36 protein-coding genes (1 of these 36 only partly in view) are annotated in these 47,237 nt (G+C 72.4%); 19 read left to right on the top strand and 17 right to left on the bottom strand.

Features of this window, described 5'->3' with window-relative positions; translation table 11 throughout:
• Nucleotides 1-413: 413 nt before the first annotated feature.
• Nucleotides 414-3,794, top strand: a complete 3,381-nt coding sequence (locus tag ACZ51I_RS02270; protein ID WP_468870941.1) for an AfsR/SARP family transcriptional regulator — start codon at nucleotides 414-416, stop codon at nucleotides 3,792-3,794.
• A 15-nt stretch (nucleotides 3,795-3,809) separates the two neighbouring features.
• Here ACZ51I_RS02270 and ACZ51I_RS02265 read toward each other — a convergent pair whose 3' ends face one another.
• From ACZ51I_RS02265 to panB, 3 genes are all read right to left on the bottom strand, one after another.
• Complete coding sequence (locus ACZ51I_RS02265) at nucleotides 3,810-4,670, bottom strand: ABC transporter permease (RefSeq protein ID WP_468870939.1); 861 nt, start codon at nucleotides 4,668-4,670, stop codon at nucleotides 3,810-3,812.
• Nucleotides 4,667-5,677 (bottom strand): ATP-binding cassette domain-containing protein, encoded by a 1,011-nt coding sequence (locus ACZ51I_RS02260; RefSeq protein WP_468870938.1) that lies wholly within the window; start codon nucleotides 5,675-5,677, stop codon nucleotides 4,667-4,669. Before ACZ51I_RS02260 ends, ACZ51I_RS02265 begins: the two co-directional genes overlap by 4 nt.
• Nucleotides 5,678-5,776: 99 nt before the next feature.
• Complete coding sequence (panB, locus tag ACZ51I_RS02255; RefSeq protein WP_468870937.1) at nucleotides 5,777-6,640, bottom strand: 3-methyl-2-oxobutanoate hydroxymethyltransferase; 864 nt, start codon at nucleotides 6,638-6,640, stop codon at nucleotides 5,777-5,779.
• Between the two features lie 189 nt (nucleotides 6,641-6,829).
• Between panB and ACZ51I_RS02250 the strand changes: the two genes are divergently transcribed.
• The 4 genes from ACZ51I_RS02250 to ACZ51I_RS02235 all read left to right on the top strand — a co-directional run bounded on the left by ACZ51I_RS02250 (nucleotide 6,830) and on the right by ACZ51I_RS02235 (nucleotide 12,053).
• The gene (locus tag ACZ51I_RS02250; protein WP_468870936.1) at nucleotides 6,830-8,491 is read left to right on the top strand and encodes an MFS transporter; all 1,662 of its coding nucleotides are present in this window, start codon (nucleotides 6,830-6,832) and stop codon (nucleotides 8,489-8,491) included.
• Nucleotides 8,492-8,817: 326 nt separating this feature from the next.
• Entirely contained in the window at nucleotides 8,818-9,510 is a 693-nt protein-coding gene (locus ACZ51I_RS02245) for a TetR/AcrR family transcriptional regulator (protein WP_468870935.1), read from the top strand.
• A gap of 208 nt (nucleotides 9,511-9,718) precedes the next feature.
• Nucleotides 9,719-10,726: an endonuclease/exonuclease/phosphatase family protein gene (locus ACZ51I_RS02240; protein ID WP_468870934.1), complete on the top strand. Its 1,008-nt coding sequence runs from the start codon at nucleotides 9,719-9,721 to the stop codon at nucleotides 10,724-10,726.
• A 91-nt stretch (nucleotides 10,727-10,817) separates the two neighbouring features.
• Complete coding sequence (locus ACZ51I_RS02235; protein WP_468870933.1) at nucleotides 10,818-12,053, top strand: MFS transporter; 1,236 nt, start codon at nucleotides 10,818-10,820, stop codon at nucleotides 12,051-12,053.
• Here the strand turns inward: ACZ51I_RS02235 and ACZ51I_RS02230 are convergent.
• The 5 genes from ACZ51I_RS02230 to ACZ51I_RS02210 all read right to left on the bottom strand — a co-directional run bounded on the left by ACZ51I_RS02230 (nucleotide 12,019) and on the right by ACZ51I_RS02210 (nucleotide 16,164).
• Nucleotides 12,019-13,779, bottom strand: a complete 1,761-nt coding sequence (locus ACZ51I_RS02230; RefSeq protein WP_468870932.1) for an NAD+ synthase — start codon at nucleotides 13,777-13,779, stop codon at nucleotides 12,019-12,021. The two genes, ACZ51I_RS02235 and ACZ51I_RS02230, sit on opposite strands and share 35 nt — an antisense overlap.
• Nucleotides 13,780-13,893: 114 nt before the next feature.
• Entirely contained in the window at nucleotides 13,894-14,313 is a 420-nt protein-coding gene (locus ACZ51I_RS02225) for a CBS domain-containing protein (protein WP_468870931.1), read from the bottom strand.
• A 119-nt stretch (nucleotides 14,314-14,432) separates the two neighbouring features.
• Nucleotides 14,433-15,062 carry a DUF305 domain-containing protein gene (locus ACZ51I_RS02220; RefSeq protein ID WP_468870930.1) on the bottom strand — a complete coding sequence of 210 codons (630 nt, stop codon included), beginning with the start codon at nucleotides 15,060-15,062 and terminating at the stop codon, nucleotides 14,433-14,435.
• Nucleotides 15,059-15,736 carry a DUF3105 domain-containing protein gene (locus tag ACZ51I_RS02215; protein ID WP_468870928.1) on the bottom strand — a complete coding sequence of 226 codons (678 nt, stop codon included), beginning with the start codon at nucleotides 15,734-15,736 and terminating at the stop codon, nucleotides 15,059-15,061. Before ACZ51I_RS02215 ends, ACZ51I_RS02220 begins: the two co-directional genes overlap by 4 nt.
• A gap of 89 nt (nucleotides 15,737-15,825) precedes the next feature.
• A complete protein-coding gene (locus ACZ51I_RS02210; RefSeq protein WP_468870927.1) occupies nucleotides 15,826-16,164 on the bottom strand; it encodes a hypothetical protein in 339 nt (112 codons plus the stop codon).
• 303 nt (nucleotides 16,165-16,467) lie between these two features.
• Here ACZ51I_RS02210 and ACZ51I_RS02205 point away from each other — a divergent pair, with 303 nt between their 5' ends.
• Both ACZ51I_RS02205 and ACZ51I_RS02200 read left to right on the top strand, forming a co-directional pair.
• A complete protein-coding gene (locus ACZ51I_RS02205; RefSeq protein ID WP_468870926.1) occupies nucleotides 16,468-17,829 on the top strand; it encodes a glutamine synthetase family protein in 1,362 nt (453 codons plus the stop codon).
• Between the two features lie 61 nt (nucleotides 17,830-17,890).
• Nucleotides 17,891-18,385 (top strand): GNAT family N-acetyltransferase, encoded by a 495-nt coding sequence (locus ACZ51I_RS02200; protein ID WP_468870924.1) that lies wholly within the window; start codon nucleotides 17,891-17,893, stop codon nucleotides 18,383-18,385.
• A gap of 15 nt (nucleotides 18,386-18,400) precedes the next feature.
• Here ACZ51I_RS02200 and ACZ51I_RS02195 read toward each other — a convergent pair whose 3' ends face one another.
• Both ACZ51I_RS02195 and ACZ51I_RS02190 read right to left on the bottom strand, forming a co-directional pair.
• Nucleotides 18,401-18,832 (bottom strand): VOC family protein, encoded by a 432-nt coding sequence (locus ACZ51I_RS02195; RefSeq protein ID WP_468870923.1) that lies wholly within the window; start codon nucleotides 18,830-18,832, stop codon nucleotides 18,401-18,403.
• A gap of 47 nt (nucleotides 18,833-18,879) precedes the next feature.
• The gene (locus ACZ51I_RS02190; protein ID WP_468870921.1) at nucleotides 18,880-21,009 is read right to left on the bottom strand and encodes a PIG-L family deacetylase; all 2,130 of its coding nucleotides are present in this window, start codon (nucleotides 21,007-21,009) and stop codon (nucleotides 18,880-18,882) included.
• A gap of 231 nt (nucleotides 21,010-21,240) precedes the next feature.
• Between ACZ51I_RS02190 and ACZ51I_RS02185 the strand changes: the two genes are divergently transcribed.
• Nucleotides 21,241-24,228 (top strand): bifunctional [glutamine synthetase] adenylyltransferase/[glutamine synthetase]-adenylyl-L-tyrosine phosphorylase, encoded by a 2,988-nt coding sequence (locus tag ACZ51I_RS02185; protein WP_468870919.1) that lies wholly within the window; start codon nucleotides 21,241-21,243, stop codon nucleotides 24,226-24,228.
• A 32-nt stretch (nucleotides 24,229-24,260) separates the two neighbouring features.
• Here ACZ51I_RS02185 and ACZ51I_RS02180 read toward each other — a convergent pair whose 3' ends face one another.
• Complete coding sequence (locus tag ACZ51I_RS02180; RefSeq protein ID WP_468870918.1) at nucleotides 24,261-24,869, bottom strand: TetR/AcrR family transcriptional regulator; 609 nt, start codon at nucleotides 24,867-24,869, stop codon at nucleotides 24,261-24,263.
• 116 nt (nucleotides 24,870-24,985) lie between these two features.
• On the opposite strand from ACZ51I_RS02180, the gene ACZ51I_RS02175 reads away from it, so the two are divergent.
• Both ACZ51I_RS02175 and ACZ51I_RS02170 read left to right on the top strand, forming a co-directional pair.
• On the top strand, nucleotides 24,986-26,527 hold the full coding sequence (locus tag ACZ51I_RS02175; protein WP_468870917.1) for an APC family permease: 1,542 nt from the start codon (nucleotides 24,986-24,988) through the stop codon (nucleotides 26,525-26,527).
• Nucleotides 26,437-28,005 (top strand): amidohydrolase, encoded by a 1,569-nt coding sequence (locus tag ACZ51I_RS02170; protein ID WP_468870916.1) that lies wholly within the window; start codon nucleotides 26,437-26,439, stop codon nucleotides 28,003-28,005. Before ACZ51I_RS02175 ends, ACZ51I_RS02170 begins: the two co-directional genes overlap by 91 nt.
• 45 nt (nucleotides 28,006-28,050) lie before the next feature.
• Here ACZ51I_RS02170 and ACZ51I_RS02165 read toward each other — a convergent pair whose 3' ends face one another.
• Entirely contained in the window at nucleotides 28,051-28,959 is a 909-nt protein-coding gene (locus ACZ51I_RS02165; protein ID WP_468870914.1) for a phosphatase PAP2 family protein, read from the bottom strand.
• A 75-nt stretch (nucleotides 28,960-29,034) separates the two neighbouring features.
• Nucleotides 29,035-30,069 carry a LacI family DNA-binding transcriptional regulator gene (locus tag ACZ51I_RS02160; RefSeq protein ID WP_468870913.1) on the bottom strand — a complete coding sequence of 345 codons (1,035 nt, stop codon included), beginning with the start codon at nucleotides 30,067-30,069 and terminating at the stop codon, nucleotides 29,035-29,037.
• 335 nt (nucleotides 30,070-30,404) lie between these two features.
• On the opposite strand from ACZ51I_RS02160, the gene ACZ51I_RS02155 reads away from it, so the two are divergent.
• The 7 genes from ACZ51I_RS02155 to pulA all read left to right on the top strand — a co-directional run bounded on the left by ACZ51I_RS02155 (nucleotide 30,405) and on the right by pulA (nucleotide 43,538).
• A complete protein-coding gene (locus tag ACZ51I_RS02155; protein ID WP_468870912.1) occupies nucleotides 30,405-31,679 on the top strand; it encodes an extracellular solute-binding protein in 1,275 nt (424 codons plus the stop codon).
• 19 nt (nucleotides 31,680-31,698) lie between these two features.
• A complete protein-coding gene (locus ACZ51I_RS02150; protein WP_468870910.1) occupies nucleotides 31,699-32,712 on the top strand; it encodes a carbohydrate ABC transporter permease in 1,014 nt (337 codons plus the stop codon).
• Complete coding sequence (locus tag ACZ51I_RS02145; RefSeq protein ID WP_468871672.1) at nucleotides 32,706-33,578, top strand: sugar ABC transporter permease; 873 nt, start codon at nucleotides 32,706-32,708, stop codon at nucleotides 33,576-33,578. Before ACZ51I_RS02150 ends, ACZ51I_RS02145 begins: the two co-directional genes overlap by 7 nt.
• A gap of 50 nt (nucleotides 33,579-33,628) precedes the next feature.
• Nucleotides 33,629-35,296: a glycoside hydrolase family 13 protein gene (locus tag ACZ51I_RS02140; protein ID WP_468870909.1), complete on the top strand. Its 1,668-nt coding sequence runs from the start codon at nucleotides 33,629-33,631 to the stop codon at nucleotides 35,294-35,296.
• Nucleotides 35,284-36,369, top strand: coding sequence for a LacI family DNA-binding transcriptional regulator (locus ACZ51I_RS02135; RefSeq protein ID WP_468870908.1), 1,086 nt, complete (start codon nucleotides 35,284-35,286; stop codon nucleotides 36,367-36,369). Before ACZ51I_RS02140 ends, ACZ51I_RS02135 begins: the two co-directional genes overlap by 13 nt.
• Nucleotides 36,370-36,491: 122 nt before the next feature.
• Nucleotides 36,492-38,177: a carbohydrate-binding module family 20 domain-containing protein gene (locus ACZ51I_RS02130; protein ID WP_468870907.1), complete on the top strand. Its 1,686-nt coding sequence runs from the start codon at nucleotides 36,492-36,494 to the stop codon at nucleotides 38,175-38,177.
• A gap of 69 nt (nucleotides 38,178-38,246) precedes the next feature.
• Nucleotides 38,247-43,538: a pullulanase-type alpha-1,6-glucosidase gene (gene pulA / locus ACZ51I_RS02125; RefSeq protein WP_468870905.1), complete on the top strand. Its 5,292-nt coding sequence runs from the start codon at nucleotides 38,247-38,249 to the stop codon at nucleotides 43,536-43,538.
• 24 nt (nucleotides 43,539-43,562) lie between these two features.
• Here the strand turns inward: pulA and ACZ51I_RS02120 are convergent, their stop codons facing one another.
• Entirely contained in the window at nucleotides 43,563-44,075 is a 513-nt protein-coding gene (locus ACZ51I_RS02120; protein WP_468870904.1) for a GNAT family N-acetyltransferase, read from the bottom strand.
• 52 nt (nucleotides 44,076-44,127) lie between these two features.
• Here ACZ51I_RS02120 and ACZ51I_RS02115 point away from each other — a divergent pair, with 52 nt between their 5' ends.
• Nucleotides 44,128-44,460 (top strand): 5-carboxymethyl-2-hydroxymuconate Delta-isomerase, encoded by a 333-nt coding sequence (locus ACZ51I_RS02115; RefSeq protein WP_468870903.1) that lies wholly within the window; start codon nucleotides 44,128-44,130, stop codon nucleotides 44,458-44,460.
• Here the strand turns inward: ACZ51I_RS02115 and ACZ51I_RS02110 are convergent.
• A complete protein-coding gene (locus ACZ51I_RS02110; RefSeq protein WP_468870902.1) occupies nucleotides 44,445-45,179 on the bottom strand; it encodes a TetR/AcrR family transcriptional regulator in 735 nt (244 codons plus the stop codon). The genes ACZ51I_RS02115 and ACZ51I_RS02110 overlap by 16 nt on opposite strands.
• A gap of 37 nt (nucleotides 45,180-45,216) precedes the next feature.
• On the opposite strand from ACZ51I_RS02110, the gene ACZ51I_RS02105 reads away from it, so the two are divergent.
• The gene (locus tag ACZ51I_RS02105; protein ID WP_468870901.1) at nucleotides 45,217-45,627 is read left to right on the top strand and encodes a hypothetical protein; all 411 of its coding nucleotides are present in this window, start codon (nucleotides 45,217-45,219) and stop codon (nucleotides 45,625-45,627) included.
• Nucleotides 45,628-45,669: 42 nt separating this feature from the next.
• Here the strand turns inward: ACZ51I_RS02105 and ACZ51I_RS02100 are convergent, their stop codons facing one another.
• Both ACZ51I_RS02100 and ACZ51I_RS02095 read right to left on the bottom strand, forming a co-directional pair.
• The gene (locus ACZ51I_RS02100) at nucleotides 45,670-46,728 is read right to left on the bottom strand and encodes a PDR/VanB family oxidoreductase (protein ID WP_468870900.1); all 1,059 of its coding nucleotides are present in this window, start codon (nucleotides 46,726-46,728) and stop codon (nucleotides 45,670-45,672) included.
• Nucleotides 46,728-47,237 carry the 3' portion of a metal-dependent hydrolase gene (locus tag ACZ51I_RS02095; RefSeq protein ID WP_468870899.1) on the bottom strand. 375 nt of this gene lie beyond the right edge of the window, so 510 of the gene's 885 nt are visible here — the last part of the coding sequence; its start codon lies beyond the right edge, outside the window — the gene reads right to left on this strand; it ends in the stop codon at nucleotides 46,728-46,730. The genes ACZ51I_RS02100 and ACZ51I_RS02095 overlap by 1 nt, the downstream gene beginning before the upstream one ends.

Below are 47,237 nucleotides of genomic sequence, written 5' to 3'. Positions count from 1 at the left end.
TCCGCCGGGGCGGTGCCCCCGTGGCCCCCGTGGTGAGCGGTCTTCCCGCCGGGGGCGGTGGCCCCCGCCCACCCCCGTTGTGGGCAGTCGTTCCGCCGGGGCGGTGCCCCCGTGGCCCCCGTGGTGAGCGGTCTTCCCGCCGGGGGCGGTGGCCCCCGCCCACCCCCGTTGTGGGCAGTCGTTCCGCTGGGGCGGAACGGGTGGGCACAACGGACGGCGCCCCTTGCCGGGCCTGGGCTCCCGCGCCCTGACCCGCACCGGCAGGTACGGCGCGCGCGTGGTGCGGGTCCAGGCGCGGAACGCGGAGGCGCCGCCCCGGCGGAGGGCGCCCACCCGGCGGGGTGCCACCCCGCGGGGGACGCGCGCAGGCGGGCGCCGCCGGGCGGCGGCAGGGGGTCGCGGAGAATGGGGGCGTGCGCTACTCCGTCCTCGGTCCCACCCTCGCCCGCACCCCCGCCGGCACCGACGTCCCCGTCGGCGGCCCCCGGGTCCGTGCCCTGCTCACCGTCCTCGCCCTGCGGGCCGGCCGGACCGTGCCCGTAGCCGATCTCGTGGACGAGGTGTGGCACGGCGACGAGCCGCCCGCCGACGCGCCCGCCGCGCTCCAGGCGCTCGTCGGGCGGCTCCGCCGGGCCCTCGGCCGGGACCGGGTGGTCTCCGCCGACGGTGGCTACCGGCTCGACGCCCGGCCCGAGGACGTGGACACCCGCCGCTTCGAGCGGCTCGCCGTCGAGGGCGCGGCCGCGCTCGGCGCGGGCGACCCCGCACGCGCCGCCGCCCTCCTCGACGAGGCCCTCGCGCTCTGGCGCGGGCCCGCCCTCGCCGACTTGCCGGACCGGGACGCGGAGGCCGCCCGCTGGGAGGCCCGCCGGCTCGACGCCCGCCGGGCGAGGCTCGACGCCGCCCTCGCGCTCGGCGGGGCCGCCGCCGCCCTCCCCGAACTCACCGCGCTCTGCGCCGCCCACCCCCTCGACGAACCCCTCCAGGCCCTCCGGATCCGCGCCCTGCGGGACACCGGCCGGACGGCCGAGGCCCTCGCCGCGTACGAGACGGTCCGCCGCGCCCTCGCCACCCGCCTCGGCACCGACCCCTCGCCCGCCCTGCGCGCGCTCCACGCCGAACTCCTGGCTCCGGAGCCCGAGCCCACGCGCGCGCGTACCCCCGCCCCCGCCCGGGGCAACCTGCGCGCGCGGCTCACCAGTTTCGTCGGCCGCGACGAGGAGATCGCCCTGGTCCGGGACGACCTGCGCCGTGCGCGGCTCGTGACGCTGCTGGGGCCCGGCGGGGCCGGGAAGACCCGGTTGTCGCAGGAGGCGGCCGAGCGGGCGACCGAGGACTGGCCGGACGGCGTCTGGGTGACGGAACTCGCGCCCGTACGGGACCCGGAGGCCGTCCCCGAGGCCGTCCTCGCGGCCGTCGGCGCCCGCGAGACCGTGCTGCGCGGCGCCGGAGCCGAGGAGCTGCGCGGCGGGGGCGACCCCCTCGCCCGGCTCGTCGAGCACTGCGCCGGGCGCCGGATGCTGCTCCTCCTCGACAACTGCGAGCATCTCGTCGGCGCGGCCGCCGAACTGGCCGAGACCCTTCTCGCGCGCTGCCCCGAACTGCGGGTGCTCGCGACGAGCCGGGAGCCGCTCGGCGTCCCCGGCGAGGCGATCCGGCCCCTCGGCCCGCTGCCGACCGGGATGGCGCTGCGGCTGCTGGGGGAGCGGGGCGCGGCCGTCCGCCCGGGGTTCCGCGTCGAGGACGACCCGGCCGCCGCGGGCGAGGTCGTACGGCGCCTCGACGGTCTGCCGCTGGCCATCGAACTGGCCGCGGCCCGGCTGCGGATGTTGACTCTGCGTCAGATCGCGGACCGGCTCGACGACCGCTTCCGGCTGCTGACCTCGGGCGCGCGGACGGTGCTGCCCCGTCAGCAGACCCTGCGCGCGGTCGTCGACTGGTCGTGGGACCTGCTGGACCGGGGCGAGCGAGCGGTCCTGCGCCGTCTCGCGGTCTTCACGGGCGGCTGCGACCTGGAGGCGGCGGAGGCCGTCTGCGCCGGCGCGAAGGACGACGCGAAGGACGGCGCGAAGGATGACGCGAACGACGACTCACACGACGGCGCGAAGGACGGCGGGGAGGAGACGGCCGCGGTCCTCGACCTGCTCGGCGCCCTCGTCGACAAGTCCCTCGTCGTCGCCGCCCCCGGCGAGAACGGCATGCGGTTCCGGCTCCTGGAGACCGTCGCCGAGTACGCCGGGGAGCGACTCGACGAGGCGGGGGAGCGGGCCGCCACCGAGCGCCGGCACCTCACGTACTACCGCGAACTCGCCCGCCGTACCGACCCCGAGCTGCGGGGCTCCGGACAGGCCGGGGCCATCGCCCGCCTCGGCACCGAGTACGGCAACATCCGCACCGCCCTGCGCCGCGCCGTCGACGCCGGCGACGAGGACGAGGCCCTGGTCCTCGTCCACTCCATGCTCTGGTACTGGCAGATGCGCGACCTGCGCGCCGACGCCCTCCACTGGTCGCAGGCCGCCGCCGCGCTCGGCCCCGACCCGTTCGGGACGCCCGCCGCCCCCGTCGTACCGCTGCACGAGCCGTGCACCGCCGCGCCCCCGCCGCTCTCCGAGGAGCAGCGCTGGGAGGCCCGGCGCGGGGTGCGGCTGATCGAGCTGCTCAACATGGACCACGAGACGGGCCGCTGGACGGCCCCCGAGGGCTTGGCGCGGCTGCGGCGGATCCACGAGGTGTACCCGCCGGGGCTCCCGCAGACCTGCCGGCTGCCCGGCTCCTTCGCCGTCTTCGCCGTCCTCCTCATCGGAGAACCGGTCCGCATGGGCGAAGCCCTGGAGGCGCAGGTGGACGCCTGCCGGCGCTACGGCTACGAGTGGGAGCTCGCCCACGCCCTGCAGATGCGCGCCAACATCCTGGCCAACCGGGCCGACCTGGCGGAGCGGGCGAGCGCCGACGCCGAGGAGAGCCTGGAGATCTTCGTCCGCCTCGGTGACTCCTGGGGCGCGGCCGAGGCGCTGTCCTCGCGCGCCGAGGCCCGTGAGCGGCGCCTCGAGTTCGAGGGCGCCGCCCAGGACTTCGCCGACGCCATCGCGTACGCGCGGGAGATCGGCGCCCAGTCCCAGATGGCGCTGCTGCGGGCCCGCTACGCCGACATGCTGGTCGAGACGGGCCGCGGCGAGGAGGCAGAACGGATCCTGCGGGAGATCGTGGAAGGGGAGCACGGCCGCGGCCATGAGCCGATGCTGGCCGGGCGGATCTTCCTGGGGATGCTGCTCGCCCGGACGGGCCGCACCACGGAGGCCCGCGAGCACCTCGCACGGCTCATCGACGACCTCGGCGTCGACGACCTCCGCTTCCAGACCTTCTCCATCTTCGAGGGCTTCGCGCTCGGCGCCCTCGGCTGGGTGGACGATCTGGAGGGACGGTACGCGTCGGCGGTCGCGCTGTCCCGGCGCGCGTTCGACCGCTCGCTCGGCGCCCTGTCGATGATGGTCGCGCCGGTGATGCCGTCGATCCACCTGATCACGGCCGCCTGGGGGCTGGCCGGGCTCGGCGGCCCCGCGGCCCGTACCGCCGCCGTGCTGCTCGGGGCGTACGAGGGGCTCGTACCGCCCGGGCATCTGTCGCCGCCCCTGGAGCGGGAGAACCGCGAGCGGGCGACGGAGCTGTGCCGGTCGGCGCTCGGGGACGGGGAGTTCGAGGCGGCGTACGCGGAGGGCGACGGCCTCTCCTTGGAAGAGGCCGCCGCCCTGCTCGGTCGCGCCGCCGACGCGATCAGTGAGCGCGCCGAGTCATGATCCCCCGATCGGGACTCAGGTCTTCTTGCGGAACTTGGCGACCGCGAGCGGTGCCGTCACGAGGGTGATCAGCGCCGCCCAGCCGAGGACCATCCACACCGAGTGGGCGACCGGGCCGCCGTTGATCAGGTTGCGGGCGGCGTCGGCGAGGTTGGACAGCGGGTTGTAGTCGGTGAAGGACTTCAGCCAGCCGGGCATCGAGGTCGGCGGCGCGAAGATCGACGAACCGAACTGCAGCGGCATCAGGACCAGCATCGCCACGCCCTGGACGGCCTGGGCCGTCTTCATGGTGAGGCCGAGCAGGATGAAGATCCACATGAGGGAGGCTCCGAAGGCCATCGACAGGCCGATGGCCGCGAAGAGGTGGAGGACCGAGGTGTGGATCTCCATGCCGAGCAGGAAGCCCATGCCGAGCAGGATCGAGGTGGCGATGAGCATCCGGCCGACCTCGACGACGATCTTCGCGATGAGGACCGAGGACCGGGCGATCGGCATCGTCCGGAACCGGTCCATGACCCCCTTCTTGAAGTCGTCGTTGATGCCGACTCCGACGGCCATGGCGATGTTCATGCCCATCATCGCCATCAGGCCGGGCGTCACGTAGTTCACGTACGCGTCGTTGTTGCCCTTGCCGGCGATGGCGCCGCCGAACACGTACACGAAGAGCAGGATGAAGATGATCGGCATCAGGACGGCGTCGAACATCGACTCCGGGTCCTGCTTGATCTGGAGGGCGTTGCGCCGGGCCAGGGCGCCGATGTGGCGGAGGTTGGCCCGCAGGCCGATCCGGCCCTCCGCGACGGGGGCGGTGCGCGCCGCGGCCGGACCCGGAGTCCGGGCGTCGGCGGGGGACTTGGTGACAGTGGTCGTGCTCACGCGGCGACCTCCTCGGTGATCGCGTCGGAAAGCTCGGAGTCGGCGGTCTTCTGACCGGTGATCGCGAGGAACACCTCGTCCAGGCTGGGCAGATGGGTGCCGATGTGGGCGATGCCGAAGCCGCGCGCGCCGAGCAGGCCCACGACGGCGGTCAGCTGCTCGTCGGCGAGGATCGGCACGTACAGCACGCCCTCGTCGGGCACGACGGTCGAGCCGGCGACCCCGTCGAGGCCGGTCTCGCGCAGCGCGGCGGCCATCTCGGGCAGCTGGCCCGGGTCCGCGGGGCGGACCTTCAGGGTCCGGCCGCCGACCTTGGCCTTGAGCTCGTCGACCCCGCCCTTGGCGATGACCCGGCCCCGGTCGATGACGGTCAGCTCGCTGGCGAGCTGCTCCGCCTCCTCCATATACTGGGTGGTCAGCAGGACGGTCGCGCCCTCGGAGACCATGCGCTGCACCTCGTCCCACACCTCGTTGCGGGTGCGGGGGTCGAGGCCGGTGGTCGGCTCGTCCAGGTAGAGGACGGCCGGCTGTCCGATCATGGAGGCGGCGAGGTCGAGGCGGCGCCGCATGCCGCCCGAGTAGTTCATGGCCGGGCGCTTGGCGGCGTCGGTGAGGGAGAAGCGCTCCAGCATCTCGTCGGCGCGGCGGCGGGCGTCGGCGCGGGAGAGGTCGAGCAGTCGCCCGATCATGTACAGGTTCTCCCAGCCGGACAGCTTCTCGTCGACCGAGGCGTACTGGCCGGTGAGGCCGATGGTGCGGCGCAGCTGGCGGGGGTGCCTCACCACGTCGTAGCCGGCGACGGTGGCGGTCCCGGCGTCCGGGACGAGGAGGGTGGACAGGCAGCGGACGAGGGTGGTCTTGCCGGCGCCGTTGGGCCCGAGGACCCCGAGGACCGTGCCCTCCCGGACGTCCAGGTCGACCCCGTCGAGGGCCTTGGTGGCGCCGAAGTGCTTCACGAGGCCCCGGACCTCGACGGCGTTGGTGTGTGATCGCGTCATGTCCACCATGGAACAGGGCGTCACCGACAATCCCCCGACAGACGACCGACAGCCCGCCGACGGGGGCTGTCGGCGGGCTGTCGGAGGTGGCGCAATGGCTCTACGGGCCTAGTGGAAGGTGTGCTCCTCGGCGGGGAACGCCCCGCCGCCGACGTCCTCGGCGAAGGCGCGGGCGGCGTCGCCGAGCGTCTCGCGGAGGTTGGCGTACTGCTTGGTGAAGCGCGGCACCTTGCCGCCGGTGAGGCCGGCCATGTCGGTCCAGACGAGGACCTGCGCGTCGGTGCCCGGGCCGGCCCCGATGCCGATGGTCGGGATGTGCAGGGAGCGGGTGACCTCGGCGGCCAGTTCGGCCGGTACGAGTTCCAGGACGACGGCGAAGGCGCCCGCGTCCTGCGCCGCCTTGGCGTCGCTGAGCAGCCGGTGCGCGGCCTCGTCGCTGCGGCCCTGCACCCGGTAGCCCATGGTGTTCACGGACTGCGGGGTGAGGCCCAGGTGGGACATGACCGGGATGCCGGCCTGGACCAGCAGCTCGGTCTGGGGCAGCGAGCGCTCGCCGCCCTCCAGCTTGATCGCGCCGACGCCCGCGTCCTTGACGAGCCGGGTGGCGTTGCGCAGGGCCTGGACGGGCCCTTCCTGGTACGAACCGAACGGCAGGTCGCCGACGACGAGGGCGCGCTTGGTGCCCCGGACGACGGCGGCGGACAGGAAGGTCATCTCGTCCATCGTGACGGGCACGGTGGTGTCGTAGCCGAGGTGACAGTTGCCCATCGAGTCGCCGACGAGGATCACCGGGATGCCGGCCTCGTCGAAGACGGAGGCGGTCATCGCGTCGTAGGCGGTGAGCATGGGCCACTTCTCGCCGCGGACCTTGGCGGCGGCGATGTCGTGGACGGTGATGCGGCGCGTGCCCTTCCCTCCGTACAGCGCCTTGCTGCTGTCGGCGGGCGATTTCGGGGCAGCCTGAAGCGTCATGGTGAACGGCTCCTCTTGTCATCTCGAGGCGCCCTGTGGCGTCCCCGGACCACGTCCATGGTGGCACTTCGCCGGGCGGGCGGGGAAGTGGGCCGCAGTGGCGCTGTTCACAACGCCGCTACGTAAAGGCTCTGCCATGTTTTTCGATACGAGACGGTCTCGTATCGAAATGGCTCTAGGCTGGTCGTCATGTCACAGTCGTCCACCGCACCCGCCGCGCCCGCCGGGCCCCGCGTCCCCGAGGCCGTCCACCGGCGTCGCTGGGCCGTCCTCGGCGTCCTCATGCTCAGCCTGCTGATCGTCGTCCTCGACAACTCGATCCTGAACGTCGCGGTCAAGACGATCGCGGCCCCCGCGCCCACCGGGATCGGCGCCACCCAGAGCGAGCTGGAGTGGTCCATCAACTCCTACACGCTCGTCTTCGCCGGACTCCTCTTCACCTCCGGCCTGCTCGGCGACCGCCTCGGCCGCAAGAAGGTGCTGCTCTTCGGCATCACCGTCTTCGGCATCGGCTCCGCCCTCGCAGCCTTCTCCGGCTCCCCGGGCGAGCTCATCGCCTACCGCGCCGTCATGGGCCTCGGCGCCGCGTTCGTCATGCCCGCGACGCTCGCCGTCCTCATGAACGTCTTCGAGCGCGACGAGCAGCCCAAGGCCATCGGCATCTGGGCCGGCAGCGTCGGCCTCGCCATCGCCATCGGCCCCATCACCGGCGGCATCCTCCTCGAACACTTCTGGTGGGGATCGATCTTCCTCGTCAACGTGCCCGTGGTCCTCCTCGCCCTCGCCCTGATGCTCTGGCTGGTGCCCGACTCCCGGGACCCCAGGCCCGGCCGCATCGACATACCCGGCGTCCTGCTCTCCGTCGTCGGACTCGTCCTCCTCGTGTACGGGATCATCCGCGGCGGTGAGCTGGCGAGCTTCACCGACGTGACCGTCCTCGGCCCCGTCCTCGGCGGCCTCGCGGTCCTCGTCGTCTTCGTCCTCCACGAGCGGCGCAGCGACCACCCCGCGATCGACATGTCCTACTTCAGGAAGCCCGCGTTCTCGGCGGCCGTCGCCGCGATCGCCCTCGTCTTCTTCGCCCTCATGGGCGTCACCTTCTTCTCCGCGTTCTACCTGCAGAGCGTGCGCGGCTACAGCGCGCTGGAGTCCGGGCTGCTCATCCTGCCGCTGGCCGTCGCGCAGATGGTCTTCGCGCCGCGGGCCCGGCTCGTCGTCGACCGCTTCGGCGCACGGGCCGTCTGCACCGGCGGCATGCTGCTCGTCGCCCTCGGCCTGGCCGCCTTCGCCTTCTTCGAGGCCGACACCCCGGTCTGGGTCCTGGAGGTCGTCTTCTTCCTCCAGGGCGCGGGCATGGCGCACATCATGCCGCCGGTCACGGTCGCGATCATGCAGGCGCTGCCCCGCGAGAAGGCGGGCTCCGGCTCCGCGATCAACAACACCTTCCGGCAGGTCGGCGGCGCGCTGGGCGTGGCCGTCCTCGGCTCGGTGCTCTCCTCCACGTACCGGGGCGAGATCGAGGGACACCTGGGCGCCGTCCCGGCGGCCCTGCGCGACACGGCGGGCGAATCCGTCGAGGCGACGCTGGCGATCGCGGAGAAGCTGGGCCCGGCGGGCAAGGACCTGATCGCCCCGGCGTACACGGCCTTCCTGGACGCCATGCACGTCACGGCCCTCGCCTCGGCCGCGATAGCCCTGGCGGGGGCGGCGGTCGTGGCGACGTTCCTCCCGGGCCGGGCCCCGACGGGGGGCGGCGGTACGGAGCGGGGCGCCGGTGCGGATGCGGCCTCGGCCGGTGCGGGCGTCGGCGCCGGTACGGACGCGGCCCGGGCCTCGACTCGGGCCGACTAGCCCGGCCACGCCCGCCTGCCGGTGGCCGGCACCCCGAGCCCGTGTGGGCAGTCGTCCCGCAGGACGGGACGGCTGGGCACACGGGACGGCGCCCTTTGCCGGGCCCAGGCTCCCCGGCGCGGCCAGGGGGTCGCGGCGCGCGGGAGAATCGGGGGACGACAGGCATGACCCGGACGAGAGACGGAGGGCACGTGTCCCTGCAGGACAGCGGGAACCCCGAACCCCATGACGAGGGGCCGACTCCGGCAGCCCGGGGCGAGGCACCCGCGGCAGAGCCGGCCGGGCCCGAGGCCGCCGGGCATCAGGCGTCCGGGTCCCAGGCCCCCATGCCCGAGGCCACACGCCCCCAGGCCACCAGGCCCGCCGCCACCGGCCCCCAGGCGAGCAACCCGCGGCCGTTCGAGCCCCGCACCGCCCCCGCCCCCCCGCCGGAGGCGGTGCGGCGGGGGCGGCCGCGGTCCGAGGCCGTCGAGCAGGCGATCTTCGACGCGGTCGTCGGGCTCCTGGAGGAGGGCGTCCCGCTCACCGAGCTGTCCATCGAGCGGATCGCCCGCACCGCCGGCGTCGGCAAGGCCACCATCTACCGCCGCTGGCCCGGCAAGGAGGAACTCTTCGTCGAACTCCTCCGCTCCGTCGAACCGGCCGACCCGGTGCTCAGCGGCACCTCGGTCCGCGACGACCTCGTCATGCTCCTGGAGATGCTGCGCCGGCGTGGCCTCGCCAAGCGTTCCTCCGCCCTGCTCCACAACGTGTTCTCGCAGATGCAGGCCTATCCCAAGCTGTGGGAGGCCTACCAGAACACCGTCATCGAACCCCGCCGCCGCCTCGGCCTCGCAACGGTGCGGCGCGGCATGGAGCTGGGCGAGATCCGCGACGACCTCGACGTCGAGTTCGTCAACGACCTCTTCACCGGCCCCCTGCTCCTCCGTACCGTCATCCGGCCCGGCGCCAGCCTGGACCCCGGTCTCGCCGAGCGGGTCGTCGACGCCGTCATGGAGGGCCTGCGCCCCCGGCCCTGAGGGAACTTGAGGGAACTCCTCCCGACCGGAACGAATGTGCGCGTTCTGTCACAGCCTCCCCGCCCGCGCCACCTGCAGGAACCCGCCACGCGCCCGGCTCGTCCCTGGGGGAGAACGACGGATCCGTCATCGCCTAGTGTCGATGCCGGGTCACGGAGCGGTACGGCACGGCAGCAAGGCAGTGAGGACAGTGATGGCGCGGGTGGACATGACGGAGACCGAGCACGGCGGCACGGGGAGCGGACGTCCCCGGTCCCGGTTCCGGACCGCGCTCGACAAGCTCGGCCGCGACCGCGGGATCTGGCGCCGGGGCATCCTCCTCGCGGTGACCGCCGTGGCGCTGACGCTGTTCATGGTGTTCCACTCCGACATCCCCAACCGGATCGGCAACCTGGGCAGTCTCACCGAGACCTTCCTGCCCTGGATCGGCCTCTTCGTGCCGCTCCTCCTCGTCCTTGCCCTCGTGCGCCGCTCGGCGACCGCGCTGATCGCCCTGCTGCTGCCGGCCGTGGTGTGGCTCAACCTCTTCGGCGGTCTCGTCGCCGACAAGTCGGCCGCGGGCGGCGACCTGACCGTCGCCACCCACAACGTGAACGCCGACAACCCCGACCCCGAAGGCACCGCCCGCGGGCTCGCCGCCTCCGGCGCCGACGTGCTCGCCCTGGAGGAGCTGAAGGGCGACATGGTCCCGGTCTACGAGAAGGGCCTCGCCGAGACGTACCCGTACCACTCCGTCCAGGGCACGGTCGGACTCTGGAGCAAGCTGCCGCTGCGCGCCGCCCAGCCCGTCGACATCCACATGGGCTGGACCCGCGCCATGCGCGCCTCCGTCGTCACCCCGAAGGGCGAGGTGGCGGTGTACGTCGCCCACCTGCCCTCCGTACGGGTCAAGCTGAACGCCGGCTTCACCGCCAACCAGCGCGACACCAGCGCCGACGCGCTCGGCGAGGCCATCGCCGACGACCGGCACGAGCGGATCGTCCTCCTCGGCGACCTCAACGGCACCATGAACGACCGCGCGCTCAACGCCGTCACCTCGCAGCTGCGCTCCACCCAGGGCGCGGCGGGCGACGGCTTCGGCTTCAGCTGGCCCGCCTCGTTCCCGATGGCCCGCATCGACCAGATCATGGTCAAGGGCGTGGAGCCGATGTCCTCCTGGGCGCTGCCGGAGACGAGGAGCGACCACCTGCCGGTCGCCGCGCGCGTGAAGCTCTGAAACCCGGGCTTCACGCTCCCGACGCCAGCGGGAAGAAGACACCTGGGAGACTTTGTTCCGTCGAAGAACTAACTTCCGGAAAGGCTCTCCCATGCCCCTGGCGCTGCTCGCGCTCGCCGTCTCCGCCTTCGGCATCGGCACCACCGAATTCGTGATGATGGGCCTGCTCCCGCAGGTAGCCGACGACCTCGGCACCTCCGTCCCCACCGCCGGGTACCTCGTCTCGGCGTACGCGATCGGGGTCGTCGTCGGCGCCCCGCTGCTCACGGCCCTCGGCTCCCGCGTTCCCCGCAAGAGGATGCTGCTCCTGCTGATGGCCCTCTTCACGGTCGGCAACCTCGCCTCCGCGCTCGCCCCCGGCTTCGGCTGGCTCCTCGCGGGCCGGGTACTCGCCGGGCTCCCGCACGGCGCGTTCTTCGGGCTCGGCGCGGTCGTCGCCGCCCGGCTCGTCCGCGAGGACCGGCAGGCGCGGGCGGTCGCCACGATGTTCCTCGGTCTCACCGTCGCCAACATCCTCGGCGTCCCGGCCGCGACCCTGCTCGGGCAGCACCTCGGCTGGCGCGCCACCTTCCTCGTGGTCTCCGCGATCGGCCTGCTCGCCATCGCCGCGCTCGCCCGCCTCGTGCCGTACGTGCCCGTGGACGGGCGACAGGGCCTCGGCCGTCAGCTGCGCGCCCTCGGCAGGCCGCAGGTGCTGCTCGGCCTGCTCACGGCCGTCTTCGGCTTCGCGGGCGTCTTCGCCGTCTACTCGTACCTGGCCTCGATGACGACCGAGGTGATGGGCTTCGGCGACTCCACCGTCACCATCGTCCTCGCCCTCTTCGGCATCGGCATGACCGGCGGGGCGCTCGCCGCCGGCCCGCTGACCGACCGCGCGCTCCGCCCCACGCTGTACGGCTCGCTCGCGGCCCTCGTCCTCGCCCTGGTCGCCTTCCGCTTCACCGTCCACGTGCCCTGGCTGGCCCTGGTCACGGTCGTCGTGCTCGGCGCGGTCGGCTTCATGACGACCACCCCGCTCCAGATGCTGGTCATGAACAAGGCGAAGGACGCCCCGACGCTCGCCTCCGCCTCCAACCACTCCGCCTTCAACCTCGCGAACGCGGGCGGCGCCTGGGCCGGCGGAGCCGCCGTCGCCGCCGGCTGGGGCTGGACCTCCCCGGCCCTCGTCGGCGCGGGCCTCACCGTCGTCGGCCTGGTGATCGCGGCGGTGGCCGGCCTGTTCGACCGGGGTACGGACGAGCGGACCTCCCGCGTCGTCGCGGGAAGCCCCCTCACGGCGGAAGGACCGGCGGTCAGCCGGACGTCGACTCCCGCCAGCGGTTCGTGATCGGCAGCCGCCGGTCCTTCCCGAAGCCCTTCGCCGAGATCTTGGTGCCCGGCGGGTACTGGCGCCGCTTGTACTCCGCCGTGTCCACCATCCGCAGCGTCTGCGCCACCAGCTCCTCGTCGAAGCCGGCCGCCACGATGGCGTCCTTGCCCTGGTCCCGGTCCACGTACAGCGCGAGGATCGCGTCCAGGACGTCGTAGTCCGGCAGCGAGTCCGTGTCGACCTGGCCGGGGCGCAGTTCGGCGCTGGGCGGCTTGGTGATCGAGCTCTCCGGGATCGGCGGGGTCCGGCCGCGGTCCTCGGCCGCCCGGTTCCGCCAGCGCGCGAGCCGGAAGACGGTCGACTTGTAGACGTCCTTGATGGGCCCGAACGCGCCGACGGAGTCGCCGTACAGCGTCGAGTACCCCACGGCCAGCTCCGACTTGTTGCCGGGCGCGAGGACGAGGTGGCCCTCCTGGTTGGAGAGCGCCATCAGCATGGTGCCGCGCAGCCGCGACTGGAGGTTCTCCTCGGCGAGACCGGTGAGCCCGAGCGCGCCCATGTACGCGTCGAACATCGGCTCGATCGGCACGGTGCGGAAGTGCAGCCCGGTCCGGCGCGCCAGCTCCTCCGCGTCGCCGCGCGAGTGGTCGGAGGAGTACTTCGAGGGCATCGACACCCCGTACACCTGGTCCGCCCCGAGCGCGTCGCAGGCGATCGACGCGACCAGCGCCGAGTCGATGCCGCCGGACAGACCGATCAGGACCGAACGGAAACCGTTCTTCGCGACGTACGCCCGCAGCCCGATCACCAGCGCCGAGTACACCTCCTCGTCGTCGTCGAGCCGGTGCGCGTAACCGCCCGTCAGCTCCGGCTCGTACGCGGGCAGCGGCTCCTCGGAGAGCACCACCCGGTCGATCCGCAGCCCGTCGTCCACCACGCCCTCGGGCGCCCCGGGCTCGGCCGCCGGCAGCTCCAGGTCGAGGATCACGCTGCCCTCCACGAACTGCGGGGCGCGAGCGATCACCTCACCGGCCGCGTCCACGACGATCGAGTCGCCGTCGAAGACCAGCTCGTCCTGACCACCCGTCATCGCCAGGTACGCGGTGACGCACCCGGCCTCCTGGGCCCGCTTGGCGACCAGTTCGAGCCGGGTGTCGTCCTTGTCCCGCTCGTACGGCGAGGCGTTGACCGACAGGAGCAGCCCCGCCCCGGCGCTGCGGGCCGCCGGCACCCGGCCGCCGTCCTGCCAGAGGTCCTCGCAGATCGCCAGGGCCACGTCGATCCCGTGGACGCGGACCACCGGCAGGGTGTCGCCCTGCACGAAGTAGCGGTACTCGTCGAAGACGCCGTAGTTCGGCAGGTGGTGCTTGGCGAAGCGCAGCACCACCTCGCCGCCGTACAGGACGGCGGCGGCGTTCTCCGGCGACCCGGCCGGCCGGCCGAGCCTCGGCTCGGCCCGCTCGGATCGGTCGAGGTAGCCGACGACGACCGGCAGCTCCCCGAAGCCCTCGTCGGCGAGGCGCCGGGCCAGGCCGCGCAGGGCGGCCCGGGACGCCTCGACGAAGGAGGAGCGCAGCGCGAGGTCCTCGACGGGATAACCGGTCAGCGCCATCTCGGGGAACGCGACGAGATGCGCGCCCTGCCCGGCGGCGTGCCGGGTCCAGTGCACGATCGCCTCGGCGTTCCCGGCGATGTCTCCGACGGTCGAGTCGATCTGATTCAGGGCGAGGCGTAGTTGAGGCACCCGGCCAGTGTAATCGTCAGACCGACGCGATGTCCTGGGAAACGGACCGGGAGAAGCGCCGCGCACCTGCGGGACCGCCCGGACGCGGACGGCCCGGACGGTCCCGCGAGGGGGTCAGGAGGCGGCGTACACGCTCGTGCAGAACGCCTTGATCTGCTCGTCCGACAGATGCTGGGCCAGATCGGCCTCGCTGATCATGCCGATGAGCCGCTTGTCCTCGATGACCGGGAGCCGCCGGATCTGGTGGCTCTGCATCTCCTCCAGGACGGCGCCCACGTCCGCGTCCGACTCGACCCAGCGCGGGGTGCCCTTCGCCATCTCGCCGCAGGTGATCTTCTCCGGGTCGTGGCCCATCGCCACACAGCCGACCACGATGTCGCGGTCCGTGAGGATGCCGCAGAGCCGTTCGTTCTCGTCGGCGATGGGCAGCGCGCCCACGTTCAGGTCGCGCATCAGCTGCGCGGCGCGGTCGAGCGTCTCGTGTGCCGGGATCCACCGGGCCCCGGGGTGCATGATGTCCTTCGCCGTGGTCATGGGGTGCGTACCTTTCGTCGAACGTCGTCGTACGAACTCCCCGAGCCCACCCATTGTCGGTCGGACGGCCCGGCCCCCGCGACCGCAGCGGGTCACGGGGGCCGGACGGACCCGTGACGTCAGGCCCCGCGCTTCCTCAGCATGTCCGCCATCAGTGCCATCTCGGACCTCTGCGCGTCGACCATGCCCCGCGCGAGGTTGCGCTCGATCTCCACCCCGCACTTCTGTACACAGCCCTCGGCCATGTGGACCCCGCCCCTGTGGTGCTCGGTCATGAGCTTCAGGTACAGGACCTCGGCCTCCCGGCCACTGGCCTTCCGCAGCTCGTCCAGCTGGGCGTTGGTCGCCATGCCCGGCATCAGGGCCCCGTCCAGCGGGCCCGTGTCACCCGAACCGCCCATGCCCATCCAGGTCATCGGCTCGACACCGGACTCGTTCTTCGGCAGCCCCCACAGGTCGAGCCAGCCGAGCATCATGCCCCGCTGGTTGGCCTGGGTGTTGGCGATGTCGTACGCGAGCCGCCGGACCTCCTCGTCCTTCGTCCGGTCCCGGACGATGAACGACATCTCGACGGCCTGCTGGTGATGGACGGCCATGTCCCGTGCGAAGCCGGCGTCCGCGGACGAGGAAACCGGGGTGGCCGGTGCCTCGTCGCGGTCGGCGGAGGCGACGGTCACCGCGCCCCCGGCGAACAGCAGCGCGAGGGCGACGGCGGTGACCGCCGCCCCCTGCGTACGGCTGAGCCTCACTGGCCCATCCCCGTACCGCCCTGACCGTCCGCGCCGACCCCGCCCGTGCAGGCCGCGCCCGGCTCCGGGGTCTGGGGGCCCTGCACGTACTTCGTGAAGAAGGCGTCGACGCGCGGGTCGTCCGCGCCGTCCACGGTCACCTGCTTGCCCCAGGCGGACAGCATGATCGCCCCGGCCTGGTCGTCCACCGGGCTCATCAGCGAGTACTTGGTCTTGCCGACCTTGTCGGCCAGCTTCTTCACGTCGGCCTGGGAGGCCGACTTGTTGTACGTCACCCACACGGCCCCGTGCTCCAGGGAGTGCACGGCGTTCACATCGGCGATCTTCTTCGTGTAGACCACGCCGTCGCAGTTCTGCCAGACCGGGTTGTGGTCGCCGCCGACCGGCGGCTTCATGTCGTACTTGACGGCCGTCTGGACGTGGTTGCGGCCGAGCTTCTTCACGTCCCAGGACTTCTCGGCCGCGATGGGGGCCTTCGCGGCGGCGTCCTTCTGGTCCTGCTCGTCGGACTTCTTCATCAGCACGAAGGTGCCGAAGCCGACGAGGCCCAGCACGACGACGGCGGAGACGCCGATGGTGATCAGGCGGTTGCGGCGCTCACGGGCCTGCTCGGCACGGCGCATCTCCTCTATTCGGGCGCGGCGGTCGGCGGTGGCGGAGCGGTTGGCGGCCATGGTGGTGTCGTCCTTCTTCAGGAGTGGGGTGGAGTTCGGGGGTGGACGTGCGGGGGCGGGCCCGCCTCGGTGGCGGAGGCCCGTCGCCGTCACGTCCGGAGAACTTGAAGGACGTGCAGGTCCGGCGCGCGCGGCCGGGCGTCCGAACGGTGCGCCGCCCCGTCCCCGGAAGCCGCCGCGAGTCGCGGCGGCCCGCCCTGCGCGGGCAGCGGGGTGTCGAGCGGGGCCGCGCTGAGCACCGCGGGGGAGAGCGAGGGGAAGAGGGAGCAGCCGCCGCGGTCGTACGGGCAGACGTAGGCGTACGTGCCGGTCACCGCCGCCGCCCGCGGACCCTCCCCCTCATGGTGGTCCCGTTCCCCGTGCGGCCCCGTCCCCAGGCAGAGGAAGAGCGCGGCGAGGAGCGTCGCCACGGCACTCGCCAGTGCCATGGGACGCGCGTGTCGGGACAGGCGTACGAGCCGTGGGGCCCCCATGGGCGGAGATCGTAGTGGGCGACAGGCCCTTGTGGGCCGAACGGGGTACCACTCGGTACCGGCGGGCAGACCCCGCACAGCCGGACGCGACGACTCCCGTCACCCGGATCCGGACCTTCCCCCGTTACCTGAGTCACACCCGAGCAGGCAGTATGGGTGTGCAACGTGCGCGAAACCATGTGGTGGGATGCTCAGGTGCCCCCCGATGCACGGAGGCGGTGGGAGCAGGCGGCCTGACCAGCGAGGATGGGTGTGGAAATGGACAAGCAGCAGGAATTCGTGCTCCGTACGCTCGAGGAGCGCGACATCCGCTTCGTACGTCTGTGGTTCACCGACGTGCTCGGCTTCCTCAAGTCGGTGGCCGTGGCGCCCGCCGAACTGGAGCAGGCCTTCGACGAGGGCATCGGCTTCGACGGCTCCGCGATCGAGGGCTTCGCCCGCGTCTACGAGTCGGACATGATCGCCAAGCCGGACCCGGGCACTTTCCAGATCCTGCCGTGGCGCGCCGAGGCCCCGGGCACGGCCCGCATGTTCTGCGACATCCTCATGCCGGACGGCTCGCCGTCCTTCGCCGACCCGCGCTACGTCCTCAAGCGGGCCCTGGCCAAGACCTCCGACCTCGGCTTCACCTTCTACACACACCCCGAGATCGAGTTCTTCCTCCTCAAGGACAAGCCGCTCGACGGCTCCCGGCCCACCCCGGCCGACAACTCGGGCTACTTCGACCACACCCCGCAGAACGTCGGCATGGACTTCCGCCGCCAGGCCATCACCATGCTCGAATCGATGGGCATCTCGGTCGAGTTCTCCCACCACGAGGGCGCCCCCGGCCAGCAGGAGATCGACCTCCGCTACGCCGACGCCCTGTCCACGGCGGACAACATCATGACCTTCCGCCTCGTCATGAAGCAGGTGGCGCTCGAGCAGGGCGTGCAGGCGACGTTCATGCCGAAGCCGTTCTCGGACTACCCGGGCTCGGGCATGCACACCCACCTGTCCCTCTTCGAGGGCGACCGGAACGCCTTCTACGAGTCGGGCGCCGAGTACCAGCTGTCGAAGGTGGGCCGCTCCTTCATCGCGGGCCTCCTGCGCCACGCGGGCGAGATCTCCGCCGTCACCAACCAGTGGGTCAACTCGTACAAGCGCATCTGGGGCGGCTCCTCCCGCACGGCCGGCTCGGGCGGCGAGGCCCCCTCGTACATCTGCTGGGGCCACAACAACCGCTCCGCCCTCATCCGCGTCCCCATGTACAAGCCGGGCAAGACGGGCTCGTCCCGCGTCGAGGTCCGCTCCATCGACTCGGGCGCCAACCCCTACCTGACGTACGCGGTCCTCCTCGCCGCCGGCCTCAAGGGCATCGAAGAGGGCTACGAACTCCCGGCCGGCGCCGACGACGACGTCTGGGCCCTCTCCGACGCGGAGCGCCGCGCGATGGGCATCGAGCCGCTCCCGCAGAACCTGGGAGAGGCGATCGCCCTGATGGAGAAGAGCGAACTGGTCGCGGAGACCCTGGGCGAGCACGTCTTCGACTTCTTCCTGCGCAACAAGAAGCAGGAGTGGGAGGAGTACCGCTCCGAGGTCACCGCCTTCGAGCTGCGGAAGAACCTGCCGGTGCTGTAGGGGCGGAGGCCCCGGGAGAAACCCGTTGCCCGGGGCCGCGCGGGCGGTTCAGACTGCCGCGGTGAAGATCGAATCAGTCGCCACCGCGCGGCTCGTGTTGCACCCGTTGAGCGTGGCCGAGGCCGAGCGTGTCGTCGTCCGGGAGCCCGGGGACGGGGACCGCTGGGGTGAGGAGTATCCCGGGGACGGGGACGTACGGGCCGCCACCGGGTTCCTGCGGGGGGTTGCCGAGCGGGGCGATCCGGGGGTGTTCCGGCCGTACGGGATACGGCTCCGCGAGAGCGGCGTCACCGTCGGAGGCATCGGGTTCCACGGGCCGCCGGACGAGATCGGGGTCGCGACCGTCGGGTACGGACTGACGCCCGGCGCCCGGGGGAAGGGGTACGCCTCCGAGGCGCTGCGGGCGCTTCTTGAGGTGGCCCGGGTGGCCGGTGCCGCCGGGGTGAAGGGGGACGCCGACCTGGACAACCCGGCCTCGCACCGGGTCATGGAGGCCGCCGGGATGCCGTGCGTCGCCGAGGACGAGCAGCTCCGCCACTTCTACCTGGGGTTCTGACAGGGGCCGGGGGGCTCAGCGCTCCGACAGCTCCGACGGGGCCTCCTGCACCACCCAGCCGTTGCCGTCCGGGTCCTCGAAGGACATGAACGAGTTCCAGGTGTCGCCCTTGCCTTCCTCCCAGCCCACCGCGCCGACGTGCATCATCGGCGAGACGTCGACACCCCGGGCGACGAGCGCCGCCCGCGCCGCGTCGAGGTCCGTGACGCAGAGCTGGAGCCCCTGCAGGCTGCCCGGAGCCATCTCCTTCGTCCCGGGCATCCGCGGCATGCCGCCGAGCATGGCGATCGAGCAGCGCGAGCCGGGCGGCGTCACCTGGATGACGCGCACGCCGGGCGCCACCTCGGTGTCCAGGTCGACCGTGAAGCCGCACTTCTCGCCGTAGAACTCCTTCGCCCGGTCCAGGTCGGTGACGGGGACCGTGACGACTTCCAGCGTCATGTTCATGGGGCCACCGTCCCGCACGGATCGGGCCCCCGCACGCCGAACCGCCGTCAGCGGCCCGCCGGTGTCCAGTGCAGCCGGCCGTCCAGGCCGATCGCCGCCACCCCGTCCGTACCGGCGTCCGGCGCGCCCGAGAACAGGAACCTCTCCAGCGTCCACACCGGCCGCGCCCCGGCCCGGCCGTGCGAGGCCGTCGCCAGGAAACCGGTGCGGGAGCGGACCGCGACCAGCCCGTCGCCGCCGCTCACCGGGCCGAAGCCCGCGACGCCGGTGCCGGGCAGCTCCGCCATCGGGGAGACGGGGGCCGTACCCGAGAAGTCGGCGCTCCGCAGGTCGCCGGAGGCCGGCTTGCGGAACCAGAGCCGTACGCCGTCGCCGTCCGGCGCCCTGCTCGCGCTCAGCGCGAGGGTCGTCGGCGGCAGCCCGGTCGGCGCGGGCCCGGTCAGCGGGCCGCCGGGGCTCCGCTCGGCCCAGGCGAGGACGGTGGTCGGGGTGCTGGCGAAGACGTACCCGCGGCCGTTCGCGTCGGTCGCCGCCACCGGGTCGCCGTACACCTCCGCGCCACCCAGGGGCTGCCACGGGCCCCAGCCGCCGTCCGTCTGCTGCCGGCGGGCCGTCAGCCGGTGGCGGCTGTCGCGCAGGATCACCGTGGCGCGGCCGTCGGCGGCCACGGTCACGGCGGGCGCGCTGATGTCCGAGGTGCCGTCGGCGTCGCTCCGCTCGGGCGTGCCGAGCGAGCGCCAGGGGCCGAAGGCGCCGCCGGGCACCGACTGGAGGGTGGTGACCACCTCGCGCCGGTAGGCGGCCGCGTCGTCGCCGATCGTCGTACGGGTGCCGAAGACGGCTATGCGGCCGTCGGGCAGGGTCACGGAGGTCACCCCGCTGTCGAGGCCGCCGCCGGGCAGCAGCTCCGGGCCCTGCCAGGCCACGGCGCCGGCCGGCTTCCGCCAGGCGGCGAGGCGCCCGTCGAGGACGGAGAAGGCGTGCAGGCCGCCGGCCGGGTCGCGCTGGACCCAGGAGGTGGAGGTGCCCCGGGCGTACCGGACGGTCTGGGTCCAGCCCCGCCCGGCGGGCCGGGCGGCCACCTTGAGGTCGCCGCAGCCCGCGTCGGTCTCGCAGTCGTGGACCCCGTCGAGCCAGGCGTACGTCTTGACGGTCTTCAGCTTCGCGTCGGCCGTCTCGGGGTCGAGGGTGTGCGGCAGGACGCTGGTCGGGTAGCCGAGGTAGTTCTGCACGCCGACGTGGGGGTGGCCGGGGAGCTCCGCGTACCGGGCGAGCGCGGCCTGCACGAACCGCGCGCCGTACAGGTGGTCCTGGTGGTCCCGGAACTTCCCGCTCTTCGGGTACGTGCCGGGGCTCGGGTCCTGCGTCCGGACGAAGGTCGGCCGGAACCGCTCCAGGAGGCCGGTCACCGTGGCGACGACCTGCTCCTTCGTGTAGGCGAAGTCGGCGGTGACGGGGGTGCCGGCGGAGCGCTGCGACTCGAGCGCGGTGATCCGGCCGTTCCAGAGGCCGTGGAGGCTGTGCGGCCGGTCGCCGTTGGTGGCGCCGGCCTCGCGTATCTGCAGCCACACCAGCTTGATCTGGGGCCGGGCGCGCAGGGTGTCCAGTTCGGCCCAGCCGCCGCCGGCCGTGGGTATCGCGGTCCGTTCCCAGGGGCTGGTCCTGCTGCCCGTCGCCATCTCGGCGTAGGCGGCGCGTATGCCGTTCTGCCGGGCCTCGGCGTAGCCGGCCTTGTCGGGCGCGGCGCCCTTGGCGTCGCGGGGGCGCGCGTTGACGCCGTCGGACTCGCCGGCGGTGAGGTAGACACCCGTGAGGGGGCTGCCGGAGCGCAGGGACTGGGAGACGTCCGGGTTCATGAAGAACAGGTCGTCGTCGGGGTGGGCCACGATCTGCACCACGGAGACCGGGGAACGGGTGCCCGGCGCGGGCTCCCGCACGGGCTCCTTCGCCGGCTTCCGGTGCGTCCCGGCCGGCAGGACCTTCGTGGGCGCCTGCGTCCTCGGGGACTTCACCCGGGGGACCGCCCCCTCCGCCGAGTGCGCCGACGCCGCGTGCGGTGTCCCCGACACCGTGAGGAGCCCGACGAAGGTGCCGCCCACGAGAGCGGCCGCGACCACCGTCGCGGCGGTCCTGCGGCGGGACGGGTGGGCGGGGCGGCGGAGGCGGCGGGCGGTCATCGTCGGGTGGCGTGCTTTCCGATGCGGTCTGACGGGGAGGGTGGTCTTGCGGAAGGCAAGACGAACTTTCAAGGAATACGGTTCATCGGGCCGGAAAAGCCAACGATGTGCGAGACGTCACGTGTGATCCGCGCCGGACCGCAGGCTCGGACGCCCCCGCCCCCCGCTCCGGATAGGCTCGATGTCCCGGGTGCGGCCCGGGGCTTGGACGTGCTCGGAGGGAGCGGCGGAATGACGGTGCCGGGACGCAGGAGCAGTACGTTCTCACGTCTGCTGCGGCACGGGTTCACCGACCCCTCGGGCGCCGAGCGGCTCCTCGACGTGCCCGAGCTGTCCGCGCTGCGCGACGACTCCGTCCTCCTCGACGCCCTCGGTGCCACCGCCGACCCCGACCTCGCCCTGCGCGGCCTGGTCCGGCTCGTCGAGGCGCAGCCCGAGACGGAGCGGCAGACCCTCACCACCACGCTGCTCTCCGCGAAGCCGTTCCGGGACCGGCTCCTCGGGGTGCTCGGCGCCTCCGAGGCGCTCGCCGACCACCTGGCCCGGCACCCCCGCGACTGGGAGTCCCTCGTCACGTACGAGGCGGCCGACCTGCACCCCGGGGTCGCCGAGTTCGAGCAGGGGCTCGCCGAGGCCGCCGACCCGGTCGCGCTGCGGGTCGCCTACCGCCGCTGCCTCCTCGCCATCGCGGCCCGCGACGTCTGCGGCACCGCCGACGTCGCCCAGACCGCCGCCGAGCTCGCCGACCTGGCGACGGCGACCCTGCGCGCCGCGCTCACCATCGCCCGTACGGCCGAGCCCGCCGACGCCGCCCTGTGCCGGCTCGCGGTGATCGCCATGGGCAAATGCGGCGGCCACGAACTGAACTACGTCTCCGACGTGGACGTGATCTTCGTCGCGGAGCCGGTCGACGGGGCCGACGAGGGCAAGGCGCTCCAGGCCGCGACCCGGCTCGCCTCCCACCTCATGCGGATCTGCTCGGAGACCACCGTCGAGGGCACCATCTGGCCGGTCGACGCCAACCTGCGCCCCGAGGGCCGCAACGGCCCCCTCGTCCGCACCCTCTCCTCCCACCTCGCCTACTACCAGCGGTGGGCGAAGACCTGGGAGTTCCAGGCACTGCTCAAGGCCCGCGCCGTGGCCGGCGACCCCGAGCTGGGCGCCCAGTACATCGACGCCGTGTCCCCGCTCGTCTGGCAGGCCGCCGAGCGCGAGAACTTCGTCCCCGACGTGCAGAAGATGCGCCGCCGGGTCGTCGCCGGCATCCCGGCCGCCCAGGTCGAGCGCGAGCTCAAGCTCGGCCCCGGCGGCCTCAGGGACGTGGAGTTCGCCGTCCAGCTCCTCCAGCTGGTCCACGGCCGCAGCGACGCCACCCTGCACAGCGGCACCACCCTCGACGCGCTCGCCGCCCTCGCCGCCGGCGGCTACGTCGGCCGTGCCGACGCCTCCCAGCTCGACGACGCCTACCGCTTCCTGCGGGCCATGGAGCACCGCATCCAGCTCTACCGGCTGCGCCGCACCCACCTCGTCCCCGAGGACGAGGCCGACCTGCGCCGCCTCGGCCGCTCCCTCGGCCTGCGCACCGACCCGGTCGCCGAACTCAACAAGGAGTGGAAGCGGCACGCCGCCGTCGTCCGGCGGCTGCACGAGAAGCTCTTCTACCGGCCGCTGCTCGACGCGGTCGCCCAGCTGGCCCCCGGCGAGATCCGGCTCAGCCCGAAGGCGGCCGGGCAGCGGCTCGAAGCCCTCGGGTACGCCGACCCCGTCGCCGCCCTGCGCCACCTGGAGGCGCTCGCCTCCGGGGTGAGCCGGAAGGCCGCGATCCAGCGGACGCTGCTGCCGGTGCTGCTCGGCTGGTTCGCCGACTCGGCCGACCCGGACGCCGGACTCCTCGGCTTCCGCAAGGTCTCCGACGCCCTCGGCAAGACCCCCTGGTACCTGCGGCTGCTCCGCGACGAGGGCGCCGCCGCCGAGAACCTCGCCCGGGTGCTGTCCGCCGGGCGCCTCGCCCCCGACCTGCTGCTGCGCGCCCCCGAGGCCGTCGCGATCCTCGGCGACCCGGAGGGTCTGGGGCCGCGCGGCCGGGATCATCTGGAGCAGGAGGTCCTGGCGGCGGTGGGCCGCGCGGACGACGCCGAGCAGGGGGTCGCGGTGGCCCGCGGGGTGCGTCGCAGGGAGCTGTTCCGGACCGCCGCGGCCGACCTCATCGGCTCGTACGGCACCGAGGACAGCCCCCGCGAACCCGATCCCGGCGCGCTCGTCGACCGGGTGGGGGAGGCCGTCACCGACCTCAACGCGGTGACGATCGCCGGCGCCCTGCGCGCCGCCGTGCGCGCCGAGTGGGGCGAGCAGCTGCCGACCCGGTTCGCGGTCATCGGCATGGGCCGCTTCGGCGGCCACGAGCTGGGGTACGGCTCCGACGCCGACGTGCTGTTCGTGCACGAGCCGCGCGAGGGGGTCGGCGAGCAGGAGGCGGCCCGGGCCGCGAACCGGGTGGTCGCCGAGATGCGCAGGCTGCTCCAACTGCCGACCGCCGACCCGCCGTTGCTGATCGACGCGGACCTCAGGCCGGAGGGCAAGAGCGGCCCCCTGGTGCGCAGCCTGAAGTCGTACGAGGCCTACTACCGCCGCTGGTCGCTCGTCTGGGAGAGCCAGGCGCTGCTGCGCGCCGAACCCATGGCGGGCGACCGGGAGTTGGGCGATCGGTTCATCGAACTCATCGACCCCCTTCGGTATCCGGCCGAGGGCCTCGGCGAGGACGCGGTCCGCGAGATCCGCCGGCTCAAGGCCCGGATGGAGTCCGAGCGGCTGCCGCGCGGCGCCGACCCGACCCTGCACGCCAAGCTCGGGCGCGGCGGCCTCAGCGACGTCGAGTGGACGGTCCAGCTTCTCCAGATGCGGCACGGCTGGGCCGAACCGGGCCTGCGGACCACCCGTACCCGCGAGGCCCTGGCCGCCGCCCACGCGGCGGGGCTCATCCCGACGGAGGAGGCGCAGACCCTCGACGAGGCCTGGGTCCTCGCCACCCGCGTCCGCAACGCGGTGATGCTGGTCCGCGGCCGCCCCGGCGACACCTTCCCCTCGGAACCGCGCGAACTGGCCGCGGTGGGCCGGTACCTGGGGTACGAGTCGGGTCACGTCGGCGAGATGGTCGACGACTACCGCCGCATCACCCGCCACGCCAGGGCCGTCGTCGAGGAGCTGTTCTACGGGGCGTAGGGAGCGGGGGGCTTCGGGCGGAAGCCCTGCCGTCACGGTCCCGTCAGCAGCTCCCGGACATGCGCCAGGTAGCCGGTGAGGGCCAGTTCGAAGGCCTGGTCGGCGCGGCCCGGGGGGACCGCGCCGAGGGCGCGGGCCAGGCGTGGGGTCGCGGTCTCGTCGGCCACCACCCACATCGCCTCCGGTGCCGCGAGGTCGAGCGCCGAGCCCAGGACCAGGTTCTCCAGGGCGATGATCACGGGCATGACGTCCGGCAGGGCGAAGCCCGCGTCGAGGAGGCGGCCGACGGCCAGTTCGTACTGGTCGAGGACCTTCGGGGCCCGCACCGGTGAGGTCATGAGCATCGGGATCGTCCGCGGGTGGGCGGCGAAGGCGGCCCGGTAGGAGCGTGCCCACGCGGCCATGGCCGCGTCCCAGGGCTCCTGGTCCAGGGTTCCCGTGTCGATGGCGGAGGTCACCCGCTCGCGCAGGAGTTCCACGATCCCGTCCCGGCCGTCCACGTGGTGGTAGACGGACGCGGTCTGCACCCCGAGCCGCTTCGCGATCTGCGGGACGCTGAACTCGCCCTGCTCGTCGACGATCTCGAGCGCCGTGGTGGTGATCCGCTCCCGGTCGAGGAGAGGTCTGCGCGGCCGGCCCATGAATCGGCACTCCCTGTTCAGCTGCTGGTCGGGTCTTCCCGAACGGTCGAGAGCGAGGCTACATTGCGCGAACCGAAAGCCTTTAGGTTTCCTGTCGCGGAAAGGCTTCCCCCGCCATGCCCTCACCCACCCCCGACGAGCCCCCAGGGCTGAGAACCGGCACCCTCACCACCGCCGACGTCTCCTTCTTCGTCGTCTCCGCCGCCGCCCCGCTCACCGTCATGGCAGGCGTCGCCCCCATCGCCGTCGTCCTGGGCGGCATCGGGGCCCCCGCCGGCTATCTCCTGGCCGGCATCACCCTGGCGGTCTTCGCCGTCGGGTTCACCACCATGAGCCGCCACGTCAAGAGCGGCGGTGCCTTCTACGCCTACATCACCCGCGGCCTCGGCAAGCCCGTCGGCATCGCCGCCGCCCTGCTCGCCATGCTCGGCTACAACGGCATGGAGATCGGCGTCTACGGCCTGCTCGGCACCGCCACCGCCGACACCGCCCACGCCCTGTGGGGCGTCGACGTCCCCTGGCTGCCCGTCTCCCTCGCCGGACTCCTCCTCATCTGGTACGGCGGCTTCCGCTCCGTCGACTTCGGCGCCAAGGTCCTCGGCGTCCTGCTCGTCGCCGAGACCGGCATCCTCGTCCTGCTCGCCGGCGGCGTGCTCGTCGAAGGGGGCGCGAACGGGCTCTCCCTCGCCTCCTTCACCCCCGGCAACGTCCTGGTCCCCGGCAGCGCGGCCGTCCTCGCCTTCGCCTTCACCGCCTTCACCGGGTTCGAGTCGACCGTGATCTATCGCCGCGAGGCCCGCGACCCGGCCCGCACCATCCCGCGCGCCACCTACATCGCCGTCTGCTTCCTCGGCCTCTTCTACGCATTCGTCGTCTGGACCGTCATCCAGGCGTTCGGCGACGACAAGGTCGTCGAGGCCGCGGCGGGCGACACCGGCGGACTCTTCTTCACCGCGATCACCACCTACGTCGGCGCCTGGGCCGCGGACCTGATGCACGTCTTCATCGTCACCAGCGTCCTCGCCTCCCTCCTCGCCTTCCACAACGCGATCAACCGCTACTGCCTCGCCCTCGCCGAGGAGGGCGTCCTCCCGCCGGCCTTCGGCAAGGTCCACCCCCGCCACCGTTCCCCGTACGCCGCCGGCGTCGCCCAGACGGTCCTCGGCCTCGCCGTGGTCCTGGGCTTCGCGGCCGCCGGAGCCGACCCGTACACCCAGCTGCTGCTCTGGGTGAACACCCCCGGCGGCATCGGCCTGATGGCCCTCCAGCTGCTCGCCGCGCTCGCCATCCCGTTCTACTTCCGCCGGATCCGCCACGACGAGGGCGCCCTGCGCACCCTGGTCGCACCCGTCGTCGCGGCCGTGCTCCTGGCGGGAGCGATCGCCCTGGTCGTCTCGAAGATCGACGTCTTCACCGGCGCCTCCGCCACCGTCAACACCGTCCTCGTCGCCCTCGTCCCCGGCGTGTTCGTCCTCGGGCTCGTCCTCGCGTACCGGCTGCGCCGCACGCGCCCCGAGGTATACGCGAACTTCGCCGCCGAACCCGACACCGAAGGAGCAGACCCCTCGTGTCCGCACCCGACCTCGTCCTCGTCCACGCCCGTGTCCGTGACCCCGAGCTCACCGGCGCCACCGCCGTCGCCGTCCACGGCGGACTGATCACCGCCGTCGGTACCGACGACGAGGCCCGCTCCTGGGCCGGCCCCGGCACCGAGACGGTCGACCTCGCGGGCGCCACCCTCACCCCGGGCCTCACCGACGGCCACAGCCACCCCGTCTGGGGCCTGGACATGTTCACGGGGACCGACCTCTCCGCCGTGCGCGACCTCGACGAGCTGCGGGCGGCGCTGGCCACGGCCGAGCGCCGCGACGGCTGGATCGTCGGCTTCGGCCTCGATCACAACGTCTTCGGCGGCCGGCCGGTCCACCGCGAGCTGATCGAGGACGTCCTCGGCGGGGCCCCCGCCGTCCTGCGGCTCTACGACGGCCACTCCGCCCTGGCGAGCGAGACGGCCCTGAAAGCCGCCGGCATCCATGGACCGCGCGCCTTCGCGCAGCGCTCCGAGATCGTCTGCGACGGAGCGGGACGCCCCACCGGGCATCTGATCGAACACGCGGCCATGGACCTCATGACACCCGTCCTGCCCGCCCAGCCGTACGCCGAGCGCCGCGACCGGCTCGTCGAGCTGCTCGGGGCCATGGCGGCCACCGGCCTCACCTCCGCCCACGTCATGGACCTCGGAGGGCCCGACGTCCCCGGCCTCCTGGCCGGCATCGAGGAGGACGGCGACCTGCCGGTCCGCCTCCGCCTGGCCCCCTGGTGCATGCCGGGCGCCACCACCCAGGAGCTCGAAGGGCTCGTACGGCTCCAAAAGCGGGCCGGACGCCTGTGGGCGATCGGCGGCGTGAAGTTCTTCATGGACGGCACCGTCGAGGGCGGCACCGCCTGGCTGGAGCACGCCGACTGCCACGGCCAGGGCACCGACGCCTTCTGGCCCGACCCGGCCGCGTACTCCGCCGCCGTACGCCACCTCCACCGGGCCGGCGTCGGCACCGCCACCCACGCCATCGGCGACGCCGCCGTCCGGCACGTCCTGGACACCGTGGAAGGCCTCGGTACGGGCGGTCCCCGCCACCGGATCGAGCACATCGAGACCGTCCCCGACGATCAGCTCGGGCGCTTCGCCGCACTCGGCGTCGTCGCCTCGATGCAGCCCCCGCACACCGCGTACACCCGCGCCGACCACACCGACGAGTGGTCGAAGCGGCTCGGCGAGGAGCGGGCCGCCCGCGCCTGGCGCTGCCGTGACCTGCGGGACGCCGGGGCGCACCTCGCGCTCGGCTCCGACTGGCCCATCGCCCACTACGACGCCCGGCAGGTCCTCGCCACCGCCCGCGCCCCGCGCGGCGCGGCCGCGGCCCGGCGCGGGCTCACCGGTCTGATGGCGCTCGAGGGCATGACCACGCACGCGGCGCTCGCCGCGGGGGAGGAGACGGTCGCGGGCCGGATCGCCCCGGGCTTCCGGGCCGACCTCAGCGCCTTCGCCGGGGACCCGGTGGAGGCCCCGGCGGACGAGACCGCGGAGATCCCGGTCCGGCTGACGGTCGCCGGCGGGCGGGTGACGTACCGGACCTGACGGTGGCCGGTCACTTGCCGGAGCCGACGGTCACCGGCGGCCGGGTCACTTGCCGGAGCCGACCTTCTCCACGCCGTCCTTCTCGCTGGCCGTCCCCGCCGCCGGGGGCGGCCCGCCCCGCTCGACGACGCCCACCGGCTCCACCAGCTTCGGCAGCCGGTGCGGGCGCGAGCCGTACCAGAAGTACGAGACGGTGAAGCCGAAGGACAGGCAGACCATGCCGCCGACCGCGTCCAGCCAGAAGTGGTTGGCGGTGGCGACGATGACGACGAGGGTCGCCGCCGGGTAGAGCAGGCCGAGGATCCTCGCCCAGGGCGCGCGGGCGAGCAGGAAGAGGGTCAGCCCGCACCAGAGCGACCAGCCGATGTGCATCGAGGGCATCGCCGCGTACTGGTTCGACACGTGCTTGAGGTTGCCCGAGGCCATCGAGCCCCACGTGTGGTGGACGAGCACCGTGTCGACGAAGTTCTGGCCGTTCATGAGCCGGGGCGGCGCGAGCGGGTACAGGTAGTAGCCGACGAGGGCGACACCGGTGGTGGCGAACAGGACCGTACGGAACGCCGCGTAACGGCCCGGGTGCCATCGGTACAGCCACACGAGCACACCGATGGTCACGACGAAGTGCAGCGTCGCGTAGTAGTAGTTCATCGAGACGATCAACCATGTCACCGAGTTCACGGCATGGTTGACGGCGTGCTCGAAGGCGAGGCCGAGGGAGTCCTCGGTCCGCCAGATCCAGTCGGCGTTCCTGAGCGCCTCGGCCTTCTGCTCCGGCACGGCGTTGCGGACGAGCGAGTACGTCCAGTAACTCACCGCGATGAGCAGGATCTCGAACCAGATCGTGGGGCGCCGGGGCGTGTGCGCGCGCAGGCGCGCGAAGCGCCCGTCGCCGGCCACGATGGGTGACGACGGGGTCGTCCGGCTGTCCAAGCTCTTCACGGTCGTTTCACCCATAGCGAGAGAGTCTGCCAGATCCCGTCCCCCCGACCGATCATCCCCCGGTCGGGTCCGAGGTGCACCCGCTCCACCTCAGGAAGGAGTGCGCGCGGGCGCCGGAGCCGACGCGGTCGAGCCGCGAACGACCAGCTCAGGCATGAAGACGAACTCGGAGTGCGGGGCCGGGGTGCCCCCCACCTCCTCCAGGAGCGCGCGGACCGCGGCCTGCCCCATCGCCTGCACCGGCTGCCGGATGGTGGTCAGCGGCGGATCGGTGAAGGCTATGAGCGGAGAGTCGTCGAAACCGACGACGGAGACGTCCCGGGGGACGTCGAGACCCTGCTGCCGGGCCGCCCTGATCGCACCGAGCGCCATCATGTCGCTCGCGCAGACGACCGCCGTGCAGCCGCGGGAGAGCAGCGCCCCCGCCGCCGCCTGGCCGCCCTCCAGGGTGTAGAGGGAGTGCTGGATCAGGGCCTCGGACTCCTCGGGTCCGAGGCCGAGCCGCTCCCGCATGCCCTGCTGGAAGCCCTCTATCTTGCGCAGCACCGGCACGAAGCGCTTCGGCCCGACGGCGAGACCGATCCGGGTGTGCCCGAGCGCGGCCAGGTGCGTCACGGCGAGACGCATCGCGGCCCGGTCGTCGGGGGAGACGAACGGCGCCTGGACCTTGGGCGAGAAGCCGTTGAGGAGGACGTACGGGACGCCCTTACCGCGCAGCTGGTCGTAGCGGGTCATGTCGGCGGTGGTGTCGGCGTGCAGGCCGGAGACGAAGATGATGCCGGCGACGCCGCGCTCCACCAGCATGTCGGTGAGCTCGTCCTCGGTGGACCCGCCGGGCGTCTGGGTGGCGAGGACCGGCGTGTACCCCTGCCGGGTCAGGGCCTGCCCGATGACCTGGGCGAGGGCGGGGAAGATCGGGTTGTCCAGCTCGGGGGTGATGAGGCCGACGAGCCCCGCGCTGCGCTGGCGCAGTCGTACGGGCCGCTCGTAGCCGAGCACGTCGAGCGCGGCAAGGACGGACTCGCGGGTGGCGGTGGCCACGCCCGGCTTGCCGTTGAGCACGCGGCTGACTGTGGCCTCACTGACCCCCGCCTGGGCTGCGATGTCGGTAAGCCGCGCGGTCATGAGGAAGGACTGTACCGGTCACGAGGCGTATTGCCCACCGTTACGCCGTGGTCCTCCACGACAAGGCCTGCTGCAAGTCCTTGCAGTCCTTGCGGCGCGTTGCGGGCCGGCGGCCGAGCGGGAGAGAGGGGCGATCGCCCCTGTCAAGCGATCCTTCGGCAACCTTCGGGACACGTGGATGTAACGATCGCCGGGTCTTGCAGAAAGTTCTCGCAAGGTCTTTCGGCGCGTTTTCATCCCTGTTACGTTCCTGGCAACCCGGAGCGCCGCGAGGGAGCGGTCGCATGAGGAAGGTTCCAGCCCCTCGTCACCCCGGGATCATCGAAGGAGTTCACATGCGGCGTGGCATAGCGGCTACCGCGCTGGTCGCGGCCCTGGGCGTGACCCTGGCGGCGTGCGGCGGAAGCGACAGCGGTTCCAACGGCTCGAAGGGCTCGGGCGAACTCTCCGGGACCGTGACCTGGTGGGACACCTCCACGGTCGGCTCCGAGGACAAGGTCTTCAAGAAGGTCGCCGAGGACTTCAAGAAGCAGCACCCCAAGGTCACCGTCAAGTACGTGAACGTGCCGTTCGGCGAGGCGCAGAACAAGTTCAAGAACGCCGCGCAGTCCGGCTCCGGCGCGCCCGACGTCATCCGCTCCGAGGTGGCCTGGACGCCCGAGTTCGCCGACCTCGGCTACCTCGCGCCGCTGGACGGCACCCCCGCGCTCAAGGACGCCGACGACTTCCTGAAGCAGGCCGCCGCCTCCACCAAGTACAACGGCAAGACCTACGCCGTCCCGCAGGTCATCGACTCCATGGGCATCTTCTACAACAAGAAGATCTTCAAGGAGGCCGGTGTCGAGGTCCCCAAGAACATCGCCGAGCTCAAGACCGTCTCCGCGAAGATCAAGCAGAAGACCGGCAAGACCGGCCTCTACCTGCGCGGCGACGACGCCTACTGGTTCCTCTCCTTCCTGTACGGCGAGGGCGGCGACCTGGTCGACGCCGACAACAAGAAGATCACCGTCGACAACCCGGCCGGCGTGAAGGCCTTCAAGGTCGTCAAGGACCTGGTCGACTCGGGCGCCGCCAAGACCGACGCCACCGACGGCTGGAACAACATGCAGACCGCCTTCAAGGAGGGCAAGGTCGCCATGATGATCAACGGCCCGTGGGCCGTCGCCGACACCTACGCCGGCAAGGAGTTCGCCGACAAGGCCAACCTGGGCATCGCCCCGGTCCCGGCCGGCTCGGGCGGCCAGGGCGCCCCGCAGGGCGGCCACAACCTCGCCGTCTACGCGGGCTCCAAGAACCTCGACGCCTCCTACGCCTTCGCCGAGTACATGACCTCGGTCGAGACCCAGACCAGGATCGCGAAGGAGCTCAGCCTCCTCCCCACCCGCGAGTCGGTCTACATCAAGCCGGACGTCGCCACCAACGAGATGATCAGCTTCTTCAAGCCGGTCGTGAACAAGGCCGTCGAGCGCCCCTGGATCCCGGAGACCGGCAGCCTCTTCGCGCCGCTCGTCACCGAGTACACCAAGGTCCTGACCGGCCAGACCACCCCGGAGACGGGAGCCAAGACGGTGGGCGACGGCTACCGCAAGCTCCTGAAGGACTGGAAGTAACAGGAAGGCAGGCCGGCTGATGGCTGTGGACACCCCCAGCCAGTCGGTGGCGAAGACCGCGGGCGACGTCGTCGCCCGCGGTCGGACCCGCGGAACTGGCAGTCACCCGGGCGCGGCGAAGCGCTCCCTCTCCACCCACTGGTACGCCTGGGCGATGGTCGCCCCCGTGGCGATCGTGATCGCCGTGATCATCGGCTACCCGCTGGTCCGCGGCATCTACCTGTCGCTGACCGACGCCAACGAGCGGAACGTCGCACGGTCGATCGGTGTCAACGAGATCCCGGCCAGCTACGAGTTCGTCGGTCTGGACAACTACACGGACGCCATCACCGGGGGCCAGTTCCTCTCCACCCTGGGCTGGACGATCGTCTGGACCGTCTCCTGCGTGGCGCTCACCTTCGCCCTCGGCCTCGGCCTCGCCAACATCCTGAACCGCAGGATCGCCGGCCGCTCCGCCTACCGGCTCATGCTGATCCTGCCCTGGGCGGTGCCCGGCTTCGTCTCCGTATTCGCCTGGCGCTTCCTCTACAACCAGGACAACGGCCTGCTCAACAAGATCCTCGCGGGCGGCGGCATCGACGCCGTCCCGTGGCTCAACGACCCCACCTGGGCCAAGATCTCGGTCATCGCGACCAACGTCTGGCTCGGGGTCCCGTTCATGATGGTCGCCCTCCTCGGCGGACTCCAGTCCATCCCCGGCGAGCTGTACGAGGCCGCCGAGATGGACGGCGCGAGCGCCTGGCAGCGCTTCCGGCACATCACCATGCCGGGGCTCCGGTCCGTCAGCACCACCGTGATCCTGCTGAGCACCATCTGGACCTTCAACATGTTCCCGGTGATCTTCCTGCTCACCCGGGGCGGGCCCGGCGAGGCCACCCAGATCCTCGTCACCCAGGCCTACAAGTTCTCCTTCGAGGTCAGCCCGCGCGACTTCGCCCAGTCGTCCACGTGGGGCGTGCTCATCCTGGTCCTCCTGATGGTCTTCGCCGCGTTCTACCAGCGCGTCCTCCGCAAGCAGGGAGAAGTCTGGTGACCACCACGACCCCCACCCCCCGGCCCCTCAACACCCCGGTCCGCGGCCGCCGTTCGCCGCTCGCCTCGGTCGGCCTGCACCTCACGCTGATCGTGGCCTCCGTGATCGCCGTCTTCCCGGTGCTGTGGGTGCTGCTGACCTCGCTGAAGCCGGCGAAGTTCGCGACCACCACGGACTTCTTCAAAGAGACGACGTTCGAGAACTACACGAACCTGCTGAACGACACCCCGTTCCTCACCTGGTTCGGCAACTCGCTGCTCGTCGCCGGCCTCACCACCGTCGTCGGCGTCTTCCTCTCCGCCACCACGGGCTACGCCGTCAGCCGCTTCCGCTTCCCCGGCAAGCGCGGCCTCATGTGGACGCTGCTCGTCACCCAGATGTTCCCGGTCGCCGTCCTGATCGTGCCGATCTACAACATCATGGCCTCGATGGGCCTGCTCAACCAGCCGGCCGGCCTGGTCATCACGTACCTGACCATCGCCGTCCCGTTCTGCGCGTGGATGATGAAGGGCTTCTTCGACACCATCCCGCGCGAGATCGACGAGTCCGGCTACGTCGACGGCCTCACCCCGTTCGGCACCTTCTGGCGGCTCATCCTGCCGCTCGCCAAGCCGGGCATCGCGGTCACCGCCTTCTACTCCTTCATCACCGCCTGGGGCGAGGTCGCCTACGCCTCCGCCTTCATGGTCGGCGACGAGAACCTCACGCTCGCCGGCGGACTGCAGAAGTTCGTCAACCAGTACGGCGCCCAGTGGGGCCCGATGTCCGCGGCCTCCGTGCTGATCGCCGTCCCCGCCGCCCTCGTGTTCCTCTTCGCCCAGCGGCACCTGGTCACCGGCATGTCCGCCGGTGCCGTCAAGGGCTGACGGCCCTGAGCGCCCTTCCTGTACGCCCCTCCTTACCTCCCAGGGAAGACATGACCCAGCATCTCGCCACCCCGGCCGACGCCCCGACCACCGGCACGCACACGGGCTGGTGGAGAGACGCCGTGATCTACCAGGTCTACCCGCGCAGCTTCGCCGACGGCAACGGCGACGGCATGGGTGACCTGGAGGGCGTCCGCAGCCGGCTGCCGTACCTCAAGGAGCTCGGCGTCGACGCCGTCTGGCTCTCCCCGTTCTACGCCTCGCCGCAGGCCGACGCCGGCTACGACGTCGCCGACTACCGGGCCATCGACCCCATGTTCGGCTCGCTCCTCGACGCCGACGCCGTGATCCGCGAGGCCCACGAACTGGGCCTGCGCGTCATCGTCGACCTGGTCCCCAACCACTCCTCCGACCAGCACGAGTGGTTCCAGCGCGCCCTGCGCGAGGGCCCCGGCTCCGTGCTGCGTGAGCGCTACCACTTCCGCCCCGGCAAGGGCGTGAACGGCGAACTCCCGCCCAACGACTGGGAGTCCATCTTCGGCGGCCCCGCCTGGACCCGTACGGAGAACCCGGACGGCACCCCCGGCGAGTGGTACCTCCACCTCTTCGCCCCCGAGCAGCCCGACTTCAACTGGGAACACCCCGCCGTCCGCGACGAGTTCCGCTCCATCCTCCGCTTCTGGCTCGACATGGGCGTCGACGGCTTCCGCGTCGACGTCGCCCACGGTCTCGTCAAGGCCGCCGGACTGCCCGACATCGGCGCCCACGACCAGCTGAAGCTGCTCGGCAACGACGTCATGCCCTTCTTCGACCAGGACGGCGTCCACGAGATCTACCGCTCCTGGCGCAAGGTCCTCTCCGAGTACGACGGGGAGCGCATCCTCGTCGCCGAGGCCTGGACCCCCACCGTCGACCGCACCGCGAACTACGTGCGCCCCGACGAGATGCACCAGGCCTTCAACTTCCAGTACCTCGGCACGCACTGGGACGCCGCCGAGCTCCGTACCGTCATCGACGCCTCGCTCGACGCGATGCGCCCGGTCGGCGCCCCCACCACCTGGGTGCTCTCCAACCACGACGTCACCCGGCACGCCACCCGCTTCGCCAACCCCGCGGGACTCGGCACCCAGCTCCGTGAGGCCGGCGACCGCGAGCTCGGCCTGCGCCGCGCCCGCGCCGCGACCCTCCTCATGCTGGCCCTGCCCGGCTCCGCGTACGTCTACCAGGGCGAGGAGCTCGGTCTGCCGGACGTCACCGACCTGCCCGACGAGGTCCGCCAGGACCCGTCCTTCTGGCGGGCCAGCGGCCAGGACGGCTTCCGCGACGGCTGCCGGGTGCCGATCCCGTGGACCGTCGAGGGCTCCTCGTACGGCTTCGGCGACGGCGGCTCCTGGCTGCCGCAGCCCGCGTCCTGGGCCGCCCTGAGCGTCGAGGCGCAGACCGGCGACCCCGGCTCCACCCTGGAGCTGTACCGCAGCGCGCTCGCCGTGCGCCGCGAGCGCCCCGAACTCGGTGCGGGCGAGGCCGTCGAGTGGCTGGAGGCACCCGAGGGTGTGCTCTCCTTCCGCCGCGACGGCTTCGTCTGCACCGCCAACACCACCGGCCGGGCCATCACCGTCCCGCTGCCCGGCCGGTATCTCCTCTCCAACGAGGACGTCCGCATCGTCGACGACGAAGCGGAGGTCCCCGCCGACACCACCGTCTGGTGGGCGGTGTGACGATCCCCCTGCCGCGGGGCGCCGGAAACGGCCCCCCGCGGCTCGCGGACATCGCAGCCCAGTCCGGGGTCAGCGAGGCCACCGTCAGCCGGGTCCTCAACGGCAAGGCGGGGGTGGCCGGCGCCACCCGGCACAAGGTGCTCGCGGCGCTCGACGTGCTCGGCTACGAGCGTCCCGTACGGCTCAAACGCCGCAGCGCCGGCCTCGTCGGCCTCGTCGTGCCCGAGCTGATCAACCCCATCTTCCCGGCCTTCGCGCAGGTCGTCGAACAGGTCCTCGCCGGTCACGGCTACACCCCCGTGCTCTGCACCCAGATGCCCGGCGGCGCCACCGAGGACGAACTCGTCGAGCAGCTCGTGGAGCGCGGGGTGGCCGGCATCGTCTTCCTCTCCGGGCTCCACGCGGACGCCACCGCCGACCCCGCCCGCTACACGCGGCTCGCCGCCCGCGGCGTCCCGTACGTCCTCATCAACGGCTACAACGAGCACATCGACGCCAACTTCGTCTCCCCGGACGACCGGGCCGCGGCCCGGATGGCCGTCCGGCACCTGGTCGAGCTGGGCCACGAGCGGATCGGGCTCGCCATCGGCCCCACCCGTTACGTGCCCTCACGCCGCAAGGCCGAGGGCTTCACCGCCGAGCTGTACGACCTCCTCGGCATCGAACGGGACGAGGCCGAACGGTTCATCAGGCCCACCCTCTTCGGCGTCGAGGGCGGCCACGCGGCCGCCGACATCCTGCTCCGCGAGGGCTGTACGGGCATCGTGTGCGGCTCCGACCTGATGGCGCTCGGCGTGATCCGCGCCGTCCGCGCCCGGGGCCTCGACGTGCCAGGGGACGTCTCCGTCGTCGGCTTCGACGACTCGCCGCTCATCGCCTTCACCAGCCCCCCGCTCTCCACCGTCCGCCAGCCCGTACAGGCCATGGCGACGGCGGCCGTCGGCGCGCTCCTGGAGGAGATCGAGGGAAACCCGGTGCAGCGCACGGAGTTCGTCTTCCAGCCGGAACTGGTCGTGCGCGGTTCCACCGCGCAGCCGCCGGCCCGGACGGCTCGCCCGCAAGCCCTTCCGTAACAACTTGCACCGAGGCGTCCGGAGGGTTGACCGGGCGCCGGGGCGCTCGTACGGTCACGGCTGAAAACAGTTGCTGAATTTTTAGGCAACTTCTTGCGACAGTGAAGTCAGCAGGAGGAAGCATGGCCAGAAAGACCGTGGCCGCTGCACTCGCCCTCGTGGCGGGAGCCGCTGTGGCCGTCACGGGCAACGCCCCCGCCCAGGCCGCCCCGCCCGGCGAGAAGGACGTCACCGCGGTGATGTTCGAATGGAACTTCGCCTCCGTCGCCCGGGAGTGCACCCAGCGCCTCGGCCCCGCCGGCTACGGCTACGTCCAGGTGTCCCCGCCCCAGGAGCACCTCCAGGGCGGCCAGTGGTGGACCTCGTACCAGCCGGTCAGCTACAAGATCGCCGGACGTCTGGGCGACCGCACCGCCTTCAAGAACATGATCGACACCTGCCACACGGCGGGCGTCAAGGTCGTCGCCGACTCCGTCATCAACCACATGGCGAACGGGTCGGGCACGGGAACGGGCGGGACCCCGTTCTCCAAGTACGACTACCCGGGCCTGTACTCCGGCTCCGACATGGACGACTGCCGGACCTCCGTCAGCAACTACCAGGACCGCGCCAACGTCCAGAACTGCGAACTGGTCCAGCTCCCCGACCTCGACACCGGCGAGGAGTACGTCCGCGGGAAGATAGCCGGCTACCTCAACGACCTGCTGTCACTGGGCGTGGACGCCTTCCGCATCGACGGCGCCAAGCACATGCCGGCCGCCGACCTCGCGAACATCAAGTCCCGGCTCACGAAGCCCGGCGTCTTCTGGAAGCAGGAGGCCATCCACGGCGCAGGCGAGGCCGTCTCCCCGAGCGAGTACCTCGGCAACGGCGACGTCCAGGAGTTCCGCTACGCCCGCGACCTCAAGAGGGTCCTGCAGAACGAGAAGCTCGCCTACCTCAAGAACTTCGGCGAGGCCTGGGGCTACATGCCCTCCGGCCAGTCCGGCGTCTTCGTCGACAACCACGACACCGAGCGCGGCGGCGACACCCTCAGCTACAAGGACGGCGCGAACTACACCCTCGCCTCCGTCTTCATGCTGGCATGGCCCTACGGCTCCCCGGACGTCCACTCCGGCTACGAGTGGACCGACAAGGACGCGGGTCCGCCCAACAACGGCCAGGTGAACGCCTGTTACAGCGAGGGCTGGAAGTGCCAGCACGCCTGGCGCGAGATCTCCTCCATGGTGGCCTTCCGCAACACCGCCCGCGGGCAGGCCGTCACCGACTGGTGGGACAACGGCGGCAACGCGATCGCGTTCGGCCGCGGCTCCAAGGCGTACGTGGCGATCAACCACGAGCCCTCCGCCCTGACCCGCACCTTCCAGACCTCCCTGCCCGCCGGCGGCTACTGCGACGTGCAGAGCAACACCGCCGTGACGGTCGACTCCGCCGGCCGGTTCACGGCCACCCTCGCCGCGAACACCGCCCTCGCCCTGCACACCGGTGCCACGAACTGCGGCAGCCAGCCGCTCACCGGCGGCACCTCCTTCAACGTCGACGCCACCACGGTCACCGGCCAGAACGTCTACGTCACCGGCAACCGCCCCGAGCTCGGCAACTGGGCCCCCGCCTCCGCCCTCAAGCTCGACCCGGCCGCGTACCCCGTCTGGAAGCTGACGGTCTCCCTGCCCGCCGGAACGGCCTTCGAGTACAAGTACCTCCGCAAGGACGCGGCCGGAAACGTCACCTGGGAGTCCGGCGCCAACCGCACCGCGACCGTCCCCGCCTCGGGCCGGATCGACCTGAACGACACCTTCCGCAGCTGAGCCTCCCCTCCCCGCAGGGCCGCCCCGCCGGGGCGGCCCTCTCTTCCCGTACCTCCAGGGAGCACCCCCGTGATACGCAAGAGAACGGCGGTCGCGCTGGCCGCCGCCCTGTGCGCCGCCCTCGTGCCCGCCGTCCCCGCGACGGCGGCACCCCGGCCGCCCGCACCGCCCTCCGACCAGGCCCTCGCGGCGCAGCCCGCCCGCCAGGACCTCACCCGCGAGCAGTTCTACTTCGTGCTGCCGGACCGTTTCGCCAACGGTGACCCCTCCAACGACCGCGGCGGCCTCACCGGCAGCCGTACGGAGACCGGTTTCGACCCGTCCGACAAGGGCTTCTACCAGGGTGGCGACCTCAAGGGCCTCACCGAGCGGCTCGACTACATCAAGGGCCTGGGCACCACCGCCATCTGGATGGCGCCGATCTTCAAGAACCGGCCCGTGCAGGGCACCGGCAAGGACGCCTCCGCCGGCTACCACGGCTACTGGATCACCGACTTCACCCAGGTCGACCCGCACTTCGGGACCAACGAGGACCTGGAGAGGCTGATCGCCGCCGCCCACGCCAAGGGCATGAAGGTCTTCTTCGACGTCATCACCAACCACACCGCCGACACCGTCGACTACGCCGAGAAGAAGTACGGCTACCGCCCCAAGGGCGCCTACCCGTACCTCGACTCCTCGGGCCGCCCCTTCGACGACCGGACCGCCGTCGGGAAGGTGGACGCGGACTCGTTCCCGTACACGCCGACGACGACCGGCGGCAAGGTCCCCTCCTGGCTCAACGACCCGGCGATGTACCACAACCGGGGCGACTCCACCTGGGCCGGGGAGTCCGCCGAGTACGGCGACTTCGTCGGACTCGACGACCTGTGGACCGAGCGTCCCGAGGTCGTCGCGGGCATGGAGAAGATCTACGAGAAGTGGGTCCGCGACTTCGACATCGACGGGTTCCGCATCGACACCGTCAAGCACGTCGACCTGGACTTCTGGACGCAGTGGGCCACCGCCCTCGACGCGTACGCGAAGAAGCGGGGCCGCGAGGACTTCTTCATGTTCGGCGAGGTGTACTCCGCCGACACCACCGTCACCTCCCCGTACGTCACCCGGGGCCGGCTCGACGCCACCCTCGACTTCCCCTTCCAGGACGCCGCCCGCGCCTTCGCCTCCCAGGGTGCCGGCGCCGACCGCCTCGCCAAGGTCTTCGCCGAGGACTACCGGTACACCACCGACAAGGCCAACGCCTACGAGCAGGTGACCTTCCTCGGCAACCACGACATGGGCCGCTTCGGCACCTTCCTCGAGCAGGACAACCCGAACGCCTCCGACGAGGAACTCCTGCGCCGCGACCGCCTCGCCAACGAGCTGATGTTCCTCTCCCGGGGCAACCCGGTGGTCTACTACGGCGACGAGCAGGGCTTCACCGGCCCCGGCGGCGACAAGGACGCCCGCCAGACCCTCTTCGCCTCGAAGACCGCCGACTACCTCGACGACGACCAGCTCGGCACCGACCGCACCCACGCCACCGACGCGTACGACACCACGCACCCGCTCTACCGCTCGATCGCCGCCCTGTCGAAACTCACCCGGGAGAACCCGGCCCTCCGCGACGGCGTCCAGCGGGAACGGTACGCCGAGGGCTCCGTCTACGCGTTCACCCGCACGGACCCGAAGACGCGCACCGAGTACCTGGTCGCCGTCAACAGCGCCACCACACCGAAGACCGTCACCGTCCCCGTCGACTCCGCCGAGTTCCGCGTCCTGTACGGGGGGCAGGGCGCCGTCCCGGCTTCCCAGGGCAAGGCGACCGTCACCGTCCCGGCCCTCTCCTCCCTGGTCCTCAAGGCCGGCGCGCCGCAGCCCGCCCCGGCGGTGAAGCCCTCCCTGTCGCTGAAGGCCCCGGCCGCCGGCGCCACCGGCACCGTCGAGCTCTCCGCCGACGTCACCGGCGGCGGCCTCAACCGGGTCGTCTTCGCAGCCCAGGTCGGCGACGGCCGCTGGCAGACCCTCGGCACCGCCGACCACGCCCCCTACAAGGTCACCCAGCACGTCACCGCGCCCGCCGGAACCGCCCTGCGCTACAAGGCCGTCGCCGTGGACGCAGCCGGCCGCACCGCGAGCGCCCTGGCCGCCACCACGGCCGGCGCGCCCCCGGCCCCCGAGAAGCCGGTCGCCGTCGAGCGGCCGTACGCCGTCGTGCACTACCGGCGCGCGGACGGGAACTACGACGGCTGGAAGCTGAAGGCCGCCGGCCAGGAGGCCGCGTTCACCGGACGCGACGCCTTCGGCGCCTTCGCCTGGGCCAAGGTCCCCGAGGGCGCCTCCACCGTCGCCTACACCGTCGAGAAGGACGGCACCGCCGACGGCCCGCAGCGCAGCATCAACCTCGGCCGCACCGGCGAGGTCTGGATCACGCAGGGCGCCGACGGCCAGGCCGACACCGACCCGGCCCCCGCCACCCCGGACAAGACCAAGGCCGTCATCCACTACCAGCGGCCCGACGGCGACTACGGCGGCTGGGGCCTGCACACCTGGACCGGCGCCGCCCAGCCCACCGACTGGTCCAAGCCCCTCATGCCCGTCCGCACCGACGCGTACGGCGCCGTCTACGAGGTCCCGCTGACCGACGGCGCGAGCTCCCTCTCGTACATCCTCCACAAGGGCGACGAGAAGGACCTGCCCACCGACCAGTCCCTCGACCTCGCCACCTACGGCCACGAGGTCTGGCTGCTCTCGGGACAACCCACGTACCTCCTCCCGACCACCGGCGGCGCCCCGAACCTCGACCTCGGGAAGGCCGGGGCCCAGTGGATCGACCGGAACACCGTCGTCTGGAAGGTGAAGACCACCGACGCCACCAGCCAGCAGCTGGTGTACGCGAAGGACGGCGGGATCACCGTCACCGACGGCGCCCTGAACACCGAGGGCCAGTGGCTGCGCCTGAACCCGGGAAGCCTCACCGACGCCCAGAAGGCGAAGTACCCGCACCTCAAGGACTACCCGGCCTTCACCGTCGACCCGCGGGACGCCGACCGCGTCCGCGAGTCCCTGCGCGGCCAGCTGATCGCCACCCAGCGCGCCGCCAACGGCGCCCTGCTCGCCGCCACCGGCGTGCAGACCGCCGGCGTCCTCGACGACCTGTACGCCGCGAAGGCCACCGAGGCCCAGCTCGGCCCGGTCTTCCGCGCCGGCCGCCCCACCCTCTCCCTCTGGGCCCCCACCGCCCGGTCCGTCGCGCTCGAACTCGACGGGAAGACCGTCCCCATGCGGCGCGACGCCACCTCCGGCGTCTGGTCCGTCACCGGCCCCCGCTCCTGGGCGGGCAAGCCCTACCGGTACGTCGTCGAGGTCTGGGCCCCGAGCGTCCAGAAGGTCGTCGAGAACCGGGTCACCGACCCCTACTCCACCGCCCTCACCACCGACTCCGCCCGCAGCCTCGCCGTCGACCTCACCGACCCGAAGCTCGCCCCCGCCGGATGGAAGGCCCTGAAGAAGCCCGCCGCCGTACCACTGCGGGACGCCCAGATCCAGGAACTCCACATCCGCGACTTCTCGATCGCCGACCCCACGGCGAAGGCCGGCCACCGGGGCACCTACCTCGCCTTCACCGACCAGGACAGCAAGGGCTCGCGGCACCTCCGCGACCTCGCCGCCTCCGGCACCTCCTACGTCCACCTGCTCCCGGCCTTCGACCTCGGCACCGTCCCCGAGAAGAAGTCCGCGCAGACCAGCCCCGCCTGCGACCTGAAGGTCTACGCCCCCGACTCCGAGGAGCAGCAGGCCTGCGTCACCGCCGCCGCGGCGAAGGACGCCTTCAACTGGGGTTACGACCCCCTGCACTACACCGTCCCCGAGGGCTCCTACGCCACCGACCCCGAAGGCACCCGCCGCACGGTCGAGTTCCGGCAGATGGTGCAGGCCCTCAACGGCGACGGACTGCGGACCGTCATGGACGTCGTCTACAACCACACCATCGCCGCCGGACAGTCCGACAAGTCCGTCCTCGACAAGATCGTGCCCGGCTACTACCAGCGCCTCCAGGCCGACGGCTCCGTCGCCACCTCCACCTGCTGCGCCAACACCGCGACCGAGAACGCCATGATGGGCAAGCTCGTCGTCGACTCGGTCGTCACCTGGGCGCGCGACTACAAGGTGGACGGCTTCCGCTTCGACCTCATGGGCCACCACCCGAAGGCCAACATCCTGGCCGTACGCAAGGCCCTCGACGAGCTGACCGTCGCGAAGGACGGCGTCGACGGCAAGGCGATCGTCCTCTACGGCGAGGGCTGGAACTTCGGCGAGGTCGCCGACGACGCCCGCTTCGTCCAGGCCACCCAGAAGAACATGGCCGGGACCGGCATCGCCACCTTCTCGGACCGGGCCCGTGACGCCGTGCGCGGCGGTGGCCCCTTCGACGAGGACCCCGGCGTCCAGGGCTTCGCCTCCGGCCTCTACACCGACCCCAACGCCTCGGCCGCCAACGGCACCCCGGCCGAGCAGAGGGCCCGCCTCCTGCACTACCAGGACCTCATCAAGGTCGGCCTGACCGGCAACCTCGCCTCGTACTCCTTCACCGACACCTCCGGGCGCACGGTCAAGGGCTCCGAGGTCGACTACAACGGCGCCCCCGCCGGCTACGCCGCCGTGCCCGGCGACGCCCTCGCCTACGCCGACGCCCACGACAACGAGTCCCTGTACGACGCGCTCGCCTTCAAGCTGCCGGCGGGCACGTCCCCGGCCGAGCGGGCCCGGATGCAGGTCCTCGCCATGGCGACGGCCACCCTCTCGCAGGGTCCGGCGCTCTCCCAGGCCGGCTCGGACCTGCTGCGCTCCAAGTCCCTGGACCGCAACTCCTTCGACAGCGGCGACTGGTTCAACGCGATCCACTGGGACTGCCGCGACGGCAACGGCTTCGGCCGGGGCCTGCCGCCGGCCGCCGACAACAAGGCCAAGTGGTCCTACGGCAAGCCGCTGCTCGTCGACCCGGCCCTGACGGTCGGCTGCGCCCAGATCGACGGCGCCTCCGCCGCCTACCGGGACCTCCAGAAGATCCGTACCACCGAGCCGGTGTTCTCCCTGACCACGGCGGACCGGGTCCAGCAGACCCTGTCCTTCCCGCTCTCCGGCCGCGACGAGACCCCGGGCGTCATCACCATGCGCCTCGGCGACCTGGTGATCGTCCTCAACGCGACCCCGGACGCCACCGCGCAGAAGGTGACGGACCTGGCGGGCAAGGGCTACGCCCTCCACCCGGTCCAGGCCGGCGGATCCGACCCGGTCGTCAGGTCGGCCGCGTACGAACCGGCTTCGGGCACCTTCGCGGTCCCGGCCCGGACGGTCGCGGTCTTCAAGGCCACCGACTGACCGGAGGCCCTGGCGCGGCGTCCGTCACGCCAGGGCCTTCTCCATCAGCCGCACCGCGTACCGGCGGCCGTCCGCCCCGACCTTCTCCAGGGGCGGGGCGGCGTCCGCGTAGCCGGCCAGCTCGTAGTACGTCCCCAGGCGCGGATTGCGCGCCTCGCAGTCCAGCCGCGCCAGCGTCCGGCCCGAGGCCGCGATCCGCTCTTCCGCGTGCGCGAGCAGCAGCCGCCCCGCCCCGGCCGGGGCCGCCTCCCGGTCGGTCATCAGCCGGTGCACGTACCCGGCCACCGGCGGCTGCGGCCCCCAGACCTCCCGGTCCTCCCACCACAGCTCGTACGCCCCCACGGTCCGCCCCTCCCACGCGGCGATCCACACCTCGCCCTCGGCGATCCGCGTACGGAAGTGACCGGGGCCCCGGGCCCCCGGCTTCCACTGCTCGATCCCGCCGCGCACCATCCAGCGCGCCACTCCGTCGAACAACCCCACCAGAAGGCCGAGATCGCGTTCGTCCGCCTGCCGGAAGGTCACTTGTGCCGTCATGGCCACCACCGTAAAGGTATGGCCAGACATCCGTTCCCCCAGGAGAGCCCCCATGCCGCAGATCACCGTCGACTACTCCGCCCCGCTCGACCGGCGCGGCTTCGCGCTCGCCCTGCACCCGCTCGTCGTGGAGACGGTCGACACGACGCTCGACGCCTGCAAGACGCGGTTCCGGGAGGTGGAGGAGCTGGTCGTCGGCGACGGAGCGACCGACGACGTGATCGTGCACGTCGAGATCGCCCTGCTGCCGGGACGTACGGACGAGGTCAAGGCCCGGCTCTCGGACGCCGTCCTCGACCTGCTGCCCGCGTACCTCAAGGCGAAGGAGGGCGTCCGCCTCTCCGTCGAGATCCGCGACCTCGAAGCGTCCTACCGCAAGCGCTGATCGGGCACGACGGGCACGGGGGCGCCCCCGGTCGGCACGAGCGCGGCGAGACGGGCCACCAGCTCCCCGAAGGGGCCGTCGGCCGGCTCCTCGGCGAGGATGCCGATCAGGATCGCGGCCGTGTCCGCGTCGTACGCGGCGCTCACCGCGGCCAGCGCGGCGAAGTCGTGCACGAGTTGGAGCTCCAGCTCCGCGCGCGGGATCCGACGGCCGTCCAGCCACAGCAGCGCCGTCGACTCGGCGAGCGACACCCAGGAGCGGACGACCAGTTCGAGCCGGGCGGAGGGCGTCTCGACCTCCAGATGGGCCAGGATCTGCTCGTACGCGGCCTGGCGGACCTCGTCGATCATCGCGTTCGTCGTGGACGAGCCCACCGCGGGACCGCCGCGCATCAGCGCCGCGAAACCGGGCCCGTGGTCGTCCACGAAGTCGAAGAACCGGCCCATGACCCGCAGCAGCCGCGCTCCGAGCGGCCCGTGCTGCGGCTCCACGAACCGGGCCGCCAGCTCGTCCGCCGCCCGCCGCAGCGCCGCCTCGTAGAGGCTCTGCTTGCCGGGGAAGTAGTGGTAGACCAGCGGGCGCGAGATGCCCGCGGCCGCGGCGATCTCGTCGATGGAGACCTCGTCGGGAGAGCGGTGGCCGAAGAGTTCGAGGGCCACCCCGATCAGCTGCTGCTTGCGCTCCTCGACGCCCATCCTGCGGCGCACCCCGGTCGTCATACGAACAGCCTAACCGCGTCCGTTACGCTCCTGCCCCATGAGCGCTTCCGACCAGGACACCCCGACGACCGAGGCCCCGGAGGCCGACGAGCACCGAGGGATCGCAGAGGCCGAGGAAACCCCCGAGACCCCCGAAGTCCGCGAGGAGCCGGAGGAGTCCGACGAGCCGGCCGAGTCGGAGGGCCCGGTCTCCGGGCTCACCCCGAAGCAGGCGCGGCGACTGCGCGTCGCCGCCGCTTCCGTGCTCCTGGTCGCCCTGGCCGTGGTGCTCGTCATCCGGCTCGCGAGCCGGACGTCCGTGCTGGTCGTCGGCGTGTACGGGCTCGCCATGATCCTCTGCGGGATCGTGATCGAACTCTCCCGCAACGGCCGCACGCGCCTGGGCACCTGGCTCCTGGTCGGCGGCCTCCTCGCCGCGCTGGCCCTGGACTGGCTGGTCCTGCCGTAGGGCGTGTTCCGATGACCCGTCCGCGCGGCGGCGCCATGGTCGTCACAGATCCAGGACGAGCCGCTTCCCCGCGCAGCGCGAGACGCAGATCAGCATCGAGTCGTCCCGCTCGGCGTCGGTGAGCAGCTCGTCCCGGTGGTCGATCTCGCCCTCCAGGACCCGCTGGCGGCAGGTGCCGCAGAAGCCCTGCCGGCAGGAGTACACGAGGCCGGGCAGCTCCTCGCGTACCGCCGAGAGCAGGGACTGGTCGGCCGCCACCTTCACCGTGCGCCCGGAGCGGCGCAGTTCGACCTCGAAGGCCGTCCCGCCGGTCGTCGCGGCGGCCGTGAAGCGCTCCAGACGCGGCGCCCGCCCCTCCGGCATCGCCGCGCCCACCGCGTCCATCAGACCGTCCGGCCCGCAGCAGTACACGGCCGTCTCGACGGGCAGGCGCGCGAGGAACTCCAGCTCGGGGAAGCCGGATTCGTCCTCGGGGACGACGGTCACGCGGTCGGCGCCGCCCAGCGCCTCGATCTCCGTCAGGTACGGCATGCTGGCCCGGCTCCGCCCGCAGTACACGAGCCGCCAGTCCGCCGCGGCCGCCTCGGCGGCGCGCAGCATCGGCAGGACCGGGGTGATGCCGATGCCGCCGGCGACGAAGACGTACGCGGGGGAGTCGACCAGCGGGAAGCGGTTGCGGGGCCCCCGGACCTCGAGCTCCACGCCCTCGTGGAGCTGTTCGTGCACCTCGCGCGAGCCGCCCCGGCCGTCCTCGACGAGGCGCGTGGCCACCGTGTACGCACCGGTGTCGGCAGGATCGCCGCAGAGCGAGTACTGCCGGACGAGCCCGGAGGGCAGCACGAGGTCGACGTGGGCGCCCGGCTGCCAGACGGGGAGCCCCTCGCCCTCCAGGCGCAGTTCGACGACGCCCTCGGCGGGCGTGGCACGGCGGGTGACCAGGACCTTGCGCGGAACGGTGCTGCCCCGGCCGTACCCGGAGACGGGGGTGTCGAGGGCGGGCATCGGCCAGAGCGGGGCGGTGGACATGCGGCTGCGGACGGCGCGGCGGACGAGCAGCGTCGCGGCCCCGGCTGCGAGGGCGACGGTGGTGAACCGGGGCATCAGCGGCCTCCGTTGGCGCCGGGGGAGGAGGCGAGGTAGGCCGCGGCCTGCGCGGTGTCGCCCTCCTGGGAGGGGTGGTAGCCGCGGCTGAGGTAGCGGGGTATGGAGCGCAGCATGGCCGGGGTCGACGGCAGCACCCCCTGCCGGCCCCTGCGGACGAAGTCGGCGAAGGAGGCCTTCGGGTCGAGCAGGCTGGGGTCGTTCTCCAGGAAGAAGCGGATGCCGCGCTGCCAGAGGAAGACGAGCGCGGAGAAGGCGAGCGCCCAGGTGCGGGCACGGCGCCGGTAGCCGCCGTCGAGGTGCATGAAGAGCTCGAAGGCGACCGCGCGGTGCTCGACCTCCTCGGCGCCGTGCCAGCGCAGCAGGTCCAGCATCGTCGGGTCGGCGCCGACCCGGTCGAGCGCGTCCGCGTTGAGGACCCAGTCCCCGAGGAAGGCGGTGTAGTGCTCGATGGCGGCGATCAGAGCCACCCGCTCCATCAGCCACCAGCGGCGCGCCCGGCCGGGCGG

The organism is Streptomyces sp. NPDC034084, from assembly GCF_055575535.1.
This window is presented reverse-complemented; position numbering and strand designations above follow the sequence as displayed.

What these genes read in the sequence shown, in the direction of transcription:
- ACZ51I_RS02260 (WP_468870938.1), bottom strand. Translation starts at nt 5,677, where the DNA reads ATGGTGGACATGACGCGATCACACACCAACGCCGTCGAGGTCCGGGGC.
- panB (WP_468870937.1), bottom strand. Translation starts at nt 6,640, where the DNA reads ATGACGCTTCAGGCTGCCCCGAAATCGCCCGCCGACAGCAGCAAGGCG.
- ACZ51I_RS02250 (WP_468870936.1), top strand. Translation starts at nt 6,830, where the DNA reads ATGTCACAGTCGTCCACCGCACCCGCCGCGCCCGCCGGGCCCCGCGTC.
- ACZ51I_RS02245 (WP_468870935.1), top strand. Translation starts at nt 8,818, where the DNA reads ATGCCCGAGGCCACACGCCCCCAGGCCACCAGGCCCGCCGCCACCGGC.
- ACZ51I_RS02240 (WP_468870934.1), top strand. Translation starts at nt 9,719, where the DNA reads ATGACGGAGACCGAGCACGGCGGCACGGGGAGCGGACGTCCCCGGTCC.
- ACZ51I_RS02235 (WP_468870933.1), top strand. Translation starts at nt 10,818, where the DNA reads ATGCCCCTGGCGCTGCTCGCGCTCGCCGTCTCCGCCTTCGGCATCGGC.
- ACZ51I_RS02225 (WP_468870931.1), bottom strand. Translation starts at nt 14,313, where the DNA reads ATGACCACGGCGAAGGACATCATGCACCCCGGGGCCCGGTGGATCCCG.
- ACZ51I_RS02215 (WP_468870928.1), bottom strand. Translation starts at nt 15,736, where the DNA reads ATGGCCGCCAACCGCTCCGCCACCGCCGACCGCCGCGCCCGAATAGAG.
- ACZ51I_RS02210 (WP_468870927.1), bottom strand. Translation starts at nt 16,164, where the DNA reads ATGGCACTGGCGAGTGCCGTGGCGACGCTCCTCGCCGCGCTCTTCCTC.
- ACZ51I_RS02205 (WP_468870926.1), top strand. Translation starts at nt 16,468, where the DNA reads ATGGACAAGCAGCAGGAATTCGTGCTCCGTACGCTCGAGGAGCGCGAC.
- ACZ51I_RS02195 (WP_468870923.1), bottom strand. Translation starts at nt 18,832, where the DNA reads ATGAACATGACGCTGGAAGTCGTCACGGTCCCCGTCACCGACCTGGAC.
- ACZ51I_RS02190 (WP_468870921.1), bottom strand. Translation starts at nt 21,009, where the DNA reads ATGACCGCCCGCCGCCTCCGCCGCCCCGCCCACCCGTCCCGCCGCAGG.
- ACZ51I_RS02185 (WP_468870919.1), top strand. Translation starts at nt 21,241, where the DNA reads ATGACGGTGCCGGGACGCAGGAGCAGTACGTTCTCACGTCTGCTGCGG.
- ACZ51I_RS02180 (WP_468870918.1), bottom strand. Translation starts at nt 24,869, where the DNA reads ATGGGCCGGCCGCGCAGACCTCTCCTCGACCGGGAGCGGATCACCACC.
- ACZ51I_RS02175 (WP_468870917.1), top strand. Translation starts at nt 24,986, where the DNA reads ATGCCCTCACCCACCCCCGACGAGCCCCCAGGGCTGAGAACCGGCACC.
- ACZ51I_RS02165 (WP_468870914.1), bottom strand. Translation starts at nt 28,959, where the DNA reads ATGGGTGAAACGACCGTGAAGAGCTTGGACAGCCGGACGACCCCGTCG.
- ACZ51I_RS02160 (WP_468870913.1), bottom strand. Translation starts at nt 30,069, where the DNA reads ATGACCGCGCGGCTTACCGACATCGCAGCCCAGGCGGGGGTCAGTGAG.
- ACZ51I_RS02155 (WP_468870912.1), top strand. Translation starts at nt 30,405, where the DNA reads ATGCGGCGTGGCATAGCGGCTACCGCGCTGGTCGCGGCCCTGGGCGTG.
- ACZ51I_RS02150 (WP_468870910.1), top strand. Translation starts at nt 31,699, where the DNA reads ATGGCTGTGGACACCCCCAGCCAGTCGGTGGCGAAGACCGCGGGCGAC.
- ACZ51I_RS02140 (WP_468870909.1), top strand. Translation starts at nt 33,629, where the DNA reads ATGACCCAGCATCTCGCCACCCCGGCCGACGCCCCGACCACCGGCACG.
- ACZ51I_RS02130 (WP_468870907.1), top strand. Translation starts at nt 36,492, where the DNA reads ATGGCCAGAAAGACCGTGGCCGCTGCACTCGCCCTCGTGGCGGGAGCC.
- ACZ51I_RS02120 (WP_468870904.1), bottom strand. Translation starts at nt 44,075, where the DNA reads ATGACGGCACAAGTGACCTTCCGGCAGGCGGACGAACGCGATCTCGGC.
- ACZ51I_RS02115 (WP_468870903.1), top strand. Translation starts at nt 44,128, where the DNA reads ATGCCGCAGATCACCGTCGACTACTCCGCCCCGCTCGACCGGCGCGGC.
- ACZ51I_RS02110 (WP_468870902.1), bottom strand. Translation starts at nt 45,179, where the DNA reads ATGACGACCGGGGTGCGCCGCAGGATGGGCGTCGAGGAGCGCAAGCAG.
- ACZ51I_RS02105 (WP_468870901.1), top strand. Translation starts at nt 45,217, where the DNA reads ATGAGCGCTTCCGACCAGGACACCCCGACGACCGAGGCCCCGGAGGCC.
- ACZ51I_RS02100 (WP_468870900.1), bottom strand. Translation starts at nt 46,728, where the DNA reads ATGCCCCGGTTCACCACCGTCGCCCTCGCAGCCGGGGCCGCGACGCTG.